The sequence below is a fragment of the Veillonella sp. CHU110 genome, assembly GCF_003992255.1.
Taxonomy (GTDB): domain Bacteria; phylum Bacillota; class Negativicutes; order Veillonellales; family Veillonellaceae; genus F0422.
The window spans coordinates 1-50,090 of sequence record NZ_RQVA01000014.1 but is presented as its reverse complement, the minus strand read 5'-3'; the positions used below and the strand labels follow the sequence as shown (position 1 = coordinate 50,090).

Sequence of the window (50,090 nt, the reverse complement as noted above, 5' to 3'; positions counted from 1 at the left end):
TTTCCAAATGTTCAGTACGTTATATGCTTTTTATTAATAAAATGGAATACCGTAAACTACACGGAATGCTGCAAGGGCTGCTGCTGTAGCTTCATGGGGGCGTTGCCAACCTTCATGTCTTGCAACATTAATCGTTGCATCCCTAAAACTATATGGCCGTCCATCCATGGATACAAATCGAATAGTTTTATTATCATAATTATAGTCAAATACCATACGAGCACCATCTTCTGTCGTTTCTGGTACCCTTAAAATAGGAGAAAATTCAGTACGAGTTGTAACAGATAAGCGATAGTATGGTGGGTTATAGTTTTCAATCGCAATGGACCGTTTATTTAAATAAAAAGTCATAGATCCCGAACGATAAATACGTACATACCCAGGATCATTTGCTACACTCGCTTCTGCTGGAGTCAGTGATAGTGCACCTAACCATACTACCATGGTGACAAGTAACAATTTACATAATGATTTCATAAAATATCTCCTCTTGTATATGCCTAGACTGATTGCCCTAATCTGTACAATCTAACTTTATGTTTATTATATCCTATGCATAACTACGAGGACAATATGTGTATATATTTTAGATGCTAATAGTCAGCTTTTCCATCATATAACAAATCGTATTCGTAGTCTATATACCTCAGCAATATATAAATGCATATAGCGTATACCACAAAACTATTCGGCAATATTAATAAACTTACCACATAGGATTTAAGGTAATTTCCACAAGACCGTCTTGAATATAATATGCAATATATTCACCTGTTGGTAGTGCCTTCTTAACCACCTCTCCACGATTCGGAATATCATACACTCTCATAAATTCATCTTTACCGTCACCATAACTCAACCCAGATGTATCAAATTGGAGCGGACTCCCCTTAAATAGAGTCACAGATGTAACACTGCCTCCATCTAATCTAATCCTCATTTTATAATGTGCATACTCCAAGCTCTCACCATAGGTATCTCCCATTCTTTTTGTTGGATTACCAAATGTTTGTAATACTTCATCCTTTGTAGAGCCAACATGTATTCCAGATACACTTTCAGAATATGGAACTGGTATTTGTTTAAATAGAGCCTGATCATTATATACAATTCTATCCGTACTATTCCCAAAAATAGTAAATTCCACAGGTACTACACGATTTCCTGCTGCTTCATGTATAATAAAATTACCACTACCAAACTTGCTATAACCTGCTAATTTCGTAATATCTAACACTTGGGCCCCATTAATATATCCATTTTGGATATTTAAAACCACTTGACCATCTAAATTCTTCCATTCTCCAGACATTCTGTTCACTAAATTTTGCTCATACTCGCTGTAATCGTATGCATGTACCGCCGTGAACAGTAAGGAACTTACCGCTAGACAACCTACTAAACATTTTTTTAGCATAGTTCTTCCCCCTATGAAATACGAACACTATATTATCTTTATTGTACAGTATCTATTTATAAATGGTCAATTCAATTACATATGAATACAGCCCTAATCGTTTTTATTAAAACCTATGCATTGTATATATTTTATTATATGATATATGTGTCAGAAATTGTATTATCAGTTTAGAATAAACGGGGTGATTTAAAATGAAGAATCGTACAATAATAACACTATTATCATTTTGTTTTGCTTTTATTACGCTTTCATTTTTTGTTACATCAGTGAATGCCAATGACATCTGGATTAATAGTTCAGAAAATACTCATATTTATATAATGGATGATACAATTTCTTACGGAACATCCTCTACTGGAAAATGGATTACTGTGTCTGTGAAAATAGTCAAGCATAACAGAGTCATAGAGACAGTAACTTGGAACTTTTCAAAATTTAAAAATGATATGTGGAGATACTATACAAATACAATGAGATCAGGTCATACTACTGTTGTAATTCCACGTCATAAAGTTTTTGAGTATATGATGCATAGAATAGGTTGGAACTATATCATTAAAGATAATTTATGGTATTATTAGCCTCATAGTCAGAAAAGCCATACCCCTATCTGTTCCCAGATAAGGGTATGGCTTTTTTATTGATATTATAAAAATAAAACTGCTTTTCCTTCTTACAAGTATAAAAACAGAGGAATGTTGACACATATTGATCAACATTCCTCTATTTTATTAAACATTGTTATATTTTATTTTTTTGTAGCTTATTATCTAAACATACAATAAATTATATGATTTTTATTAATAGAATGGAATACCATAGACTACACGGAATGCTGTAAGAGCTGCTGCTTTCGCTTCTGCTGGATACTGCCAATCTTCACCATTTGATACATCGATAGTACGATCTCCTCTTCTACCTCCTACTAAGCTAATCGTTTTATTATCATAATCATAGTCAAACACTAATCGAGAACCATCTTGTGTGCTCTCTGGTAGTCTCAAACTAGGATCATATTCAGTACGAGTTGTGACAGATAGACGATAATTAACCTTCCTTTATTAAGTCAAAGGATCTAAAGTAATCTCCATATGACCTAAGCCACTATTATAGTTGATAGTTTCACCTGTAGGCAATACTTTCATAGCAGGCCCACCGCTGTTATGAATATCATATACCCCCATAAATTCATACTTACCATCGCCGTAACTTAATCCTGATGTATCAAAACGAAGTGGACTGCCTTTGAACATGCTTACCGCCGTAACAGTTCCTCCACCTAGTCTAACTCTCATCTTATAGTTCGCATATTCCCAATTCTCATCATACACGTCACCCCAAGTTCTCGTAGGTCGTCCGAAAGTTTGTAATACCTCATCTTTTGTAGATCCAATATGTATACCAGATACACTTTCAGAATATGGTACTGGCACTTTTCTAAATAATGCCTGACCATTATAAACAATTCGACCAGCACTATTGTCTAAACTAGCAAAGCTCATACGCAATGGGCGATTTCCTACCGCTTCATGTATAATAAAGTTCCCAACACCAAAGCTACGATTACCTGCTAATGCTGCTACATCTAGCACTTGAGCCCCATTAATATACCCATTTTGAATATTGAAAACTACTTGTCCATCTAGATTCTTCCATTCTCCAGACATTCTGTTCACTAACTTTTGATCATATTCGTTGTAATCGTATGCATTCACCGCCGTGAACAGCAAGGAACTTACCGCTAGACAACCTACCAAACATTTTTTTAGCATAGTTCTTCCCCCTTATGAAATACAAACAATATATTACTTATATTCTACTGTATCTCTTCATATACGGTCAATTCAATTGTAAATTGTTTGAGTATATGATGCATCGAATAGGATGGAACTATATCATCAAAGATAATATATGGTATTATTAGCCTCATAGTCAGAAAAGCCATACCCCTATCTGTTTCCAGATAAGGTATGGCTTTTTAATATGTCCATTAGAATTTATATTCAACAGCTATCTTAGTATAATCACCTAAGTCAAATTTTTCTCCTCCATATAAAGTATCTCTACTATGAATACCTTTTGCATTGAATGTATAAGATGCATATACATTAACATCCTGCACTGGTGTATATCTGCCACCTACAGTAAAGCTTTGTACACCATCTAAATAACGATCTGGCAATGCATTAGTTCCATTACCGCCGATAAAAGATCCATGTTCAAAGTATTTATAGTCTGCATATGCATTCCAGGAACCAACATGTTTCTGTTCTGGATGACCCACATCTAACCGAATCGTCCAGAATTTAGGGTATGAACCAATACGTCTACCTTTGGAAGTAATAACACTATTATCATAGGTATATTGAGTTTCACCATTCAAATATTTACCAAAAGATGTTCTATTTTGCCCTATATCTGCTGACACAGTTAACGTATCAGATGGCTTCCATACTAGTCCTGCTCCGACCACATTAACTATCTGATTATATTGATATACATCATTTCCAGAAGCATTCGCATACTGCAATGTATTAGTTGAATCCTGTATTGATCGCATATACCAAGCTTGTACACCCCAGTGATTATTTATTTGATGTTTGAGTTGTGTAAAGAACGCTTTATTAACAGATGGAATCGTATCTTGAACAAGTACATTACCAACAATAGGAACACGATACCCTTCTTGTTCTAACAAGTGTAAAGGAAGTGAACTATTATTCTCTGGTTTCCAAAGCTCACTCGCTAACAACAACAAGACACGTTTAGCTAATGGTGAAATATTACTTTTCACGAATCCAGTCGCTCTAGATCCATTAGGTAGTTTCTTAGTTAATGTCATCCATGCTGTATCTTTATTCCAAAGCGATGTAATTGCTTTTGCTTTCGCTTCTTCTTGTGTCATGCGAACAAATTTGGAAGTATCAAATTTAGATGCCATGATTCCACCGTACCGTCTACCACGATTCGTCGTTCCCAAATCCTCTAGCACATCATTTCCTAAATAGGTTCCATATCCGTAAAAGTCTGAATGTAATTTATAGGATCCATCTTTTAACAAGCCAGAGTTAGATACATACCTGGACCAATCCTCTTTGTTTTCCCCTACTTGCATTGTTACATCCCAAGCTTTTGTAGCATCTTTTTCTAACAATGCTGTATCATTAGAAGCGCTCTTAGTATATACTTGCGGCAAGTCCGTAGTCATATATTCACCTATAACTTGACCAGCCGTATTAGTAACAGTTACTTTCCTCCATATGAAACTATTCATATAGTATTGACCACTTCGATTATGTAATTTTTCATACAATTTAGGGTCATCTTTTTCAATGACCTTCATATATGTGTCTATAACTGCTTTTTCCTCTTCTGGAGATTGAGCTGCTTCTAGTTTATCACGTAGCGTTTTAAAATTATTTACATGCACACTACCATCTGTATACTCTCCTGTTAAGCCCGTCTTATTAAATGAACCTTGTCCTAACCATTCATCTTTTGTTGGTGGTCTAGTAAATGATGTTTTAACGGCATGTGTATAAGCAGAATCGGTAATACCCGTACTACGATGGAAATCTCCATATCCCATCCGTACTTCTGTCATCGGGCTTGACCATATGGCTCTCACACCATCATAGGAATCATTAAACCAGTATCCAGTCGTACCAAGGGCTTCATATAAACGGCCAACCGACCATTTCCAGTCATTCTTATGATGATTGACTTCTAATCGTTTTACCGTTACTGATTGTATGCCTGCATGCGTTCCAGCATCAATTGACTGTTCTTTTCCCTTATATGATGTAGCCTCTACCGCAACATCGATCGAGGTATCTTTAGTCACAGTTCCTTTCACTCCTACCTGTACTGAGGAACTATAACCATGATTAGCCTTTTCTAAATAATTTTTATATGCATCTCCAATGGTACTTGTTGCTGTCACTCTAGCCTCTGTAGGTTTTTCTTTACCTGTAAAACTACTCCACGCACCATGATAGGACCCGTAAAATGTAAGAGGTTCTTGGATAGATTCTTGACGGATGAACCAATTCAACGGCGCATTAGAAATTTTTTGTGATAACCTTGTAATTCTTTGGTAGCTGCTTTCACTACTATCCGCCCCAAATTTCATGTGTAAACCAAATTTATACATTCGCTCTTGATGAGCTTGTGCATCATCACGATGATTAAAGATATTATCAACACCTATGTAGGCAAGGGAATCTTTTCCTATTTTCTTTTGGATCATAGCATTCCAAATCGCAAAGCTTTTACTTTCGTAAGTTTGTTTCCCTTTTTCTGCAAAAGCGTATTGTGAATCTCCATTGCCTAAATCATTATGTACATAGTTACCATTATTAGCAATGGTATTACTATCTAACATATGAATATAGTAATCTCCCCAAAGAGATGCTTGCCAACCAGATTTTTTATTTTCATACTGCACTCCTATATCGATTTTATGTACAGGTTTATTTAATAGCTGTGCTGGCATCGTTGGATCACTGATATTACGAGCGTGCAAATAAGTATAGCCGAGTCGTGTAGAAAGGTTGGTATTGAGGGCATATTTTATTTCTCCTTCTACACCTGTAATTTCAGCTTTCCCTATATTTTTAAAGCTATAAATCATATCTGGAGGAGTCATCCACGTATTCTTACCTGCATCTGGATTAAAATTCATCAACTTCCCAGTAAAATAGGTTGTCATATAATTTTTAATATCATTATGGAACACCATCATACGACTGTGTAATCGTTTCGTATCATATTCAAAGCCTAGGTCTACATTGATAGATTTTTCTGGTTTTAAATTAGGATTGCCAATCCAATAATAGCCTAACTTACCAACACCAAAATCATATGGCATCCCTGCATACATTTCCCAGTTATAGTATAATTCCCCCATACCTGGTTCTGTATAGGCAGTTCCTACATTGGTTTTGATTCGATAGTTTCTATTTCCATGTACATAATGAGTTAGCCCTAAATTAAATGTCACTGTATTACCGAATAAATTACTATTGTCCCATCGAAGGATAGGTGTGAAGAATGTATTCTTATTTAACTGCCAAAAATCTGAAATGGCAATATTCATTTTTCTAATATTTGAAGTACCAATAGTCTGACGATTTCTACGACTGGTTCCCTCTTCTGTAAATGTTTTCCCATGCCATTTTAACGTTTTTGCATCATAGTATCGACGCATAATAATATCATCATCTGGCAAATCACCATCCTCATTAGGTGTTCGTAGACTTTCATTTTCAGCACGCAATTCTTCTGCAAATGTATGAATTCTATCTTCATCTTCTACATCGTTGGTATAATCCTGATAGGTATAGCTAGGAATGATCGCCTTCCCTTGACGATTTTTATATCCATATAATTCATAAGCCTGATCATATTGTGGTATATCTGCTTCATCACGATATAATGCATAATCATAGACTTTGGAACTAGGCTCACCAACACCTTTATCACTATGAAGATTTTTATCAAAGTCCCATGGATTTATATATCTTGTATATATAGATTTCGCACTTTTCAACCGACTACCTGAGCCGTTCTCTTCACTATAGCCCACTCGGTAGGATAGAAAATGATGGTTACCTACTTGTTGATTTAAAGTGGCATTTAATTTCCATTCACGGTGCTTCACATCATCAATATAATGCAGCGTATTTTTACCTTCATAGGGAGAAAAGATAGCGGTGGATGAAATCGTTTTATCAAATTCTTTCTGATTATAAATAGATAGATCAACTTTCCAGTCTAAATTTTTTTGATTATTTCCTGCGTATGTAAGTTGATGTCTCCATCGTTCTATATTTCTTCCATAATGTACTACTGGATCAGGGGCATCATTGGAATGTTTAATATCCCTATTTGTATCTTCCTTCCAATGTGTAGACTGTACACTGAAATGATGATTTGCATTGGCATCATACTCAGCATGAAATCCTAGCTCTTTAATATCTCCATAGTATCGTAATGCATTATGCACACTCCCCGATTGATTCATAGCCCCTATAAATTCTTTTTGACTATAAATAGGCATAATATCCCGTTTACTACTATATAAAGAAACTCTACCTTTCCCTATATTCCCGGAATTAGCTCTAATAAATATATTCTTATAAGGTAACACACCATGGTCGCCTTGTATTCTACGTCCTTCTACATTCAACTCCAGTTGACTATGTTTAGTCGGTTTTGTCGTTACCACGTTGATGACGCCACCCATGGCATTCGCTCCATATTTAGCTGAGGCAGCACCTCTGATAACTTCAATACGATCAATGGATTCTGCGCCTAATCGCTGTAATTCATCCCCTTGACCTAAATAGGCTTCCATCTCACCCATCACTGGTTGACCATTAATTAGGATTAGCGTATGACGAGGCTCTGCTCCACGAATTGATAGAGCCACTCGACCCATAGCATCTACAGTTCGACTTACCCCTGTTTCAGTAAAAATAATATCTTCCACAGACTTAGCTTGCTTGTTAGCAATATCTGCTTTTGAAATCACTGTTGTTGATAAACTTTCATCTTTTAAACTTTCTATAATTGGATTTGCACTTACATATACAGAATCTGCTGTTGCACCTTGCACACTGCTTAATGAAAGTAAACACCAAGATGCTATAGCCCCTGATATCCATGCTCTCTTACTTCTATACATTTACAACACATCCTTTCATAAATTAGTAATGATTATCATATTTACTATATGCCTTTCAAATAGGTGCTGTCAAGAAATAAATCTTCTCTCCTCATAATTTATTAAACGTATCCGATTTATAATCCCTCAATCGTATTATGACAGCACAAAAGCCATACCCCTATCTGTTCCCAGATAAAGGTATGGCTTTTCTATATCAGTAGTTATCTATAAACTACTTTTCGTATGTCATGATTATTGTGGCAAGTTGCTTACTTGATCAAATAGCTGTCCTGCTTCTTTGATACGTTGTTCATTGCCCATCACTACGATGTGGTTGTCTTGTAATACAGCTTCGATAACATCTGCTAAACCTTGTAAGTCTTCTACCGTTGTGTCTAACACTTGTTGGCGGAAGGCTGTCATTTGTGCTTCGTCGGTTTTGCTATAATACAAGCTCATAGCCCGTGCAGCTTGTAGGAATGGAGTATTCGATAAATCTAAACTACTCATGGTACCAATGATATATTTACGCATTTCACGTGGGGACAATTCTAATTCACGCAAATATGTTGGTAGTCCATCATAGACGTTTAATGTATTTTCTAAATTTGGATCACGATAGGAACAGAACACCATATTCCCATTATTATGGAAGTTCGCAAAGGCACCGTATGCGCCGCCTTGTACACGAATTAGATTCCATAAATAGTCATAGCGCAACATTGTTTCCAACACACTCATAGTACCGGTGTGGGTCCCACCATGGTCACGGAAGTTACCACCCTTAGCCACATATTGCACTTTACCAGAGGTCGCTAAGCCTTCGTTTACATAGGAAGCAGTCATGTTCAATTGTGCTTCCCAAGTATCGTCACTTAACACATTGGTAATGGCATCTAAATGATCTAAGAAAGCAGATAATTCTTCATCTGTACCTACGAAAGAAATTTCTAAGTTATCTTTACGGAACAAACGTTGTTGTACTTTCATCAACTGCTCTGCTACACCAGAAAGAGCCGTTTCATCGTTTAACACTTGCACTAATTGACGGAAGTAGCCCAATGTATCTTGATCGCGGAATTTACCAATGTTGGATACTTGTGCCAGCAATAAATTAGTGACGATTGTATTACCACGACGGAATGCTTCTGTATCCCAGATTGCTTTTGTTTCTTTCAACAATTCTACTAAACGGTCTTGTGCTGTAAATTTCGTACGGCCAATGATTTCCCCTAAGATAGATGTTAAATGACCTATATTGGAGGCCAAGGCTTTACTGCGAACCACCGCTAATGGTACGAATGCATCTCGTTCATTATAGATAGACACAGGCAAAATATCCATCGTATATCCACCTAGGTGAAGGTTGATTTCTTTTGCTACTTCTGTATAGGTGTATCGTTCTGCATCCAAACGGCCTAATACATCAGACAGCAATTCTGCATAGAATACTTCTTCTTCCTGTAAGGCTTCCATATTGAAATGTAAACTTACATAGTTGATACCACGAGCAGGTACATCAATGTGATGAATACGAATTCCTTTATGGTCCATTTCACGACGTGGTGTCACAGCTACCGTTGGTGAAATCTCTGAAAGTTCCAACAACGGAATCGTCGCCAGTGCTTCTTCCGTGTCTGGCGTCATTTGCATGTCTTTTAATTTTGCCGTTTGATCCACAATGTGTTGGATTTCCTCTGCACTCATATTCGCTTTAATAGCTGCTAATTTCTCTTTTTCTTGAGTTTCTTTTTCTTCTTGTAATCCTTTTTGAGGATATAAAGAAACTAATGCTTTATGGGTATTATCTAAGATGTATGTGCGAAGTAAGTTTTCAAAGAAATCTGTTTGCAATCCTTCACGAATCTCTTTCAGTACAGGCTCGTAGCGCAATAATTCAATTGGATCTTCATCATAGAGCCAATTATCCATGACGCGCAATCCGTAGGCAAGACCGATAGGACGGCCGCCAAAATCAGCTTCACGTAACGTAAACTCAATGCGGTTTAAGGATGCTTCTAATAATTCTTTATCTAATCCTGCATCCACTAATTGACGTAATGTGCTTTCCACTACCTCTTGCAACTGTCCTTGCTTATCTAACTCGGAACCAGTTACGCTAATTTCAAGCAATGGCTGACGAATGCCATCCATATAATAGCCACTTACATCACTGCCAATGTTAGCTTTTACAATCGCTTCTTTTAACGGAGCAGATCCAGATGTCAACAAGGCATGTGTAAGCACTTCAAAGGCCAAACTTTGGGTGAATGTCATTTCTGGGAATACATAGGTCAAGGAATGAATTGTTTTTTCGCTTTCACTCTCTTCTTGGCCAATGCCATATGGATAGGCTGCTACTACACCTTGTGCTAACGGCGTTTGCATAGCAATGGTAGAATCTACATCAATAGCATGGAAATTAGATAAATATTCATCGTTGATAAAAGACAATGTTTCTTCAATGTTCATATCTCCGTACAAATAGATATAACTATTGGACGGATGATAGTAAGACTCATAGAAAGCTTTAAAGTTTTCATAGGTCAAATCTGTAATGTTCTCCGGATATCCACCAGAATCATGTCCGTAGGTCGTATCTGGATATAAGACCTTCATCTTATGATGATCTAGCTGAGAATCTGGCGAGGAATAGACCCCTTTCATCTCGTTATATACAACACCCTTATAGGTCAACGGATCTTCTGGCGTATCTAACTCATAATGCCAACCTTCTTGCATCACAATCATTGGATCGTTTGCTACGCGGGGATATAATACGGCATCTAAATAGACATCCATCAAATTGTGAAAGTCTGCATCATTTTTACTTGCCACAGGGTAGACCGTTTTATCGGAGTAGGTCATGGCATTTAAGAATGTATTTAAAGACCCTTTCACTAGCTCTACAAATGGCTCACGCAAAGGAAATTTCCGAGATCCACACAATACAGAGTGCTCTAAAATGTGAGCCACCCCTGTACTATCATGAGGCGGTGTACGGAATGCAATATGGAACACTTTGTTTGTGTCCTCTGTGTCGATATATAATAAGCGCGCACCAGACTGCTCATGTTTCATCAAGTAGGCTGTGCCATTAATTTCTTGTACAGCTTCCACGCGTTCTACGCGAAAGCCTGCATGTACTGTATCTAATTTCATAATACCTCTTTTCTCTATAGACTAAGTACAACGGCCAACCCCACTATATTAGGGCTAACCGTTGTTACATAACGTCATTATACTCTTTCTAATATACTATGTAGCCATTATATCACGTTCTCAACGAGAATCATAATTTATATCTTTAATTACCACCCAATGGCATAGGCATGGATAGCTGCTGCTATAATCCATAACACAGTTCCAATTTTATACGATTTCATATGCACATAAAAGTTAGCATTTCTGCTCTCTAAATACCGTGTAATTCCATACGGCACAATCACATAGATGGCCCAGCCTACTATCATATAGATCATTTCATAATTGTATTTCACATAGGCTGCTACAAAAATAGAAATAAAAATCGTATCCCATATCCAACGATCATACACCGAAGTAGGCTTTTTCCCTTCTACTGGTGGTCGTACATGACTGAAGCTAAACAATTCTAGACATTGCCCTAAGGCAAGACCCAAAGCAACTCCCAAGACTACTTGTACGATAAGGCGACCAGAAACACCGGCTATTTCTACTTGTCCCGATACCCCATATATAGCGACTACAAGCATACCTAACAGTTGTAACCCCTTGCTAAGCATCTCTTTCCGCTGTTCACTAGCCGTTGTTTGGGTATCAAATATTTGTTGGAAGGGTGTTGTCACACGGTTCATAATTAACGCTACAAATAATGCTAATAAAGACCACATATTATACCTCCCCTAAAAAAACTATCATCAATTTATTTAGCTCTAACTGGTCATAGGTACCCATTAATTCACGAGCAGAATGCATCGCCAACAATGGTAACCCTACATCCATAGTGCGCATCACAAGTTGTGCAGAAGAAATAGAGCCTACTGTAGACCCTCCTGGCATATCTGACCGATTCACAAAAATTTGGTGTTGAATACCATGTGTATTACAAAGATCTGTGACGATGGCCTGTGCGACTGCATCTCCCGCATACGATTGAGAGCTGGCAATCTTTAACACAACCCCACCATTTAATGTAGGATAGTTTGTAATATCATTCTTTTCTCCATAATTAGGATGGTATCCATGTGCCACATCAGAGGAAATCATAAACCCTTTGGCAATATCTGCTTCACAAGCTTCCTCGGTGAAGCCCAATGCTCGATACAAACGGCGCACAATATTCGGTAATAACATAGAGGCACCACCTTGTTTCGTACGACTTCCTACTTCTTCATGGTCAAATAAACAGATCATGCGAATCCCCGAAGCCTGTTGCTGTTTAGCTGCAAGTATCCCTTGCAAGCAGGCATAACAAGAGGTCAAGTTATCCAACCGTGGAGCACTAATATATTCTGCATCAAAACCGACTGGATCCACTGTATCCGCATTATAAACAGTCAACTCGTAAGACAAAATATCTGTAGGATCGCAACCAATTTCATCCGCTAGTAAGTGCTGTAATGCTACCTCATCACTTTCATAGTCAGCCCCCACATTCCGCATAAGTACGAGTGGCAACATTTCCTTTTGCTTATTGAATACAGCTTTTTCATTCACAGTACGATTCATATGAATGGCCAAACTAGGAATAGTAGCTACAGGACGGCTAAAATCTACATGGTGCGTTTCTATACCTAAAGAATCTTTTCCCTTTGTGACGACAAGACCGGCCAGTGAAAGAGGTCTATCAAACCAAGTATATTGAATCATCCCTCCGTATCCTTCTACATTTAAGGTGCCATATCCTTTTGCCGTTTTCATAGGGTTTGGTTTCACTCTAAATCCGGGAAAGTCTGTATGAGCAGAAGCAATTCGCAATGTATCTCTTGGCGTGTCACCTATATGAAAGGCAATCAACGTCGTGCCATATACATCGATGACATAGTCCCCTTGTCCTAAGTTCCACTCTTCATCCATGGCTAACGGTGTAAATCCTGTATCTTCTAACCGTCGATACGTCTCTTCTACCGTATGGTATGGCGAAGTAGAACTTTCAATATATTCAAAAAAATCACCATACATCTCTGTCACATCATACTGTTCGCACATACTGTCCTCCTAAGAAAAATGCCATAGGTACACCGTACACTATGGCCTCTTCCATGCTTACTCTGGTAAGCCTACTTCTTCTAGGTTTGTGGATGGGATCGTTTCAATTTCACCAGCATCGCACAACTCTGCTACTTTTGGATCAATTGGTAATCGACCTAGTAACAACAAATTATACTTTTTCAACACCTCATCAATATGGCTTTCACCAAAGATTTTATAATCTTTTCCATTGTCTGGACAACGGAAGTAGGAGAAGTTTTCTACTACCCCAATGATAGGCACTTGCATCATGTCAGCCATTTTCACAGCTTTTTCAACAATCATAGACACTAAGTCTTGAGGAGATGTGACCACGATAATACCATCCAATGGCAAGGATTGGAATACAGTCATCGCCACATCACCAGTTCCTGGAGGCATGTCCACAAATAAATAATCTACATCGCCCCACACTGTATCGGAGAAGAATTGTTTCACTACATTCCCCACCACAGGACCTCTCCATAACACAGGATCTGATTCATCATCTAATAGTAAGTTGACGGACATGACCTTAACGCCATTCTTAGACACGATAGGGTACATTAATTTACCGTCATCACTACGCACTTTATCCTTTAAGCCAAATACTTTTGGAATCGATGGGCCTGTAATATCTCCATCGAGAATCCCAACGGATTTCCCTTTACGGGATTGGCTAACAGCCATTAAGCTTGTGACCAAAGATTTACCTACACCGCCTTTACCAGACACGATGCCGATTACCTTTTTCACATGACTTCTATCATTTGTTTTTACTGTTAAATCAACTGGTTGTTGAGTGCCGCAACCGCCGGAAGAACCGCAGCCGCCGCAACCTCCATTATCTCCACATGCCATGATAAACCTTCTTTCTATATGACTGAAAGCTTCAAACACTTTCACTTCTACTCGATAACTACATTTCACACTTGTAAACGTATGTTATTTCCTACACAAATATAGGTATATCCCTATTATATCATAGGATATCAAAATTTCCGAGAACAAAAACTAATTTTTTCAATATAGAAAGGATTACTCACCACAGTACTCTTTTGTCAGCTCTCCGATGATTTGCATGCCCTTTCGAATATCCTCCAAAGATGGCACCGTATAACTTAAGCGGAAATGCTGTCCATAAGGCACTCCATCGGCAGCGAAGGCTCCGCTTTTTACAATCCCTACTTTACGAGCAATCGCTTCTTCAAAGAATGCATCACAGTCCACATGATCTGGTAATGTCATCCATAGGAACATCCCCCCTGTAGGTTCTGTCAACTGCACCTTAGAACTGCCATATGTACGGAATGTCTCTAGCATCACTTGGCATTTTTCTAAGTACACCTTACATACCCTTTGAATCTGCTCATCATAGTCGATATGTTCTAACAAATGACTCACTACACGTTGTGTCACTAGCGGCATTTGACCATCACAGTTGTTCTTCATGATTTGAATGGCTTGTATCACTTCGCTCGGTCCATACAAGAAACCTACCCGAAGTCCTGCAGAAATCGTTTTAGAATACGAACCTGCATAAAGTACCCGATTATCTGTGTCTATCTCTTTGAACGTAGGCACTCGTTCTCCAGCAAAACGAATTTCTCCATATGGATCATCTTCGTAGATAAACAAGTCATATTTTCTTGCCACTTCATAAATAGCCTTACGTCGTTCTAAAGGCATCGTAATTCCTGTTGGGTTTTGAAAGTTAGGAATCAGATACACATATTTACCGTTTCCTGATTTTGCTGCTTCTTCCAATGCCTCTGGAATCATCCCATCTCCATCAGTAGGAATGCCCACCGCTTTTGCACCTACACTGCGCACTGCATTGATGGCGCTCGTAAACGTATAGGCATCCATATACACTTCATCGCCTGCATCACAAACAGTTCTAGGCACCAACCCTAAATCTTGTCCGGCTCCCACAGACAGCAACAATTGTTGTCCTTCCGATGGCATATGATGTACATGAATCAATCGATGCAATGTTTGTTCTGCTAACTTGGCATCACCTTGCATAGGTCCATATTGAAGAATTTCCAATGGATTTGTATGTACAATATGATCAAAGGCATCTTGGATTTCTTTCACAGGTACTACTTCTCCCGCAGGATTTCCAATACCAAAGCTGATGAAACCGGGAATCCCAGCTCCTCGTTCAAATACATCTCGAATGAAATTAGGCCCTTTACTGATGGACCGTTCTGGCAATGCGAATGCCATAAGAATCACTCCTTTTATATCATGTTATATCTTGTATTCATTTCTATATTATGATCTGATTTTTCAAATACACTATATAGCTACTATCTATGCATATGATAAACAGGAGCAACAGCGTTGCTCCTGTTTTCATATACTAAATTATATGTCCTGTAATAATACTAGTTCACTTATATATGGTCCATATACTAGAGCACGCGAGTTCAGCACATGCTCCAATGCTCATACCATGTGAATCCTAATACCTAGTTAGCAATATGTGCTTGTTCTTCAATTGTTAACAAGCAATCTCCACTTTCAATGCGGCTGCCTTCACGCACATGGATAATACCTACGACACCCGCCACTGGTGCTGTAATTGTCGTTTCCATTTTCATGGCTTCTGTTACTACCAATGGATCACCTTTTTTCACAGCTTGACCCACTTGTGCCACAATTTTTACTACAGAACCAGACAAGGTAGCTCCTACTTCACCTGGTTTTGTTGGATCCACTTTATGACGAACTACACCTGTTGTTTTGATGTGTTTATCGTGAATTTTAATCGTCCGTGGTTGACCATTTAATTCGAATAAGACATGGCGAGTACCATCTTCATCGGCTTCACTCATTTGAATGTATTTAATCATCAAAGTTTTACCTTTTTCGATAGTTACTTCGATAGTTTCACCACGTTTCATACCAAAGAAGAATGTCGGCGTATCTAATACACTTACATCAGAGTATTCTTGTTTAAATGTGCTGTAATCGGAGAATACTTTCGCATATAAGCAATGAGCGATAACATCTTCATCAGTAGTGCCTGCACCCTTCTCAGCTAATTCCTTACGAACTGCTTCAAAGTCTACAGATGGTAATGTCGCTCCTGGGCGTCCATCCAATGGAGCTTCCCCTTTCAGAATAATTTCTTGCAATCGTTCAGGGAATCCTAAATATGGAGTACCAATGTAACCTTTAAAGAATTCTACTACAGATTGTGGGAAGTCCAACGTATCCCCTTTGTCGTAGATATCTTGTTCTGTTAGGTTGTTTTGTACCATAAACAAGGTCATATCCCCTACGACTTTGGAAGAAGGTGTTACTTTGATGATATCACCAAATAACATATTCACTTCGTGGTACATGCGTTTAATTTCTTCCCAACGATCACCTAGGCCTACACTCTTCGCTTGTTGTTGCAAGTTAGAATATTGTCCACCAGGCATTTCATGTTGGTATACCGTTGTATTTGGGTACGAAGAGGTATGATCTACCCCTTTATAATACGGACGAATGGAGCCGAAATAATTGGATGCATGTTCCATATATTCCACATTCATCTGTGGTTGACGATCATGACCTGTCAAGCCATAGTACATAGAGCTCATACTTGGTTGACTTGTACCATTAGCAAAGGCAGAGTATGCCAAGTCCACAATATCTACACCTGCATCTACGGCACGACCATAGGAATAAATGGCATTACCAGAGCCTTCATGGGTATGTAAATGAATTGGTAAATCGATAGCATCTTTTAAAGCACTCACTAAATTATACGCTGCTTGTGGTTTTAACAAGCCCGCCATATCTTTAATAGCGATAATATTAGCCCCTGCATTCGCTAGCTCTTTACCCATTTTTACGTAATAGTCAAGGTTATATTTGTCACGACGAGCATCTAAAATATCACCTGTATAACATAAAGCAACTTCAGCTACTTTACCTTGGTTACGTACTTCATCAATCGCTACTTTCATATTATCTAAGCTATTCAAGCTATCGAAAACACGGAATACATCGATACCATTATTGCCTGCTAGACGGATAAATTCACGCACTACGTTATCTGCATAGCTTGTATAACCCACAGCATTGGAGCCACGAAGTAACATTTGTAACAAAATGTTTGGCACTTGTTTACGGAACATGCGTAATCGTTCCCATGGATCTTCGTGCAAGAAACGGTACGCCACGTCAAAGGTAGCACCGCCCCAACATTCTAAGGAGAATAAGTTCGGTAATCCTTTAGCAATGCGACCTGCTACACGAGCCATATCGGTAGTACGTACACGTGTGGCAAATAAAGATTGATGCGCATCACGCCATGTTGTATCTGTAAACAACACAGTTGGCTGTTCTTGAATCCATTTGGAGAATTTTTCAGGTCCCAACTCATCTAATAGCTGTTTTGTCCCCGCCGCTGGTGCTCCTTGGATATTAGGAGGCATCACGATTGGATCAAAATTAGGCACTTCTTCTTTATGACCATTGTAACCATTCACTGTCACATCAGCGATGTAACGAAGTAATTTCGTACCTCTATCTTTATCTTTTTTAAGGTTGAACAATTCAGGATGTTCATCGATAAAGTTTACATTATAATCACCAGATTGGAATACTTCATGTTCTAGCACATTCACCAAGAAATGGACATTCGTTTTAACGCCACGAATACGGAACTCGCGCAAGCAACGAAGCATTTTACGAATGGCTTCTTCTGTAGAAAGCGCCCAGGATGTAGCTTTTACCAATAAAGAATCATAATATGGAGTGATAACGGCCCCTGTAAAGGCATTACCACCATCTAGACGAATACCAAAGCCGCCAGAGCTACGGTATGTCATCAATTTACCTGTATCTGGCATGAAGTTATTGTGCGGATCTTCTGTGGTAATACGGCATTGGATAGCCACCCCTTCACAACGAATATTCTCTTGTTCTGGAATTGCTACTTCTGGACTATGCAATGTATAGCCTTCTGCAATGCGAATTTGAGAATGAACAATATCGATGCCTGTAATCATCTCTGTTACAGTATGTTCTACTTGGATACGAGGGTTGACCTCGATAAAGTAGAAATTACCATCTTCTGTTACCAAAAATTCTACAGTACCAGCACCTACATATTGTACGTGTTTCATGATTTTTACGGCCGCTGCACAAATGCGATCACGAAGTTCTTGTGGTAATGCAAAAGCTGGTGCCACTTCTACTACTTTTTGATGACGGCGTTGAATAGAGCAATCACGCTCGTGTAAATGCACAATATTACCGTGTTCATCACCGATAATTTGCACTTCAATATGTTTCGGCTCTACAATGAGTTTTTCTACATATACATCGTCATCACCAAAGGCCATTTTAGCTTCCGATTTTGCACGATCATAAGCATCGCGAAGTTCTTCATGTTTCGTCACTTCGCGCATACCACGACCGCCACCGCCATTCACGGCTTTGATCATCAATGGATAGCCATATGTTTCAGCAAATGCTTCTAACTCAGCAAAATCTTTCAATGGTCCATCACTACCAGGAATCATTGGGATATCTGCTTTTTTCGCTTGAATACGGGCATTTACTTTGTCCCCAAACATCACTAAATGTTCTACCTTAGGACCGATAAACGTAATCCCTTCTTCTTCGCATCGTTGTGCAAAATGTGCATTCTCTGAAAGGAAACCATATCCAGGATGGATCGCATCTACATCATGTTCCTTTGCAATACGGATAATATCTTCAATATCTAAATACGCATCAACTGGTTTTTTACCTTCTCCTACTAAATAGGATTCATCGGCTTGATTGCGGTGTAAGGAAAGCGCATCTTCGTTGGAGTAAATAGCTACCGTGCGAATACCCATCTCGTTACAAGCACGAAGCACACGGATGGCAATCTCACCACGGTTAGCTACTAATAAAGAGCGTATATGTTTCATTGTAATCCCTCCTCAATTTTGAGTATTCCAAACCTAATACCTTTGGGAATAGGCATTTGTATACTTCATTATACCCCTAAACGTTGAATTTTTCTAGCAATAAACAGGAGTTATTTTTCATATTACCGAAATAAAGTAGATAATTTTACACTTGTAAGAGACAGATAGTAAAAAAGCCGACATACATATTGAGACTGTCCGTAGAACAGAATATGTATGTCGGATTTTTATAGTTTATTATGCAGTTCTATATCCAAGATACCAATCACAGATATACTAAGCCTGTAGCATTACTAGGAATTATTTAGAGAGGTTTTATAGTATTAAAATGTATCTTTATATCTGCCATACTCAAAGGTATCATCACCTAGTTTAATTTTAGTCACTTTATAACCATCACTAACAAACCAAATGCCGTGATAAGAATCTGGATAGGCGATCCCATAGAACCACTCATTCTTTTTAGTTATAAAAGTTGGCTTTCCATAAGCATTATATACTTGTTTTAATGTATCCCCTACTGAAATGCCTTTGGCAGTTATCCCATCCCGATTTCGTATAGTGATCTGACTAACATATTCAGCGTCAGAAAGTGAGTTAGAAAAAGGGGTAAATTGCGTATTATATGTAATCCCTCCATAATGCAAGTGATAAACCGGAACACCTCTACGAGGCCCCTTTTTATATTCAATATCTTCTGAGCTCGGTTTTCCTAAACTTTTTATAACTGCATTTACATGTGCTCCCATAGGAATGCCTGCTACTGTTAATTCCGACTTTGATAGAGGTTTTCCAAACCTAATCCCATTGCTACCAGTTCTTAAATACTCATACTCCGCATCCGTATATTTCGGCAAATCACGCATCTCTTCTGCTCGTTGTCTATCTGCCTCTGTTTGTACAGTTTCTCCTGTACCAAATAAATTATCTAACTGCTTACTCAACCAACTCGCTTCTACAGCCATACTTGTAGAAGCAACATTCGCTACGAATAGAGCTAATACAACTCTTGTTACTAATTTTTTCATACATCCCCCTATGCTATTACATACTATTTGTGATGATTAATTATTATACTTACTATTATATAATGAGATGGTTCATTTTACTAGCACGCATAGCCTTTTGATTATAGTATTTTTGATGCTCGTAAGCAGGACATCAAAAATGAGGACCACTCCCTCCGGAGTGATCCTCATCTTCTTATATAATCTTATGTAATTAACAAACTATATTACTTCATCAACATTTTATTTTCCAACTTCATTTTCACAATACGTTTTACAGAAGTGTCTAATTGTTCTTGTGTTATTGTGCCAGCTCGTACTGCTTTCAGCAAGGCATTATAAGCCTCCGTCATATGTGTATATTCATGGCAAATAAGAACAATATCTGCGCCAGATTGAATGGTTTTAACCGCCATTTCTCCAAATGTATAGTGGTTTGCTACGGCGCCCATTTCCATATCATCGGTTACGATAACACCTTGGAAGCCCAATTCGTTTCGCAATAAACCATTCATAATATTAGGGCTTAAACTGGCTGGATTTTCTGCATCAAAGGCTGGATATTTCGCATGAGATACCATAATCATATAAGATGTTTGAGGGAATTGTGGAATCAAATCCTTATATGGTTTTAAATCTTCTGCTAACAATACCTCTTTCGTAGCATCAATGGTATTTTCTTTTTCATGAAGATCTACATCAGCTTTACCGATACCAGGGAAATGTTTGAAAGAAAATTGCAAGCCATTATTTTCATAGGCCTTCGCCACAGCGCCTGCATATTGCACTACATGTTCTGGATCATTTTGACTGAAAGAACGTCCATAGGTAAGTCCTAAGTCAACTACCGGTGCAAAGTTAAGGTTAAACCCTAATTCTGCTAATTCTTGGCTAGCTTGTTTCGCATAATTTTCAGCCACTGACACATCTTGTGTGCCAAGATCTTGTGCAGCTGGTACTTTTACAAGGCCATCTTGCATACGAGCTACGGCACCACCCTCTTGGTCTACCGCTAAGAATAAGCCAATCTTTTCATTCTTTTTCGCATAATTTTGCAAGTCCCCTAATAGTTGTTTCACTTGCTCTTTTGATTGCATATTGCGGTCAAATAAGACAACACCACCAAAGTGGTACTCTCCCAACATATATTTCATATCTTCATTGATAGATGTACCATGAACACCAATCACAACTAACTGTCCTACTTTTTCTGAGTCCGACATAGCGGCCACAATTTTATCTGCTCGCTCATCCACCGTTAATGTTGTGTCTGTTGCAATCGCCTGTGTATCAATTTGCTCTGCAGAATTAGCGCCTGTAAACGAGCATCCTAATGATGCAATTAATGCTGTGGCCACACAAATACTGCTCCACACTTTTTTACATACTTTCATCAAATTCCCTTTCTATTGATACGAAGATCCTACCAAAGTTCCTGTCATATCATCTAATAACCATTGACCATTAACTTTAACCATTGTCACTTCACCAGTAAATGTCTGTAATTTAATGCGCCCATCTAAGGCATCCTTCGCATTCAATTTATATTGAAAGATAACTTTATTAGGATCCACATAGCTTGGCTTAGCATCTACGATCGTACTAGAAATCGTTGTGCTATAACCTTGACGCATACTATCTAATCCACCCAACAATTGTTGACGATTGGCAGTCATTAAGTTATAGGCCTTAATAATTTCTTGATTCGAGATAGCTTGATGATACGCTAATAATGCTTCTTTTGCTTCATTGGCAATTTGTACATTCGGATCTACTGGTGGTGCCGGTTGTTCAGCCTTCGATTTAGATATGTCAGATCCTGCCTTTTTAGACTTTGTAGACATCATAGTCGTTTTTGTATCACCGCCAGCTAATACATCAGCTACCTCAAATATAGGTTTAACAATAAGACCTAAGAAAATTAGAGAAATCACAGCGATTATGGCCACTTCTTTTTTATAAGAACTTTCAGCAGCAGCTAATTTTGCTATTGCTTCTTGGGAAGAACGGTCAAATTGTTCTGGCTGCCCATACGCATTAGGCACCGTATCCCCAGAAGAAAATAAAAGATATGCAATATATAAATTACCAATAGGTACACACAGTAAGAGGTAGAACCATCCACTATGTCCAGTATCATGAAGACGTCTTACGGCAATCGCCACATTAGGAATGATAAAAATTCCATTGGCAATGAATATGCCAATCATTAGCATACTCGTGCCATATAGGATGGCATCTAAAGAATCCAACGACATAACTACTAATTGCGCAATGGCAATGACAACTAAACCTATCGTCCACTGAATCAAAGAATACCCAATAAAAGCACGACGTGAGGTACGTCCTGTAAATGTAAAATACCGTTCTAAGAATTCGTGTTTAAAATCTGATAACACACTAAAACTATTCTGTGACATAACAACCTGTTGTTTTGTATATACAGGTTGCCCTTGTGTCATAGTATTTGGTGCTCCTCCTACTTGTCCCTGTGGCATCACAGGTTGACTTACAGGATTCATCTGTTGTTGTTCCTGTGGAGCCCCCCCTGTTTGTTCAGTTATAGTAGGAGGCATTTGTTGTTGTCCCTGTGGGGAACCTCCTGTTTGTTCAGTTACAGTAGGAGGCATTTGTGTTTGCCCTACCCCATGTCCACAGTATTTACAAAATTTAGCTCCCTCAATAATCTTATTACCACAATTCCTACAAAACATGTATATCACCTCTTCATCTTACTCTTTCATTATTTTCCTAGAAACTTAACATTTCTGATTTCAATAATTCCAAACGGATATGCTCTATTTCCTTCATTTAATGCTCTTTTTATGGCTGCGATTTTTCTATCTTCTACCATTCCGAATGCTTTCTCTTTAGAGCGATACCATTTTTCATATCCACTCACTAATACATCGGTGCCGTCTTCTGTAGTAATGTCGTATTCACGTCCTTCTTTAGAGTCATATACTTGTTCACCACGTATAGTTTTAATGTTTTCTTTAATACTTTTTACATCTTTAGCTGCCCAGGTATATACAATATCATATACAGTGGATTCAATAGGCTTCTCCGCATCACTAGATATGTATTTAACTACATAGTTATCATTTGCACCACTTCCAGACCCATGATCCACACTTTGCTTTTCTGGATTACCTTGCAATGTATACTGTTTATGAGATTCTGTACTATAACTTAAGCTACCTGCTTTTTTTAGTACAACTTCTTCTACAAATTCATTCGTATTAGATTTTTTACCATCATCATAGCGATACCAACTTCCAGATAAATCTGTCGTAGTAAATACTACTGGATTCGAATCTTTGGTTCCCAAATGAAAACTACATCCTGTTAATACCCCTATAAGTGCCACCAGTGAAAGGCCTTTCATCATTTTATTGAGCATGTTTCTTACCTCTCCGTTTATAGATAACGATACCAACAGCTGTAATCCCTATAATCGCCACGAAAATAGCTACATTTCTAAAAATCGGGGTTCCTTTAGAAAATACGAAACGCACTTCTTCACCTTTTGAGAACCTAATAGTACTACCGCTAATTTCAGAAGCATTTGACATTTCTTTATTAATATCTCCATGTACTGTAATCGTCGTATCACCTAGGGCTTTTCCCATGTAAAACATATATTGCTCTGTACTATCCCCATATGGAAAAATCACATTCCAAGCTCGGTCATTTTTAGGCCAGGAATATATGATTCTATAGGCATTTAACAATTCCTTTTCATTCTGAAAGATAGCCGTCACTCTCCAGGTACTACTTTTAACTGAATCATCCTTACTACTAATCACTCTGCCATTTGCATCTAATGGTTCTAACTTAATAAATTCATTTGCATAGGCTTCGATTTCTTCCGCTTCACCGGTTTCTTTAAGTAGCTTTCCTTCTTCATTAACAGCAGTTGTTTGTAATGACTTTTCAAAGAACTGTATGATTTCTTCTTTACTTTTTTCTCCACCAATATCAACTGTTGCTTCCCATTTTCCTTTAAAATCGTTGTCAATTTCAATATCAGAATTTATAGTACCGCACCCTGCTAATACTACAAGAAAACAACATAAGAATATCATTTTTAATACTCTCATATGCATAGTATATCTCCCTTATAATTACGATATTTTAGTACATTAATCTACACCAACAGTCGTTCCTTCTCGTGATAACCGCAATGTGCCGATAATCATAGTAGAATAAGATCTAAAGAATCCATTAGAATTCAGTACGCCTCTATAATGAACTACGGCCTTATTTCCATCTATATCAGCAGCATCTATCTGTATATTGGATATTGTACTTCTTACATATTCATATCGCTTAATCCATCCATCAATACCGCCCACCTCTTCTTTTTTTGTCGCAGTCAAATATTTATAGGATTCCTGATCATTATTGTCTCCTCGTGCCTCAAGATATAAACGTGCAATTCTTTTAGCCTCATTAGAAAATCCTTGTCTATCTTTTTCTTTTTGTTCATTTAAAAGAAATAGGATATCTTTAGTATCATCTGCTTTTATCTCAATGGTATCGTAATTTTTCTTTTCTCCTTTATGCTCTTTCGGCTTTATGACTGGCAGTGATGAAGAAACCATATTATTAACCACCGGTTGATCTTCATAGCCAAAATAGATCCCTACACCAATTGCACACAAAAAAATTACACTAGTTGCAATCGCAATTGACCATTTCTTATGTCTTTGAATGCTCTCTCCTATATTAGAAATCATCTGAATTACTTTATCTTTAAACGTGCGATTACCAGTTGGTGCCACTTCAATAGGCGTAGGTTTAGACGTTTCTTGTATATCTTCTACTATTTCGTCAAAGTCATTATCTTTTAGCCTCGCTCCACAATTCCCACAAAAAGTGGACTCTGTGTCCTCAATCTTTGTACCACAGAATTTACAAAACATATATCCTCCTTGTTACACTATTTCATAACTAGATATTAAATTATATAGTTATATATTTACGCTAGTTTTCATTCATATACTCAACCTGTAAATATTATCTCGAATTCTGAACTAAGCCTAATTCTTTACATTCCTCTAGCGTTGGATCATAATAATTTTCAGGTTTACCATATGCATTAATATGAGCATCACCTTTTTGACACATAAAATATAACTCTATGATTACTCCTATGTAAGGAATAAGTATCACTAATACCCACCAGCCACTTTTCCCAATATCATGGAAGTATGCACTTGTGTAGATTTGGGTACTTTTTTCTCCACAATCACTTCTACAATTTCTTCGGGAGGTACACTAACATGTAAGCCTCTAGAAACATCTGTTTTAGAAACGTCTTGAACTAGACGCGATTTCAATTCCTTTATACGTTCATCATTTTTATACTCTATATGTTTACCCAAATTCTCTGATGTATTTTCATTCTTTTGTGTATCAATAGGCGTGCCACACTCTTGACAGAAAGCGCCTTCTTCAGCCTCTACTTTTGGTCCACACTATTTACAAAATATAAGCCCTCCAAAGTATACTTGTACGCACATTTTTTCATCTTTAACTATATCATAAAACAAGCACTCTGCCTACTTTAACATACCCCATCCTAATAGCAAATGACGGATAGTCATAATCGGATTTCTCCACAACATTCTAGGTCCACTATATCGCATAACTTGACGAATTTTTTCTCGATAGGTAGGTGCGTAGCAATGTGTTTTACACATTGCACAAAACGTTTTATGTGTCATGTGTGGACAATGCTGCACCCTGGACTCTGCATAGGTCATTACGTCCTGACATTCTTGGCAAAGTTCTCCCTTTTTTCTGTTATGATTGCCCCTGCAATATATTTCGATCATGCATTTTACTGTCTTCAATTCATCCATACGTTTCTTTTCAACAGCGCTATCTATTACATCTTTCATCAGCTTATCATCCTCATATATCAAACCATATAAGATATCCTGTTCTTATGATATACTAAACATAATTATTATACCATGCATTCTTAATCCATACACAGATACGTCTACTGACTGCATTACGTTCCCAGTTAGGAGTTATATGAACCCACTATTACAATTTACACTGTCCTTAAATCATTCACCTTGTTCCATGAATCAAGCTATACGAGAACAAAAAGTATCCCAAGCCATGCGTCGTCGTCTTCGACGGGAAGGTCGTTTTTCTATCAACGATGTTCCTGCCACTTGGGATGCTTTATTGCAACCTGGCGATACAGTTCTTGTCTATTTAGACAAAGATTCCCACATAGATCCTACACCTATGAATCTTTCCATCATGTATGAGGACTCCCATATCTTGGTGCTTAATAAACCTGCTGGGCTTTTGATGCATCCCACCTCTACTGAAAGATTATCTACTCTTGCCAACGGTGTCTTGCATTACTTTCAACATACAAATCCGCAAGCAAGCTTTCATCCCATTCATCGATTGGACAAAGACACATCAGGTCTTGTCATCATCGCTAAAAACGCCCTTGTTCAACATGCTTTTACAAAACAAAAAAAGCCTATTCAAAAAGTCTATGATGCGATCACTGACGGAATCATTCCCTCAGATGCACTATCTATACACTATCCTATCTCTCGCAGAGAAGGCAGCATTATTGAACGTTGTGCTTCTTGCGATGGTCAACCTGCACATACTGATATAACAGTTCTAGAGCGATATTCCCATCATACCCATGTACGATGTTATTTACATACTGGACGCACGCATCAAATTCGTGTGCATCTCAGTACGCTAGGATACCCCTTAGCGGGGGACGACCTATATGGTGGATCCTTAACTTGGCAATCCCAACAGTGCTTACATGCATCGATACTTTCCTTTCTGCATCCTATGACGAACCAGTGGATTACGTTAGAGGCACCGTTACCAGAGTATTTTAATCAAATACCGAAATAAAGTATAAATAAAATTAAACACACTACATACAAAAAACTGACACCTTCTCTTTTGAGAGGGTGTCAGTTTTAGTATCTTATGAATTAGATCTTATTGCTGCAGCCTAACACATTTTTAATTTTATGCTGTACCATTGCTTGAATCGCTTCACGACCTGGTCCCAAGTATTTACGTGGGTCAAATTCAGCTGGATTATTTACCAACACTTCACGGATACTTGCTGTCATCGCTAATCGTAAGTCTGTGTCGATATTGATTTTACAAACTGCCATTGTAGCCGCTTTGCGAAGCATCTCTTCTGGTACGCCTTGTGCTCCTGGAATAGCGCCACCAAAGGAATTACATTTTTCAACAAATGCTTGCGGTACAGAAGACGCTCCATGTAATACGATAGGGAAATTAGGTAACAATTCACCTACTCGTTGTAATCTTTCAAAATCTAAGTATGGAGTACCTTTAAATTTGTAAGCCCCATGACTCGTACCAATCGCGATGGCTAGGGAGTCTACGCCTGTTAATCGAACGAACTCAGCCGCTTCATCTGGATCTGTAAATAATGCATCTTTTTCGCTTACGTTAACATCATCTTCTACGCCAGCTAGACGACCTAACTCACCTTCTACTACAACGCCATGTTTATGTGCATATTCTACAACACGGGCAGTTAACTCAACATTTTTTTCAAAAGGATGTTTAGATCCATCAATCATAACAGATGTAAAACCACTATCGATGCAATCTTTACAAATTTCGAAATCATCACCATGGTCTAAATGTAAAGCAATTGGCAAATCTGTATCTAACAATGCTGCTTCTACCAACTTAGTCAAATATACTGGTTTCGCATATTTACGAGCCCCTGCAGACACTTGCAAAATCAATGGAGCTTGCTCCACTTTTGCCGCATCCACAATCCCTTGAATAATTTCCATGTCATTCACATTGAATGCCCCAATAGCATATCCACCTGCATAGGCTTTTTCAAACATCTCTTTTGTAGATACTAATGGCATAATTGGCCTCCTTGTCATATCTATTATACATATCATTAATGACTATCATATCGTTATTATACCGTATCTAATGGAGCGATTCAACCAAAATCTAACTCATATTAATTGAGAATACTCGTATTCTATGGTACAATTAAAAATGAGTCTTTCAGATTCAATTTGAATCTTTCAATATAGGAGATATCATGGTTAACCGATTTTTACAAGGTACCCTCATCTTGACGATTGCCGGATTTGTTGTAAAAGCTATTGGTAGCTTGAACTGGATTTTCTTATCTCGCGTTCTCAGTGGTGAAGGTATCGGTATTTACCAAATGGCATTTCCCGCTTACTTATTGGCCTTGCAGCTATCTAGTGCAGGAATTCCCATCGCCATTTCAATTATGACAGCAGAAAAACTAGCCAAACATGATTTATTAGGGGCAAAGAAAGTATTCTCTATTTCTTTCAAAATGCTATTTGTCTTAGGACTACTCTTTAGCATCTTAGTCTTTGGATCTGCCCAATGGCTTATCGACATTAACTTTATCACAGATCCTAGAGCCTACTATTCATTGATTGCGTTGGCTCCTGCTGTATTCTTTGTCACATTAATTTCTTGTTATCGAGGCTACTTACAAGGTTGGCAAATGATGACACCTACCGCTATCAGCCAAATCGTAGAACAACTATTGCGTGTAGTGGTCATGTTAGGAGCTGCCTATATCCTATTACCTTATGGATTGGATGTAGCAGCAGGTGGTGCTAGCTTAGGAGCCGGCGTTGGTGCAGTAGGCGCTCTTGTAGTACTAGTATATTATTATTACCGATTGCCAAAACAACTAGAAGAGCCCATGACGGACTCTACTCCACAGGAAAGTTCAAAATCCATCATTAAGCGATTGATTAACTTATCCATTCCCATCGCCCTAGCGAGTATGATGTTACCTATTGTAGCCATGCTAGACGTAGCGATTATTCCAAGACGATTGATTGACATTGGCTATCCACTTCGTGAAGCTACAGAGCTATATGGATATCTATCTGGTATGGCCGTCCCTCTCATCAACTTAGCAACGATTATTACAGCGGCCATTGCTACAAGTATTGTACCTGCCATATCCAATGCAGTTTCCATTAAAGATATAAAACAAGTGTACTATCGTACAGCTGGTTCTATGCGATTGACGTTTGTGGCCACCATTCCATTCTCTGTGATGTTGTACATCTTAGCGGAACCTGTAGTGTCCACTATTTATAACGCACCACGTGCCGCAGAAGCCACACAGATTTTAGCCTGGGCCATTTTCTTCCTCGGCTTGCATCAAGTGACAACTGGTATTTTACAGGGCTTAGGAAAACCTCGCATTCCAGTTATCAACATGGGAATTGCAGCCATTGTGAAAGTCATCCTAAACTGGGAGTTAACAGCCATCCCCGCACTTGGCATCGGTGGCGCTGCCTATGCAACAGTAGCCGACATTGGATTTGCAGCTCTACTAAACCTTATCTGGATCCATCGACATACAGGATACTTTATAGACCTTATCTTATTAGGGAAAAATATTGTCTCCGCAGCCATTATGGGGGTGGGTATGTATTATTTCTACCCATTATTGCAGGGGTCCATCCCAACCTTCTTTAACATCATGATCACAGCTATCATAGGTACTTGTATCTATGTCATCATCATGATTCTATTGAAAGGACTTAACAAAAACGATGGTGCTAGATTGCCTGTAGTAGGACGATTCTTTAGATAATTAAATAGAAATACAAAATACCTTTGAGGGCATCATGAGCCTCAAAGGTATTTTTCTGCCCATTTACAAATTTTCTAACGACTTATATATCATCATACCTCAACCTGTAACTAATGGATATCAATACTATCTTTATAAAATAATATAAGTATACAAAAAGAACAGCCCCAAAGGACTGTTCTTCTATATACAACCTAATCTAGGTCTTTATCTGTTTGTCTTACGCGTTTTTAGCGATTTCTACTAATTTCGCGAATGCAGCTGCATCATGTACTGCCAAGTCAGCCAACATTTTACGGTTGATTTCAACACCAGCTTTTGTTAAACCAGCGATGAAACGGCTGTAGGATAAACCATTGATACGGCTTGCTGCATTGATACGAGCGATCCATAATTTACGGAACTCACGTTTTTTAGCACGACGGTCACGACGAGCATAGTATAATGCTTTCATTACGGATTCGTTTGCTTTTTTGAATAAGCGAGAACGTGTACCGCGGTAACCTTTAGCTAATTTTAAGATTTTTTTATGACGTGCATGCGCTGTTACGCCTGTTTTTACTCTTGCCATTATTGTATTCCTCCAATATCGTTATATGTTACTAAAATATTTCAATCTTATGCGTATGGTAAGCATTTCACTACGCGTTTGTAGTCAGATTTGCTAACCAATGTTGCTTTGCGAAGATTACGTTTACGTGCTGGAGATTTTTTCTCTAAAATATGGCTTTTGAAAGCTTTTGCACGTTTAAATTCACCACTACCTGTTACTTGGAAACGTTTAGCCGCTGCGCGACGAGTTTTAATCTTTGGCATTATTCTTCCTCCTAATTACCTTTTTTAGCTAAAATCATTGTCATGTTTCGGCCTTCTAGTTTCGCTTCTTTTTCAACAACCGCTTGGTCAGTTAATTCACCAGCAAAACGAGTCAGCACATTAAGCCCCAATTCTGGGTGGCTTAATTCACGACCGCGGAACATGATCGTTACCTTAACTTTGTTACCATCACCTAAGAATTTAGCTGCATTTTTAAGTTTTACATAAAAATCATGATCTTCGATGTGAGGACGAAGCTTAACTTCTTTCAATGTGAAAGTTTTTTGCTTCTTCTTTGCTTCTTTTTCGCGTTTTTGTTGCTCATAACGGTATTTACCATAGTTCATAATACGACAAACTGGTGGTTTACCATTAGGGGCTACTTCTACTAGATCTAAATGTTGTTCTTCTGCCATAGCTAAAGCATCACGAACAGACATAATACCTAACTGATCATTATCTGCACTTACGACACGAACTTCGCGAGCACGGATTTCTTCATTAATACGCGGTGTATCTTTGCTAATACTAGTCACCTCCATAGGGATAAAAAAATCGGATGGCATAGGCCATCCGAGCATAGTTATCAACTAAATGTACCCAATATTTCATGACATTAGGTGAGAAGCGGATGGCTTCTACTTCTTAATACCTGAACAGTATATCCTATTCAGGCGTGATTGTCAAGCTTTCATTAGCGCTAACTGACTATTCCTATCCTACCTAGTTAAAGTGTGATAGGCAAGAATGTCAATAACATAGCAATAAATATGGCTGGCAACAAATTAGCCACCCGAATTTTGTTTGGCCAAATTACATTAATACCTACGCAGAAAATTAAGATAGAGCCTACGTATGATAAGTTATCGATTGCCTCCGGTGTCATCAAGGGAGCTGCCAAATGTGCTAACCCAGTAATGACCCCCTGTGTAATCCCTACGGGCAAAAAGGAAAACAAGGCTCCTTTGCCCATAGAAGAGGCCATGACCATAACGATGATACCATCTAGAATACTCTTTACAACCATGGTACTATAATCACCGGTAAGACCATCTTGTATGGATCCAATGACACCCATGGCGCCCACTGTAAAAGTCATAGAAGCGGTAATAAAGGCATTGGTAAATTGAGGATCCTTACTGTTGCCAGTCTTTTGTTTTAACCACTCGCCGATACGAGTAATTTTAGCATCGAAGTCGATAATTTCACCGATGATAGCACCTAGCACCATAGAAATGATCATCATCATAGGACCTGTCGTTTGCAAACTGTCATTGATAATCACCAGCATATATTGCATGGTACCACTCATACCCAATAATAGGATAATAATACCACACACTATCATTAGTGTTTCTTTTAAGTTCTCTTTCATGCGGTGTCGTATGAATAGCCCCAGAAGGCTACCACAAATAATCAACACCACATTAATAATTGTCCCCATACCATGCATGGATAGTTCCTCCTGATTTAGAAAATAACCACACTATCATCGCCATCAATTTCATGCACATGGACTTTCACCGTTTCTAAATGAGATGTAGGAATATTTTTGCCCACATAGTCAGCGCGAATTGGCAACTCTCGATGACCTCTATCTACCAAAACAGCCAATTGAATCGCACTAGGTCTGCCGGCTTCCATAAGCGCATTCAATGCAGATCGTATCGTCCTGCCTGTAAATAACACATCATCCACGAGAATCACGATCTTTCCCGTTGTGTCAATCGTAAATCGTTCCCCACTTGTATCAGCCCCCGACCGATCATCACGGTACAAGGATACATCCATTGTGGCCACATCCACTTGTATGCCTTCAATCGCTTCAATTTGTGCTTGCAACCGTCTTGCCAAATGCACACCACGACGTTCAATCCCTATAATAAGTGCATTGGATAAACCTTTATTACGTTCTAGTATTTCGTGTCCAATACGTCGGATAGCACGCATCATGCCTGGTTCGTCAATTAAAATACGTTCTCCCATAACTTTCTCCTTTATCGGTTATGCTCCTTCGCATACGCAATACACGCTAGGAAGTCCTCTGGTAGAGGCGCTTCAAAATGCATTTCTTCTCCTGTCATTGGATGTTTTACTGTCAGCGTGCGTGAATGTAAGGCTTGCCCTACGATAGGAAAGTCCATTTTACGGAATCCATAGAATGGGTCATTCACCACTGGATGCCCTATATAGGCCAAATGAACACGAATTTGATGCGTCCGTCCTGTTTCCAATTGGCACTCAATTAATGTATGCTTTCCATAGCGCTCTAACACACGGAAATGTGTAACAGCTTCTTTACTATTTTCAAAAACTACCGCCATTTTCATGCGATCTTTAGGGTGTCTGCCAATAGGGGCCTTAATGGTACCTTTTTCCTCTGCAATATTCCCTTGCACAATGGCATAATAGGTCCGCTTTGCCACATGATCCTTCACTTGCTCAGCCAAGCCTAAGTGAGACTCATCATGCTTAGCCGCCATCATCACGCCAGATGTATCTTTATCTAAACGATGCACAATGCCTGGACGGATTTCCCCATTGATACCAGATAAATCTTTACAATGATAGAGTAAGGCGTTTACTAAGGTTCCCGAATAATTTCCTACTGCTGGATGTACCACCATACCTCGTGCTTTATTGACCACGATCATATGGGCATCTTCAAACAATACATCTAAAAGGATATTCTCCGCTTCCACAGATACTTCTTGTACTTCTGGTATAGTAACAACGATTTCACTACCGTCTGAAAGCTTCAAGTTAGACTTACCTGGCTTCCCATTGACTTGCACATGCCCCTCCTTCACTAAGGATTGCACATAGCTACGAGATTGACCTAATTCCTTTGTCAAATATACATCGAGTCGTACTCCCTCTTGTTGAGGATCTACGATATATCGTTTTTCTTCCACATTACACCTCATTATTTCTGACTTTCATGAGACCAAAAATACAGAATAAGTAACGGCACACCGACGCAAATTGCGATGTCTGCTACATTAAAAATCGGCCAAATCCGAAAGTCAAAAAAATCTACTACACCACCAAGATAGAGGCGATCCCAACCATTGCCAAGGGCCCCACCTAATAAACTTCCCGTACCGATACGGGCATACAGGGGAGCTTTTGCCAATCTGTGGCGTCCTAGATATAACGCCGTTACCAGTAGGGCTACAATTAACAAAAATATCCATCGTTGGTGCATCAAAATCCCAAAGGCTGCCCCATGATTCACGATATAGGTCCAATGGAATATATCGGGAATCACTGGAATGGATTCACCTATGCGAAAATGGGTTTGCACATACCATTTTGAAACTTGATCTAAAATAATTGTCAAAATAGCTAAGATATACACGATCATCGACGGCCACCTCGATCAGCCCATTGTTGTAATAAAGCACCTAAATCTTTGGTTGTTTCGTTTCGATTTTGTTTACTTTTTCGTTGCGGCTTATTTCGTTTCTCACTAGCATTTCCTTCTCGATTCTTAGATTTGTTCGCCACTTTTCGTTGTTTGCTTTGTTCTTCAGAGTGATTGTTTCTATCTCGAAGCGGATTACCACTAGCTTGTCTGCGCGGTCCCTTACGATTTGGATCTTTCGGTTTCTCTCGCTTCATCGTCAAACCAATACGGTTTCGCTTCGGCTCTACGGAGATAATTTCCACTTCTATAATATCGCCTACAGCCAATACATCTGATGGATGTTCATGGCGAGCACAGAACTCACTTTTATGCAACAAGCCATTAATTTTCACACCAAAATCTACAAAGGCTCCAAAGTCTACTACATTATGAACGGTCCCCTTTACGACAGTTCCTACTTCGATATCTTCTAGACTGACAATTTGTTTACGAGTCATAGGAGCCGGTAAGTCTTCTCGTGGATCTCGACCAGGTTTTTGCAAGGCTTCTACAATATCGCGAACGGTGGGTACCCCTGCTTCTAAGCTAGCTGCTAAGGAGTCTACATCGACAGTTTGCAATTTAGCTTTTGCCGACTCTAATGTGGCTTTATTGCGCAAATCTTCTAATGTCAATCCAAGGCTATCTAATACTCCTTGTGCTACTTCGTAAGACTCTGGATGCACCGGTGTTGCATCTAATGGATTTTCACCGCTACCAATGCGCAAGAATCCCGCACATTGTGTATACGCTGCAGGTCCTAATCGGGCTACTTTCAGCAATTGTTTACGGCTGGTGAAAGCTCCATGTTCTTTGCGATACGCAATAATATTGTTTGCCACTGTGCTAGAAATACCAGATACATGTTTTAAGATGGCTGGAGATGCTGTATTTAATTCAACACCTACATGGTTTACCACCGTCTCTACCACTTGATCTAAGGTCTCTCCCAATTGCTTTTGATTCACGTCATGTTGGTATTGCCCAACGCCAATCGATTTAGGATCGATTTTTACAGATTCTGCCAATGGATCTTGTACACGACGAGCAATGGAGACAGCTCCACGAATAGATACATCTAAGTCTGGCAGCTCTTCAATGGCAAGCTTAGAAGCAGAGTATACAGAGGCTCCCGCTTCATTCGTAATAATGTAGTGACAATCTAGACCTTCTTCAGCAATCATATTCGATGTAAACTGTTCTGTTTCATAAGAAGCAGTACCATTACCAATAGAGATTAAAGTAACCCCATATTGGCGAATTTTCTTAGCCAGTTCTTTGCGAGCTTGCTCTTGTTGCTTTTCACTCATGGTGAGGTAGTACGCACCATAATCTAGCACATTTCCTTCCCGATCAATGATGGCCATCTTACAACCTGTACGATATCCTGGATCAAGTCCCATGATGACATGGCCAGCTAATGGCGCTTGTAACAACAAATTACGCAAATTCGTGCCAAATACTTTGATGGCTTGTTCTTCTGCCTGTTCCGTCATAGCATTGCGCGTTTCTCGTTCCAAGGATGGATACAATAACCGCTTATACCCGTCAGCAATAGCCTCACGAATGAAAGAATGCGACACCTTCGCATCACCTTGCACCGTATCCACCATATATTGGATATATGTTTCGTCTGGTACGATAAAACCAACTTTTAACGCCCCTAGCTTTTCTCCACGGTTCATGGCTAACGTACGATGAGACGGTACCAAGTGGATTGGTTCTTGATATTCTTCATTATATTGCAAGAACCCTTGGTTCACTTCTTCTTCACCGATGAGCTCCGTTTTCATACGGCCACCATTCCAAATGGCTTTACGAAGGTATTGTCGAACGTCAGCACGTTCACTAGCTTCCTCAGCTACAATATCCATTGCCCCTTGCAAGGCATCTTCTGCTGTTGGAACCTCATCATTGATATAGTCCACAGCCAATGCCTGCAACTGTTCTTCTGTAGGAACAGTGAACAACGCTTGTGCCAATGGTTCTAGACCTCGTTCTCTCGCCATGGAGGCACGCGTACGTTTCTTAGGTCTAAATGGCAAATACAAGTCTTCCAATTCCTGTAACTTCATAGCCTTAGTGATGGAAGCTGCCAACTCCTCTGTCATCTTGCCTTGTTCTTCTATAGATTTTGTAACTTCTTCTTTGCGTTGTAACAAATTACGAAGATATTTCGTGCGCTCTTCTATTTCACGCAATTGTTCATCTTTCAACTCTCCCGTTACTTCCTTACGGTAACGAGCAATAAATGGCACTGTATTCCCTTCATCTAATAAGGTGATGGCCGCTTCTACTTGATGCGGTTTCACACCTAATTCAGAAGCAATAATTACATGTATTTCCATTTTATATCTTCCTTTCATAGGTTACAAAGTCATAGGTCAATCCCCCATGACCTGCACCTGGTATCCGTTCTACCTCTTGCCAGCCCTCTTGCTCATGGACGTGAAATTCCACATCACCTTCAAAGGACTGATGCAATTCTGTTACATACAACCGATCTGCATAAAGTGCCAAGCTCGCATATACTTGGGCTCCACCAATACAGTACGCCAAGTCTAAGTCCTTCCCTGCCTGAACCGCATCCTCTGGACTATGGAATACTTTCACTCCTTCATAGGGTGGTATGTAATCCAGTTGCGATGTAATGACCCAATGTTCCCGATTAGGCAATAAAAACGGCAAAGACTCTAATGTGTTCCGTCCCATTATGATGACATGTCCAGTAGTGCGCTGTTTAAAATACGCTAAATCTTCTGGAATACGCCAAATCAGTTGATTATCCTTGCCTATAACACCATTCTCAGCCACTGCCACAATCATTGCTAACATATATAACTCCTATATCTTGTTAATTCTGTATCAATCCACCTATATATCACCGTATATACCGAGATGGATTCAAAACTAGATTTGACCATGTGCTGTTACACATACATGTAAGCCTCTCCTCACGGACCCATCCATATCATATATTAAACAGCTACTGTCATAGATAGTTTTCCTAAATGTTCATATCCTTCTAACATAATATCTTCTGGTTGGAAATCATAGAAATTAGTAATCTGCGGATTCAACTGCAACACTGGTGCTGGCAACGCTTCTCCTCGACGCTCTAATTGCGTACGCAACGCTTCTACGTGATTTTCATAAATGTGAGCATTATTGATAACATGGGTAAATTGACCTGGTTTCAACCCAGATACTTGTGCAACCATATGCACCAATGCCGCGTATTGTGCCGTATTGAAAGGCACCCCTAGGCCCATATCACCACTGCGTTGTACAAGCATACAATTCAATCTTCCATCTGTCACATCCCACAATGTTTCATACGCACATGGTTGTAACGCCATATCTGGCAAATCCTCAATATTCCATAAAGTTACAATCATACGACGACTTTGGGGATCCTTTTGTAGCATGTCCAATAAATTATCTAACTGTTTATATTTGGCAATTTGGTATCCATAGGCTTTACCAATGGTTCCATCTTCACGCATCCATTCGTCCCAGACTTTCACATTCATAGCCTGCAATTGACGCACATCATTAGACTGTAATTGCCAAATCCAAAGTAATTCTTTAATCGCTGTTTTGAAAGCCACAAATTTTGTGGTCAAAATGGGGAATTCCTTCTCCAAGTCAAACTGCATCACTTGATGCGGTAATTTGTACGTCGCAATGCCCGTACGATTATTGGCATAATATCCATGATCTAATATATTTTCTATAATATTCAAATATTGTGTATCCGCTAAACTCATGTATACCTCCTTATCTGGTCTCAGTTGCCATCAAACGCTTATACCTGCCGGTCTTTAAAATCAGAAATAGCTTTCAAAAATTGATTGCCATATTTCTTGAGTTTCATATCTCCAACACCTTTCACATTGGCCATATCACCTAATGTAAAAGGTTCTTTGTCCACCATATCTAACAAGGTAGCATCAGAGAATATCATAAATGGCTTAACCCCTTCTGCTTTTGAAAGTTCCATACGACAAGCTCGTAAGGCCTCAAATAAAGACGTGTCCTTTGTCGCTTTCGAATGGCTAGTACTGGACGGCTTAGAACGAGCATGCAGAGGTCGATGCTCACCCACTTGAATTGGCGTATCCATCACAGTTTTACGCCCATGCAATACATCGTGACCTAATTCTGTTACAGATACAATGGGATACTGCCCTCCAGAAGAATGAATGTATCCCATAGCGACTAAGCGTTTGATAAACCCTTTAATGTCCTTATCCGACCAGCGCTGCAAGGCTCCAAATACAGGAATCCGATGCAAACGGAACCGCTCGATACGCTCTGTATGATGACCTGCTACAATATCGGCAATCATAGTCACCCCGTATCGTTCTTCCGTACTCCAAATCGCCTGCAATACAGCAGCAGCTTCTTTTGTCATATCCACAGCCGTTCTAGGTTGATCACAGTTGCTACAATGATGACAGGCGTCCCATGGTACTTGCTCTCCAAAATAGGACAACATAAACTTGCGCAAACACATAGGCGTATGGCAATAATCAATCATAGACTGCAACATATTTCGTTCAATTCGTTGTCGTTCTGGTGGCAAATCACTTTGGCTTAAGATGTATTGGTGAACCGCCACATCTTGCCCATTGTACAGTAAAATACAATCTGCCGGAGCTCCATCTCGACCAGCACGCCCCGCCTCTTGGTAATAACTTTCCATATTACGTGGCATTTGGTAATGGATCACATAGCGAACATTGCTCTTATCAATGCCCATACCAAAAGCATTAGTAGCTACCATCACTTGCACTTCATCGAAGGCATAGCGATTCTGCTGATACTTTCGCTCTTCATCAGACAGACCACCATGATAGTAACCCGCTTTCACACCGGCCCTGAGTAACTCACGATGTACCTTCTCTACATTGGCCCTCGTAGCACAATACACAATGCCTACATCATTAGGATTATTCCGCACATAATCACGGACATAGTCCATACGCTGACTTTCATGAATGACAGTGAAAGCTAAATTCGGACGGTCAAATCCTGTAATATGAACGCGAGCATCTTCTAACCCCAAAAGACGTTTCATGTCTCGTTCTACTTCTTCTGTGGCACTCGCTGTGAAAGCCCCCACTACGGGGCGACGGGGTAGGCTAGCAATAAAGGGACCAATAGCTGTAAAAGACGGCCTAAAATCATGGCCCCACTGTGATACACAATGAGCCTCATCAATAATCACTTGGCTAATCGGCAGTCCTCTTAGAAACTCACAGAACCCTTCGGATTCTAATTTTTCTGGCGCCAAGTATAATAATTTAATCCGTCCTTCACGTAAATAGTACAAAATTTTATTCTGTTCCTCTCTACTAAGGGTACTATTCATATAGGCTGCAGGCATACCTTGCTCTTTTAAGGTGTCCACTTGGTCTTGCATCAATGAAATCAACGGAGAAAAGACAATGGTAATGCCCGCCTTTAACATAGCTGGAATCTGAAAGCATATCGATTTGCCCGCACCAGTTGGCATGATCCCTAGCACATCCTGGTTTTCTAATAAAGCTGTCACTGGCACTTCTTGGGCTGGGCGAAAACTAGTATATCCATAAAAATGTTGTAATGCTCGCAACGCTCTAGCATCCATATGCTCTTCCTCCTTTCTAAGTAGTATTTCATCGAATCGTATCTGTTTATTATACCATTTTTATGGGACAGTATAAACTATTCCACCATGAACTCACCTTTCTTTTCCATAGTCATTGCCTATATCGTTATATGCACCTTACAGTTTTTTATACTGTTCTCATAGTACAATAATTTCCTTCATCATGAACTAGCAGACATGCCTATCTTGTTACACGTTCCCCTTAAGACAATACCTTCCTTACAGCACATTATAACTTCCTAACAAGACCTACTAGGACTTATAGTTGTATCCATACATATTAGTAAAAAATATGCTAATTCATACAGACCCCAATGACTACTAAATATGTGCTTTATAATCGCCTCATCTATAAGTATCTTCTACAAAAAAATGTTGGCACTACTCCCGAAGGAGTAGCCCAACATTTCGTTTACTATGTGTATGTAATTATAAAATATGCATTTGTTCCGATGCATCGAACTCCGCTTGGATTTCTTTGCTTGGTTCATGATCTAACAAGCTAACTACAAAGATAGCAATGGTAGATAAGATGAAACCTGGTACGATTTCATACAAACCAAACCAACCAAATTGTTTCCACACAAGAACGGTAATACCACCTACTAAGATGCCAGCGATACAACCTTTTAAAGTCATACGTTTCCAAGTCAGAGAGATTAAAATAGCTGGACCAAAGGCAGCGCCGAACCCTGCCCATGCATAGGCCACCATCGTCAAGATGTAGCTTTGTGGATTCACAGCCATCACGATAGCAATGGCAGATACAATCAATACAGTAGCACGACTCACCATAACTAGTTCACGGTCTCCTGCATCACGGGCAAAGACATTGCGGTATAAATCTTGCGACACTGAAGAGGCTGTCACTAGTAATTGCGCAGAGGCTGTACTCATGATCGCTGCCAATACGGCGGACCAAATCAAACCTGCCACAAATGGGCTAAATAAATGCTCACTCATCACTAAGAATACTGTTTCTGCATCAGCATCTACTAGAGGTGTTGTTAAATATACTTTACCAACAAGACCAACTGCCACCGCAGCCAACAAGGAAATAACAACCCAAATCATGGCAATATTCGTAGCTTTTTTCAATTCTTTCGCATCGGAAATCGCCATAAAACGCACTAAGATATGAGGTTGGCCGAAGTAACCAAGTCCCCAACCTAAGCTAGAAATGATCCCTACCACCAAGGTGAATGTATCTTGTTCCGGTCCCCAAATGGACAAACCTGCTGGAAATTCTGTAGCAATTAACTGTGCCGTTTCTGCAGGACCACCTAGATACATAGCTGCCGTCACAGGCACCAACAAAATAGCAAAAAACATCATCATCCCTTGGATGCAATCCGTCCAACTTACAGCTAGGAAGCCACCTAAGAAAGTGTAGAAAATAACTACCCCTGCTGTAATAAAGAGAGATGTTACATAATCTAATCCAAAGATAGTATTAAATAATTTACCACCTGCTACAAATCCGGAGGACGTGTAAATTAAAAAGAAAATAACGATGAAGATAGCAGACACCACCGGCACAATTCTTGATGTATCATGAAAACGGTTTTTCAAATAATCCGGTATGGTTAAACTGTTATTCGCTACCTCTGTATAATTGCGCAATCGTTTCGATACGAATACCCAGTTCAACCACGTTCCCAAGGCTAAACCAATGGCAATCCATAACGCCGATATCCCTGTTGAGTAGGCAAATCCAGGTAAACCCATCAACATCCATCCACTCATGTCTGATGCTTCCGCACTCATGGACGTGATCCAGGGGCCTAGCTGGCGACCTCCTAAAATATAGTCGTCTAAGCTATTAGACTTGCGGTAATAATATACCCCGATGTACATCATGAGGCCTAGATACAAAGCAAATGCCCCAATCACTTCAAAATTGTTGTACACCCTACTCCTCCTTTCCTAATCCTCTTGCCTTTACTTAAAATTCTATAGAATGCATTTAGCATTAATCTGTTTTATTATATCATAAAAATATCTTCTCGTTACTACTTTATTTTATTATTCTATGTTGCGTATTGCAATACAATTGTTTATAATTTAATTAGCATAGTAAACTGAAAGGAGATCATCATGAAATCTGCTAGTGTTAATGTCCGAATTAATGAAAATATCAAACAACATGCTGAAGCTATTTTAGAAGACCTTGGACTAAGTCGCGCTATTGCTATTGATTTGTTTTATCGACAAATTATCCTACATAAAGGATTACCTTTTGATCTAAAGTTAAATACACCACCTCTTAGTACAGCTGACTTTAGCCCTTCAGAATTAGAAGATATTTTATCTCGTGGAGTCGAAGAAACAAACAATGGTCATGGACGTTCTGCTAAGGAATTTTTCACTACTTTACTAGGAGAATAATTATGGCAACCTATGATATACAGCTTTCAGCATTTGCGGAATACAATTTATTAAATATCTATTGCTACATAGCTGAATCTTTCTCAATAGAAACAGCTAAATACACTTCGCAAAAAATTTATAAAGCTATAAAGAGTTTGTCATATCTACCGCATCGATATCGCATTCTAAGTGTATCTAAGTACACCAAAAATGTATATCATATCTATTCTTTCGAGAAATATGACATTTATTATAGTATCAACGAAATACATCATACAGTTACCATTCTTGCCGTATTAAACCAACGTCAGGCTCCTAATTATAGTTTATTCTTACAGGAACTTCCAGCAGTATACGGAAAATACATATAGATTTTATACAAAAAGGACCCCGCAGGGTCCTTTTTCATTTTCATATATTCTTATCGTTTGATGTTATAGAACACATCGCCACCACGGTATTGCGCTGTTTCTGCCAACATATCTTCGATGCGAAGTAATTGGTTGTATTTCGCTACGCGTTCGGAACGAGCTGGGGCACCAGTTTTAATTTGACCAGCGTTCACTGCTACAGCAATATCAGCAATTGTGGAATCTTCTGTTTCACCGGAACGGTGAGAGATCACTGCTGTATAGCCTGCACGTTTTGCCATTTCAATAGCATCGAATGTTTCTGTCAACGTACCGATTTGGTTCACTTTGATCAAGATCGCATTCGCTGTATCTTCTTTGATACCACGAGACAAGCGTTCTGTATTCGTTACGAATAAATCGTCACCTACTAATTGAACAGTTTTGCCAAGGCGATCTGTCAATAATTTCCAGCCTTCCCAATCTTCTTCTGCTAAACCATCTTCAATGGAGTAAATTGGGTATTTTTCGCAAAGTTCTGCGTAGTATTCTACCATTTCAGCAGCTGTTTTTACTTTACCTTCACCAGCTAAATGGTATTTGCCATCTTTGTAGAATTCAGAAGATGCTGCATCGATAGCAAATACAATATCTTTACCTACTACAAGACCCGCTTTTTCGACAGCTTCTGTAATCACTTGCAATGCTTCTTCGTTAGAACCTAAATTAGGCGCAAAGCCACCTTCATCACCTACACCAGTAGCCAACCCTTTTGCTTTCAATACACCTTTTAATGTATGGTACACTTCTGCACAATAACGCAATGCTTCCATAAAGCTTGTAGCACCAATTGGCATAATCATGAACTCTTGAATATCCACGTTATTATCTGCATGAGCACCACCATTTAGAATGTTCATCATTGGTACTGGCAACTCTTTTGCATTGGTACCACCAAGGTATTGGAACAATGGTAAATCATAGGATTCAGCTGCTGCGCGGGCTACCGCCATAGATACACCTAAAATAGCATTAGCACCTAATTTTGCTTTATTAGGCGTGCCATCCAATTCAATCATAATGCGGTCAATGGCCACTTGTTCAGACGCATCGAAACCTAAGATCGCTGGTGCAATGATGTCGTTCACATTCGCTACTGCTTGCAATACACCTTTGCCTAAATAACGTGGAGAATCGCTATCACGCAACTCTACCGCTTCAAATTGACCTGTGGAAGCACCAGATGGAACTGCAGCACGGCCAATCGTACCGTCTTCCAAATACACTTCTACTTCTACTGTTGGATTGCCACGGGAATCCATAATCTCTCTTGCGTATACATCAGTAATTACTGCCATTGTTACTTCTCCTTATTGTACTAACAAACTTTCACCACTCATCGCTTCAGGCTGCTCAATACCACCTAATGCCAACATGGTTGGTGCTAAATCACAAAGCCGACCTGGTCGCAATGTCACACCCTCTGGGGCGCCCACTAAAATGAATGGCACCGGATTCGTCGTATGTGCCGTGTGCGGAATTTCTGTGCTATGGTCCACCATAACCTCAGAATTTCCATGGTCTGCTGTAATTAATAATTGACCATTCATATCTTGAATGGCTTTCACAATTTCTGAAAGCCCTGCATCTACGGCCAAAATTGCCTGTTTTGCAGCTTCGAAATCACCCGTATGACCTACCATATCTGGGTTCGCATAGTTCAAGATAATCATATCATACTCGCCACTGCGAATGGCGGCAACTACTTTTTCCGTTACCTCTGGAGCACTCATCTCTGGTTGCAAATCATAGGTAGCTACCTTCGGAGATGGTACCAATATTCGATCTTCCCCAGGGAATACATCTTCTTTACCACCATTGAAGAAATATGTTACATGGGCATATTTCTCTGTTTCTGCAATGCGCAATTGGCGATAGCCACCCTTGGATAACACTTCTCCTAAAGTATCTGTAAGGAGTTCTTTATCATACACCACAGGTACTGGCAAGTCCGCTTCGTACCGAGTCATGCTCGCCACATAGGAACCTTGCAAGACATGGTTTCGTTCAAATCCGGTAAATGTTGGATCCACCACAGCACGCACCAATTGGCGAGCTCGGTCAGGACGGAAGTTAAAGAACAAGATCGCATCACCATCTTGCATACCTTTATACCCTTCCACTACAGATGGAATGACAAATTCATCTGTCGTTTCTTCTGCATAACTGCGTTCCACCGCTTCATGAGCACAAGTCACTGCTGTACCGATGCCAGAAACCATGGCATTATACGCTAATTGCACTCGCTCCCAACGTTGGTCACGGTCCATTCCATAATAACGACCGCCTACTGTCGCAATGGAGCCTAAGCCCAATTCCTTACAGTATGCCGCAATATCATCAATATAGGCCAATGCACTTTGTGGTGGTACATCTCTACCATCCAAGAATGCATGAATGTAAACAGTTCCTACACCGGCACCCTTAGCGCCACGAAGTAAGGCTTTCAAATGGTCAATGTGGGAATGAACACCACCATCCGACAATAAGCCTACTAGATGTAAAGCTTGTTTAGCTCCTTCTTCATAAACTTTCACCAAGGTGGGACGAGTAAATAAGGTGCCTTCTTGCGCCTCTTTTGTGATGCGTGTCAATTCTTGATACACAATACGTCCAGCGCCGATGTTCAAATGGCCTACTTCAGAGTTTCCCATTTGTCCATCCGGTAAGCCTACGGCCATACCAGATGCTTCTAATAAAGTGTGAGGACACGTGTCCCATAGGTCTAAAAATGTTCGGGGGTTCGCTTGAACTACCGCATTCGTTGGGTCTTGACCGTCCCCAATGCCGAATCCATCAAGGATGGTTAGCATCACTGGTCCTTTTAATTTTGCCATACTCTACCTCAAACCTATGTTAACAGGCGTTAATAATTCCCGTAAAAGACTCTGCTTCCAAGGAAGCACCGCCCACTAAAGCCCCATCTACATGAGGTTGGGCTAAAATATCTTTCGCATTCTCTGGTTTTACACTGCCACCATAGAGAATACGTACTTGTTCTGCAATGTCAGGTGTGTACATAGCGGCGATTTTCTCACGAATGCTTTGGCATACTTCGCCTGCTTGTTCCGCTGTGGCTGTACGACCTGTACCAATGGCCCAAATCGGTTCGTAGGCAATGACAACTTCCGTCATTTCTTCGGCTGGCACTCCATGTAATCCCATTTCTAGTTGGGAATGAATGAACGCCACCGTTTCCCCGCTTTCACGTTGATTTAAGCTTTCACCTACGCAAAGAATAGGACTCATGCCATGTTGCAAGACGATACGCACACGCTTATTGACGCAGCGATCTACTTCTTTAAAGATAGAGCGTCGTTCAGAGTGCCCCACAATTACGTAGGACACGCCTAAGTCCGTCAACATCGAAGGAGATACTTCCCCTGTATAGGCACCAGATTCTTCATGGAACACATTTTGGGCCCCTACACGAACCTTGGTGTCTTCCGCTAAATCAGCTACAGTGCTGATAGCTGTAAACGGAGGGCATACCACCACTTCACAGTTAGCATTCGCTACTAATGTTTTCAATTGTTCTACGAATACAGTCGCTTCCGTATTCGTCATATGCATTTTCCAGTTTCCTGCAATGATCGGTTGTCGCATGATAACCTCCTAAGCCTCTTGTAAGGCTGCAATGCCTGGTAACACTTTGCCTTCTAAATATTCTAAGGACGCACCGCCACCAGTGGAAATATGAGAAATTTTGTGGCTTAACCCACTTTTTTCAATAGCCGCTACAGAATCACCACCACCTACAATTGTAGTTGCGCTTGCCTCTGCTACTGCTTTCGCTACGGCATTCGTACCACCTGCGAAGGCTTCCATTTCGAACACTCCCATAGGACCATTCCAAACAATCATCTTCATCGGTGCCAAGGCCTCAGCAAATAACTCACGGCTCTTCGGTCCAATATCTAATGCCATCCAACCATCTTCAATAGCTGTGGCATCCACTACCTTATGATTAGCCGTTTCACTGAAAGCATCAGCTACAACGAAATCTACTGGTAACAACAAATTCGTATTTGTTTCTTTCGCACGAGCAATTAATTCACGAGCCAACTCAAATTTATCAGCTTCCACTAAGGAAGTACCCACATTATGACCTTGGGCCGCTACGAACGTATTTGCCATACCGCCGCCAATAATCAACACTTCTACTTTTGGCAACAAGTTAGAAATAACTTCAATTTTGTCGCTTACTTTGGCGCCACCGATGATAGCTGCAAATGGATGTTCAGGATGCTCTACAGCACCACCCACATAGTGGATTTCTTTTTCTAACAAGAAACCAGCTCCCATTGGTAAGTATTTCGTAATCCCTTCCACAGAGGCATGGGCACGATGAGATACCCCGAAGGCATCATTCACGCCCACTTCTGCTAAGTCTGCTAGGGCTTTGGCAAAAGTAGGATCATTTTTTTCTTCTTCTTTGTAGAAACGGAGGTTTTCCAATACCACTACATCCCCAGATTGCATTTCACTCACAGCCTTTGCTGGGATATCACCGATGCAATCTTCTACAAAGCGAACTGGTTGTTCTAATAATTCACTCAATCGTTTCGCGCAAGGCGCTAGGGTAAACTCTGGTTTGCGTTCTCCTTTTGGACGGCCTAAATGGGATGTGATGACAACTTTTGCACCTTGGTCAATCAAATGGCGCAATGTAGGTAAGGTCGCACGAATCCGTGTATCATCAGTGATAACGCCGTCTTTCAGAGGCACATTAAAATCAACTCGAACAAATACTGTTTTGTTCGCTACATTCATATTTGCTAGTGAAAGTTTCATACTGTCTCCTATGTATATACAATAAACATGACAAAAAGGGACTACTCTCGTAGTCCCCAACAGATTATAAGCCTCGTTTGCTCATGTACACAGCTAGGTCAACAATACGAGAGGAATAGCCCCACTCATTGTCATACCATGCTACTACTTTTGCCATATTGCCTTCCATCACCATTGTCAAATCTGCGTCTACGATAGAACTACGAGCATCACCATTAAAGTCTTTGGATACTAATGGCAAATCAGATACGCCAAGAATACCTTTTAACTCACCTTCAGCTGCTTTGCGGAATGCAGCATTGATGCTTTCTTTAGTTGCTTCTTTTTCAAGTTCTACTACTAAATCTGTAACAGACACATTTGGTGTAGGTACACGAAGAGCAAATCCATTTAATTTACCTTTCAATTCAGGTAATACTAATGCCACTGCTTTTGCTGCCCCTGTGGTAGTAGGAATAATGGACATCGCAGCTGCACGAGCACGACGTAAGTCTTTATGTGGTGCATCCAATACACGTTGGTCATTGGTATAAGAGTGCACTGTTGTCATCATACCACGTTTAATACCAAATTCTTGGTGCAATACTTTTGCAAATGGAGCTAAACAGTTTGTTGTACAGCTTGCATTAGATACAACATGATGCGTAGCTGGATCATATTCACTTTCATTTACACCCATAACGATAGTTTTATCTTCGTCTTTTCCTGGTGCAGAAATAATTACTTTTTTAACAGTGCCACCAAGATGAGCCGCTGCTTTTTCACGAGAACGGAACACACCTGTACATTCGATAACCACTTCCACCCCTTCGGAGGACCAGTCTAAGTTTGCTGGATCACGGTCACAGAATACACGTGTTTTTTTGCCGTCTACCACTAAATATTCGCCTTCTACAGACACGTCACAGCTTAAATTGCCATGAATTGAGTCATGTTTAAACAGTAAAGCGGAACCTTCAATATCACCAGTATCATTAATGGCTACCACTTCCACCTCTGGGTTGTTAAGAGCCGCGCGCATGACGCATTTACCAATACGACCAAAGCCATTAATACCAATCTTCACTGCCATAATCAAGTCCTCCTAAAGTATATTACAACAAATGATTTATTATAGTTCTATTTTACAAGAATAGAGGGGTTGGTGCAAGTTTTTTAAACAAAAACAGAGCGATTACTCGCTCTGTCTGATTTTAGATTTGTATAAACATTGATTCTGCATATAGTTTAATATCACTAGGCTTTATCATATTATAAGTTGATTTTACATGTTTGAAATATTTACCTATGCCTTCTTTATAGATAACCTCATCAGAAGGCTCAAACGTTTTATACTTTCCTCTCGCTGATAACCATGGCTCCTCCGAATGAGTAAACCACTCGAGTACCTTTCCGCTATAGCAACCAAGGTATTTCACAACACTATCCAAAATAGCTATTTCAGATACTACAAAATCTGAGAATATTTCCTGCATATTGTTTTTAATCGGATTAAACCGGTAGTCCTTATATTGATGATATACTTCAGGATATACAGGGCCATGGACCCATGCCTGGCAATCCTCAATAAACAAAAATCTATCATAGAATGCATAGTAAAAGCCTTGTGCGTAATACAATAACTTTTGCAACGCTAGTGGCGTAATATCTTCACATTCACTAAGTAGGTATGCAATCACATGATTAATCTTTTTATCTTCATTTTCAACTTGCCCAATCAATTGTTGAACCGCACGTTTGCTTTTTTGATAGGCTTTTTCTGATGTTAGGTTATTTTTATTTTTTTCTAATATCTCATAATAAGCATGTGGATCTTCATATATTCCTTTTAATAATTTAGAATACTGTTTCGTTGGAATATCTCCCTCATAATAACGCGAAAAAGTCTGTTCTCCCCAATCCAGCAATAATGAAAGCGGCCTTTTACCAATTGCATATTTTTTACAAATCTCCCGAATATGTTCTAATGAAATAATATCGTTCTTCTTTCTATATTCATCATATAATGCTTTTAAATTAAAATCATGCACTTCACTTACATAGATTTCAGACTGGCAATCAACGCAGTGTGCAACTTTCCCCATATACTCATAATTTTCACCTTTAATTGCCCCCACCATTTGTGTTTCTTCTACTACATAATTAACATCATTTCTACATTCTTCACAAAACACTCTTTGGCTTTCCATGATCATATCCTCTTTTCTAGGCTATCTAAATGCATACTGTATAGGTTTATTTCTCTTGTGAAAAGAAATCACCACCATTCGATTACCTTTAGATGTATTCATTATATTAGTTTTTATATAAATATCTACTTTAATCGCTACTCCATCAGCTTCAAATAGTTCTACCTGCGGTACAAATACATAGAGCTTTTCATATTCATACCCTGCTTTTGTATTCTGTAATGTATGACAAAAGTCATCTACTGTGAGATTATTTAAAATTGATTCTATCTTTTCACTACGTATGTTGTATTCATTAATAAAGTCTATATTTTCTTGGCGATTTACATTTCTTGAAACGGAATACATTCCACATTCAACACATTCATACACTAGTTTTAGCATATTAGCTATTTCTTCTTTACTATAACTTTGATTATAATGTAAACTCATCTATACGCCTTTCTACAAAATATATGATACATTATTTATAAACAATCGTCAATATTAAATGTATCAATTAGTTCATTTTTATTATATATTAATTATAGCAAAAATATAT

The 50,090-nt window shown here is 39.3% G+C and carries 43 protein-coding genes and 1 other annotated feature; of the genes, 4 read left to right on the top strand and 39 right to left on the bottom strand.

What is annotated here, in order from left to right; all coding sequences use genetic code 11:
• Positions 1-33: 33 nt before the first annotated feature.
• The 19 genes from EO122_RS06625 to EO122_RS06530 form a co-directional block, all read right to left on the bottom strand.
• On the bottom strand, positions 34-477 hold the full coding sequence (locus EO122_RS06625; RefSeq protein WP_127009894.1) for a hypothetical protein: 444 nt from the start codon (positions 475-477) through the stop codon (positions 34-36).
• Between the two features lie 229 nt (positions 478-706).
• Complete coding sequence (locus tag EO122_RS06620) at positions 707-1,417, bottom strand: hypothetical protein (RefSeq protein WP_127009893.1); 711 nt, start codon at positions 1,415-1,417, stop codon at positions 707-709.
• An 803-nt stretch (positions 1,418-2,220) separates the two neighbouring features.
• Positions 2,221-2,424 (bottom strand): hypothetical protein, encoded by a 204-nt coding sequence (locus tag EO122_RS06615; protein WP_127009892.1) that lies wholly within the window; start codon positions 2,422-2,424, stop codon positions 2,221-2,223.
• Between the two features lie 57 nt (positions 2,425-2,481).
• Positions 2,482-3,192 (bottom strand): outer membrane protein assembly factor BamE, encoded by a 711-nt coding sequence (bamE, locus tag EO122_RS06610; RefSeq protein WP_127009891.1) that lies wholly within the window; start codon positions 3,190-3,192, stop codon positions 2,482-2,484.
• Positions 3,193-3,410: 218 nt separating this feature from the next.
• Complete coding sequence (locus EO122_RS06605; RefSeq protein ID WP_127009890.1) at positions 3,411-8,108, bottom strand: TonB-dependent siderophore receptor; 4,698 nt, start codon at positions 8,106-8,108, stop codon at positions 3,411-3,413.
• 234 nt (positions 8,109-8,342) lie between these two features.
• A complete protein-coding gene (locus tag EO122_RS06600) occupies positions 8,343-11,252 on the bottom strand; it encodes an insulinase family protein (RefSeq protein ID WP_127009889.1) in 2,910 nt (969 codons plus the stop codon).
• 149 nt (positions 11,253-11,401) lie between these two features.
• Positions 11,402-11,962 (bottom strand): hypothetical protein, encoded by a 561-nt coding sequence (locus EO122_RS06595; RefSeq protein ID WP_127009888.1) that lies wholly within the window; start codon positions 11,960-11,962, stop codon positions 11,402-11,404.
• Between the two features lies 1 nt (position 11,963).
• On the bottom strand, positions 11,964-13,280 hold the full coding sequence (locus EO122_RS06590; RefSeq protein WP_127009887.1) for a M18 family aminopeptidase: 1,317 nt from the start codon (positions 13,278-13,280) through the stop codon (positions 11,964-11,966).
• 57 nt (positions 13,281-13,337) lie between these two features.
• Entirely contained in the window at positions 13,338-14,162 is an 825-nt protein-coding gene (locus tag EO122_RS06585; RefSeq protein WP_126938036.1) for an Mrp/NBP35 family ATP-binding protein, read from the bottom strand.
• Positions 14,163-14,339: 177 nt separating this feature from the next.
• A complete protein-coding gene (locus EO122_RS06580; protein ID WP_127009886.1) occupies positions 14,340-15,533 on the bottom strand; it encodes a PLP-dependent aminotransferase family protein in 1,194 nt (397 codons plus the stop codon).
• A gap of 245 nt (positions 15,534-15,778) precedes the next feature.
• Positions 15,779-19,228: a pyruvate carboxylase gene (locus EO122_RS06575; RefSeq protein ID WP_127009885.1), complete on the bottom strand. Its 3,450-nt coding sequence runs from the start codon at positions 19,226-19,228 to the stop codon at positions 15,779-15,781.
• Positions 19,229-19,551: 323 nt separating this feature from the next.
• Complete coding sequence (locus EO122_RS06570) at positions 19,552-20,256, bottom strand: hypothetical protein (protein ID WP_127009884.1); 705 nt, start codon at positions 20,254-20,256, stop codon at positions 19,552-19,554.
• Positions 20,257-20,462: 206 nt separating this feature from the next.
• Positions 20,463-21,629, bottom strand: a complete 1,167-nt coding sequence (locus EO122_RS06565) for a glycoside hydrolase family 3 N-terminal domain-containing protein (RefSeq protein ID WP_127009883.1) — start codon at positions 21,627-21,629, stop codon at positions 20,463-20,465.
• A gap of 12 nt (positions 21,630-21,641) precedes the next feature.
• Positions 21,642-22,949 (bottom strand): DUF805 domain-containing protein, encoded by a 1,308-nt coding sequence (locus EO122_RS06560; RefSeq protein ID WP_127009895.1) that lies wholly within the window; start codon positions 22,947-22,949, stop codon positions 21,642-21,644.
• A gap of 29 nt (positions 22,950-22,978) precedes the next feature.
• On the bottom strand, positions 22,979-23,638 hold the full coding sequence (locus EO122_RS06555; protein WP_127009882.1) for a hypothetical protein: 660 nt from the start codon (positions 23,636-23,638) through the stop codon (positions 22,979-22,981).
• Positions 23,628-24,338 carry a hypothetical protein gene (locus EO122_RS06550; RefSeq protein ID WP_127009881.1) on the bottom strand — a complete coding sequence of 237 codons (711 nt, stop codon included), beginning with the start codon at positions 24,336-24,338 and terminating at the stop codon, positions 23,628-23,630. The genes EO122_RS06555 and EO122_RS06550 overlap by 11 nt, the downstream gene beginning before the upstream one ends.
• Before the next feature lie 42 nt (positions 24,339-24,380).
• Entirely contained in the window at positions 24,381-25,163 is a 783-nt protein-coding gene (locus EO122_RS06545; RefSeq protein ID WP_127009880.1) for a TFIIB-type zinc ribbon-containing protein, read from the bottom strand.
• A 249-nt stretch (positions 25,164-25,412) separates the two neighbouring features.
• The gene (locus EO122_RS06535; RefSeq protein WP_164725980.1) at positions 25,413-25,580 is read right to left on the bottom strand and encodes a hypothetical protein; all 168 of its coding nucleotides are present in this window, start codon (positions 25,578-25,580) and stop codon (positions 25,413-25,415) included.
• A gap of 222 nt (positions 25,581-25,802) precedes the next feature.
• Positions 25,803-26,144 carry a nitrous oxide-stimulated promoter family protein gene (locus EO122_RS06530; protein ID WP_127009877.1) on the bottom strand — a complete coding sequence of 114 codons (342 nt, stop codon included), beginning with the start codon at positions 26,142-26,144 and terminating at the stop codon, positions 25,803-25,805.
• A 139-nt stretch (positions 26,145-26,283) separates the two neighbouring features.
• Here EO122_RS06530 and EO122_RS06525 point away from each other — a divergent pair, with 139 nt between their 5' ends.
• Positions 26,284-27,150: an RluA family pseudouridine synthase gene (locus tag EO122_RS06525; RefSeq protein ID WP_127009876.1), complete on the top strand. Its 867-nt coding sequence runs from the start codon at positions 26,284-26,286 to the stop codon at positions 27,148-27,150.
• Positions 27,151-27,233: 83 nt separating this feature from the next.
• Here EO122_RS06525 and fba read toward each other — a convergent pair whose 3' ends face one another.
• Positions 27,234-28,163 carry a class II fructose-1,6-bisphosphate aldolase gene (gene fba, locus EO122_RS06520; protein ID WP_126938014.1) on the bottom strand — a complete coding sequence of 310 codons (930 nt, stop codon included), beginning with the start codon at positions 28,161-28,163 and terminating at the stop codon, positions 27,234-27,236.
• Between the two features lie 185 nt (positions 28,164-28,348).
• Between fba and EO122_RS06515 the strand changes: the two genes are divergently transcribed.
• Complete coding sequence (locus EO122_RS06515) at positions 28,349-29,905, top strand: polysaccharide biosynthesis protein (protein ID WP_127009875.1); 1,557 nt, start codon at positions 28,349-28,351, stop codon at positions 29,903-29,905.
• A 220-nt stretch (positions 29,906-30,125) separates the two neighbouring features.
• Here the strand turns inward: EO122_RS06515 and rplT are convergent, their stop codons facing one another.
• From rplT to putP, 12 genes are all read right to left on the bottom strand, one after another.
• A complete protein-coding gene (gene rplT, locus EO122_RS06510; protein WP_126939044.1) occupies positions 30,126-30,476 on the bottom strand; it encodes a 50S ribosomal protein L20 in 351 nt (116 codons plus the stop codon).
• A gap of 47 nt (positions 30,477-30,523) precedes the next feature.
• A complete protein-coding gene (rpmI, locus tag EO122_RS06505) occupies positions 30,524-30,721 on the bottom strand; it encodes a 50S ribosomal protein L35 (protein WP_009354135.1) in 198 nt (65 codons plus the stop codon).
• A gap of 11 nt (positions 30,722-30,732) precedes the next feature.
• The gene (infC, locus tag EO122_RS06500) at positions 30,733-31,287 is read right to left on the bottom strand and encodes a translation initiation factor IF-3 (RefSeq protein WP_371413192.1); all 555 of its coding nucleotides are present in this window, start codon (positions 31,285-31,287) and stop codon (positions 30,733-30,735) included.
• Positions 31,263-31,371 (bottom strand) — a sequence feature (ribosomal protein L20 leader region). (Overlaps the previous gene by 25 nt.)
• 77 nt (positions 31,372-31,448) lie before the next feature.
• Entirely contained in the window at positions 31,449-32,174 is a 726-nt protein-coding gene (locus EO122_RS06495; protein WP_127009874.1) for a DUF554 domain-containing protein, read from the bottom strand.
• A 17-nt stretch (positions 32,175-32,191) separates the two neighbouring features.
• Positions 32,192-32,707, bottom strand: a complete 516-nt coding sequence (gene pyrR / locus EO122_RS06490) for a bifunctional pyr operon transcriptional regulator/uracil phosphoribosyltransferase PyrR (RefSeq protein WP_126938010.1) — start codon at positions 32,705-32,707, stop codon at positions 32,192-32,194.
• Positions 32,708-32,718: 11 nt separating this feature from the next.
• Entirely contained in the window at positions 32,719-33,648 is a 930-nt protein-coding gene (locus tag EO122_RS06485) for an RluA family pseudouridine synthase (RefSeq protein WP_127009873.1), read from the bottom strand.
• Positions 33,648-34,088: a signal peptidase II gene (lspA, locus tag EO122_RS06480; RefSeq protein ID WP_127009872.1), complete on the bottom strand. Its 441-nt coding sequence runs from the start codon at positions 34,086-34,088 to the stop codon at positions 33,648-33,650. The genes EO122_RS06485 and lspA overlap by 1 nt, the downstream gene beginning before the upstream one ends.
• Positions 34,085-36,478: a Tex family protein gene (locus tag EO122_RS06475; protein WP_127009871.1), complete on the bottom strand. Its 2,394-nt coding sequence runs from the start codon at positions 36,476-36,478 to the stop codon at positions 34,085-34,087. Before EO122_RS06475 ends, lspA begins: the two co-directional genes overlap by 4 nt.
• 1 nt (position 36,479) lies before the next feature.
• Positions 36,480-36,965 (bottom strand): dihydrofolate reductase, encoded by a 486-nt coding sequence (locus tag EO122_RS06470; protein WP_127009870.1) that lies wholly within the window; start codon positions 36,963-36,965, stop codon positions 36,480-36,482.
• A gap of 143 nt (positions 36,966-37,108) precedes the next feature.
• Positions 37,109-37,900, bottom strand: coding sequence for a thymidylate synthase (locus EO122_RS06465; protein WP_127009869.1), 792 nt, complete (start codon positions 37,898-37,900; stop codon positions 37,109-37,111).
• Positions 37,901-37,938: 38 nt separating this feature from the next.
• Positions 37,939-39,765, bottom strand: a complete 1,827-nt coding sequence (gene recQ / locus EO122_RS06460) for a DNA helicase RecQ (RefSeq protein WP_127009868.1) — start codon at positions 39,763-39,765, stop codon at positions 37,939-37,941.
• Between the two features lie 450 nt (positions 39,766-40,215).
• On the bottom strand, positions 40,216-41,646 hold the full coding sequence (gene putP / locus EO122_RS06455) for a sodium/proline symporter PutP (protein ID WP_240632673.1): 1,431 nt from the start codon (positions 41,644-41,646) through the stop codon (positions 40,216-40,218).
• 237 nt (positions 41,647-41,883) lie between these two features.
• Here putP and EO122_RS06450 point away from each other — a divergent pair, with 237 nt between their 5' ends.
• Together EO122_RS06450 and EO122_RS06445 are read left to right on the top strand one after the other, a co-directional pair.
• The gene (locus tag EO122_RS06450; RefSeq protein ID WP_127009866.1) at positions 41,884-42,174 is read left to right on the top strand and encodes a type II toxin-antitoxin system RelB/DinJ family antitoxin; all 291 of its coding nucleotides are present in this window, start codon (positions 41,884-41,886) and stop codon (positions 42,172-42,174) included.
• 2 nt (positions 42,175-42,176) lie between these two features.
• Entirely contained in the window at positions 42,177-42,527 is a 351-nt protein-coding gene (locus tag EO122_RS06445) for a type II toxin-antitoxin system RelE/ParE family toxin (protein WP_127009865.1), read from the top strand.
• 50 nt (positions 42,528-42,577) lie between these two features.
• On the opposite strand, the gene eno is transcribed toward EO122_RS06445, so the two are convergent.
• From eno to EO122_RS06410, 7 genes are all read right to left on the bottom strand, one after another.
• On the bottom strand, positions 42,578-43,864 hold the full coding sequence (gene eno / locus EO122_RS06440) for a phosphopyruvate hydratase (RefSeq protein WP_127009864.1): 1,287 nt from the start codon (positions 43,862-43,864) through the stop codon (positions 42,578-42,580).
• Between the two features lie 12 nt (positions 43,865-43,876).
• Positions 43,877-45,403, bottom strand: a complete 1,527-nt coding sequence (gpmI, locus tag EO122_RS06435; RefSeq protein ID WP_127009863.1) for a 2,3-bisphosphoglycerate-independent phosphoglycerate mutase — start codon at positions 45,401-45,403, stop codon at positions 43,877-43,879.
• Between the two features lie 19 nt (positions 45,404-45,422).
• Positions 45,423-46,175, bottom strand: a complete 753-nt coding sequence (gene tpiA, locus EO122_RS06430; protein ID WP_371413193.1) for a triose-phosphate isomerase — start codon at positions 46,173-46,175, stop codon at positions 45,423-45,425.
• A 6-nt stretch (positions 46,176-46,181) separates the two neighbouring features.
• A complete protein-coding gene (pgk, locus tag EO122_RS06425) occupies positions 46,182-47,360 on the bottom strand; it encodes a phosphoglycerate kinase (RefSeq protein ID WP_127009861.1) in 1,179 nt (392 codons plus the stop codon).
• Between the two features lie 64 nt (positions 47,361-47,424).
• Positions 47,425-48,432 (bottom strand): type I glyceraldehyde-3-phosphate dehydrogenase, encoded by a 1,008-nt coding sequence (gene gap, locus EO122_RS06420; protein ID WP_127009860.1) that lies wholly within the window; start codon positions 48,430-48,432, stop codon positions 47,425-47,427.
• Positions 48,433-48,553: 121 nt separating this feature from the next.
• Positions 48,554-49,549 (bottom strand): type II TA system antitoxin MqsA family protein, encoded by a 996-nt coding sequence (locus EO122_RS06415; protein WP_127009859.1) that lies wholly within the window; start codon positions 49,547-49,549, stop codon positions 48,554-48,556.
• Between the two features lie 21 nt (positions 49,550-49,570).
• Entirely contained in the window at positions 49,571-49,981 is a 411-nt protein-coding gene (locus EO122_RS06410) for a hypothetical protein (protein ID WP_127009858.1), read from the bottom strand.
• Positions 49,982-50,090: the final 109 nt, after the last annotated feature.

What these genes read in the sequence shown, in the direction of transcription:
- EO122_RS06625 (WP_127009894.1), bottom strand. Translation starts at nt 477, where the DNA reads ATGAAATCATTATGTAAATTGTTACTTGTCACCATGGTAGTATGGTTA.
- EO122_RS06620 (WP_127009893.1), bottom strand. Translation starts at nt 1,417, where the DNA reads ATGCTAAAAAAATGTTTAGTAGGTTGTCTAGCGGTAAGTTCCTTACTG.
- bamE (WP_127009891.1), bottom strand. Translation starts at nt 3,192, where the DNA reads ATGCTAAAAAAATGTTTGGTAGGTTGTCTAGCGGTAAGTTCCTTGCTG.
- EO122_RS06605 (WP_127009890.1), bottom strand. Translation starts at nt 8,108, where the DNA reads ATGTATAGAAGTAAGAGAGCATGGATATCAGGGGCTATAGCATCTTGG.
- EO122_RS06600 (WP_127009889.1), bottom strand. Translation starts at nt 11,252, where the DNA reads ATGAAATTAGATACAGTACATGCAGGCTTTCGCGTAGAACGCGTGGAA.
- EO122_RS06595 (WP_127009888.1), bottom strand. Translation starts at nt 11,962, where the DNA reads ATGTGGTCTTTATTAGCATTATTTGTAGCGTTAATTATGAACCGTGTG.
- EO122_RS06590 (WP_127009887.1), bottom strand. Translation starts at nt 13,280, where the DNA reads ATGTGCGAACAGTATGATGTGACAGAGATGTATGGTGATTTTTTTGAA.
- EO122_RS06585 (WP_126938036.1), bottom strand. Translation starts at nt 14,162, where the DNA reads ATGGCATGTGGAGATAATGGAGGTTGCGGCGGCTGCGGTTCTTCCGGC.
- EO122_RS06580 (WP_127009886.1), bottom strand. Translation starts at nt 15,533, where the DNA reads ATGGCATTCGCATTGCCAGAACGGTCCATCAGTAAAGGGCCTAATTTC.
- EO122_RS06575 (WP_127009885.1), bottom strand. Translation starts at nt 19,228, where the DNA reads ATGAAACATATACGCTCTTTATTAGTAGCTAACCGTGGTGAGATTGCC.
- EO122_RS06570 (WP_127009884.1), bottom strand. Translation starts at nt 20,256, where the DNA reads ATGAAAAAATTAGTAACAAGAGTTGTATTAGCTCTATTCGTAGCGAAT.
- EO122_RS06565 (WP_127009883.1), bottom strand. Translation starts at nt 21,629, where the DNA reads ATGAAAGTATGTAAAAAAGTGTGGAGCAGTATTTGTGTGGCCACAGCA.
- EO122_RS06560 (WP_127009895.1), bottom strand. Translation starts at nt 22,949, where the DNA reads ATGTTTTGTAGGAATTGTGGTAATAAGATTATTGAGGGAGCTAAATTT.
- EO122_RS06555 (WP_127009882.1), bottom strand. Translation starts at nt 23,638, where the DNA reads ATGCTCAATAAAATGATGAAAGGCCTTTCACTGGTGGCACTTATAGGG.
- EO122_RS06550 (WP_127009881.1), bottom strand. Translation starts at nt 24,338, where the DNA reads ATGAGAGTATTAAAAATGATATTCTTATGTTGTTTTCTTGTAGTATTA.
- EO122_RS06545 (WP_127009880.1), bottom strand. Translation starts at nt 25,163, where the DNA reads ATGTTTTGTAAATTCTGTGGTACAAAGATTGAGGACACAGAGTCCACT.
- EO122_RS06530 (WP_127009877.1), bottom strand. Translation starts at nt 26,144, where the DNA reads ATGAAAGATGTAATAGATAGCGCTGTTGAAAAGAAACGTATGGATGAA.
- EO122_RS06525 (WP_127009876.1), top strand. Translation starts at nt 26,284, where the DNA reads ATGAACCCACTATTACAATTTACACTGTCCTTAAATCATTCACCTTGT.
- fba (WP_126938014.1), bottom strand. Translation starts at nt 28,163, where the DNA reads ATGCCATTAGTATCTACAAAAGAGATGTTTGAAAAAGCCTATGCAGGT.
- EO122_RS06515 (WP_127009875.1), top strand. Translation starts at nt 28,349, where the DNA reads ATGGTTAACCGATTTTTACAAGGTACCCTCATCTTGACGATTGCCGGA.
- rplT (WP_126939044.1), bottom strand. Translation starts at nt 30,476, where the DNA reads ATGGCAAGAGTAAAAACAGGCGTAACAGCGCATGCACGTCATAAAAAA.
- rpmI (WP_009354135.1), bottom strand. Translation starts at nt 30,721, where the DNA reads ATGCCAAAGATTAAAACTCGTCGCGCAGCGGCTAAACGTTTCCAAGTA.
- infC (WP_371413192.1), bottom strand. Translation starts at nt 31,287, where the DNA reads ATGCCATCCGATTTTTTTATCCCTATGGAGGTGACTAGTATTAGCAAA.
- EO122_RS06495 (WP_127009874.1), bottom strand. Translation starts at nt 32,174, where the DNA reads ATGCATGGTATGGGGACAATTATTAATGTGGTGTTGATTATTTGTGGT.
- pyrR (WP_126938010.1), bottom strand. Translation starts at nt 32,707, where the DNA reads ATGGGAGAACGTATTTTAATTGACGAACCAGGCATGATGCGTGCTATC.
- EO122_RS06485 (WP_127009873.1), bottom strand. Translation starts at nt 33,648, where the DNA reads ATGAGGTGTAATGTGGAAGAAAAACGATATATCGTAGATCCTCAACAA.
- lspA (WP_127009872.1), bottom strand. Translation starts at nt 34,088, where the DNA reads ATGATCGTGTATATCTTAGCTATTTTGACAATTATTTTAGATCAAGTT.
- EO122_RS06475 (WP_127009871.1), bottom strand. Translation starts at nt 36,478, where the DNA reads ATGGAAATACATGTAATTATTGCTTCTGAATTAGGTGTGAAACCGCAT.
- EO122_RS06470 (WP_127009870.1), bottom strand. Translation starts at nt 36,965, where the DNA reads ATGTTAGCAATGATTGTGGCAGTGGCTGAGAATGGTGTTATAGGCAAG.
- EO122_RS06465 (WP_127009869.1), bottom strand. Translation starts at nt 37,900, where the DNA reads ATGAGTTTAGCGGATACACAATATTTGAATATTATAGAAAATATATTA.
- recQ (WP_127009868.1), bottom strand. Translation starts at nt 39,765, where the DNA reads ATGGATGCTAGAGCGTTGCGAGCATTACAACATTTTTATGGATATACT.
- putP (WP_240632673.1), bottom strand. Translation starts at nt 41,646, where the DNA reads ATGATGTACATCGGGGTATATTATTACCGCAAGTCTAATAGCTTAGAC.
- EO122_RS06450 (WP_127009866.1), top strand. Translation starts at nt 41,884, where the DNA reads ATGAAATCTGCTAGTGTTAATGTCCGAATTAATGAAAATATCAAACAA.
- EO122_RS06445 (WP_127009865.1), top strand. Translation starts at nt 42,177, where the DNA reads ATGGCAACCTATGATATACAGCTTTCAGCATTTGCGGAATACAATTTA.
- eno (WP_127009864.1), bottom strand. Translation starts at nt 43,864, where the DNA reads ATGGCAGTAATTACTGATGTATACGCAAGAGAGATTATGGATTCCCGT.
- gpmI (WP_127009863.1), bottom strand. Translation starts at nt 45,403, where the DNA reads ATGGCAAAATTAAAAGGACCAGTGATGCTAACCATCCTTGATGGATTC.
- pgk (WP_127009861.1), bottom strand. Translation starts at nt 47,360, where the DNA reads ATGAAACTTTCACTAGCAAATATGAATGTAGCGAACAAAACAGTATTT.
- gap (WP_127009860.1), bottom strand. Translation starts at nt 48,432, where the DNA reads ATGGCAGTGAAGATTGGTATTAATGGCTTTGGTCGTATTGGTAAATGC.
- EO122_RS06415 (WP_127009859.1), bottom strand. Translation starts at nt 49,549, where the DNA reads ATGGAAAGCCAAAGAGTGTTTTGTGAAGAATGTAGAAATGATGTTAAT.
- EO122_RS06410 (WP_127009858.1), bottom strand. Translation starts at nt 49,981, where the DNA reads ATGAGTTTACATTATAATCAAAGTTATAGTAAAGAAGAAATAGCTAAT.